Source organism: Micromonospora sp. WMMA1363, from assembly GCF_030345795.1.
GTDB lineage: Bacteria > Actinomycetota > Actinomycetes > Mycobacteriales > Micromonosporaceae > Micromonospora.
In genome coordinates, this window is record NZ_JAUALB010000001.1 from 1,872,707 (window position 1) to 1,930,377 (window position 57,671).

The following is a 57,671-nucleotide window of genomic DNA, read 5'->3' on the forward strand; positions in this document are numbered from 1 at the left end:
GGCCTCGGCGAGCTGATCCTGCGTGAGCACACCGAGCTGCGAGGCGCCGGGCCCGCCGGTGACCCGGCCGCGTACCTGGCACGGCACGACGACGCTGTGCGCTGGGGATCGCTCAACCGGCGGCTGCTGGCCGCCCGGGTCTCGATCGCGTTGGGTGCCGAGCCGACGGCGCCGATCGTGGACCAGTGCCACAACCTTGTCGAGGTGCGCGACGGGCACTGCCTGCACCGCAAGGGCGCGGCGCCGGGCGACGGCCGGGACGTGCTCGTCGCCGGAACCCGTGGCACCCCGTCCTACCTGGTGGCCGCGCACGCTGGCGCGCAGGCCAACCACTCGGTGGCACACGGGGCGGGCCGCAAGATGTCCCGGGCGGACGCACTGCGCCGGGGCCGGGCCAAGCACACGGTCGAGGAGCTGCGCCGCACCCCGGTGGGATCGCTGGTGGTCTGCGGCGACCGGCAGCTGCTGTTCGAGGAGGCGCCGACCGCGTACAAGCGGGTCGAGCTGGTGATCGGCGACCTGGTAGACCACCGGCTCGCGACCCCGGTGGCGACCACGGTCCCACTGGTCACCTACAAGACGCCGGACGTGGGGGTCGCGCCCCGCGGCGACCGACGGCCCGAGCGCCGGCAGGCCGAGCACCGGCGGCGGGGGCGGCGGTGAGCCCGCACCTGCTGCTGTCGGCCGGCCGGGGCCCGCGGGAGTGCGCGGGTGCTGGCCCGGCGGCTGCGCCGGCTGGCCGCGCCGACCAAGAACCACCGCTACTCGACGAACCTTCAAGGTCGCTACCGACGCCAGTACCCGGCTCGTCGCCGTCGGTGACCCACAGCCGGGCAACCGTAACGACACCATCGTCTACCGCACCAGCGGCCTCCAGCGGAAACAGGCCGGACGGCCGGTGACGGCCGACGGCGGCTACCGCGGCAACCCAGTTGGGCGATCAGTGTCCGCGTAGCGCGTCGCGACCGGCCCGCAGATGCGGAAAGGACGAGAGGTCTGGCACGGTCCAGCCCTCCACGTCGTACTCGGCGAGGCATTGGTCGACAAATGACATGTAGTCGTCGATCTCGCCGTTGGCCAGTTGGGCAGCGACCAGGTCCGTCCGGGTATTTTCGTGGTTGCCCGCGTAGTTGCGTTCGTACAACTCGTGTCGGCCACCGAATTCGGTGCCGACCGCGTCCCACAACAGCTTCATGACCTTGACCCGGTCTACCGCGTCGGTGCCATCCGACCCACGCAGGTAGCGGTCCAGGTAGCCGCGCACGTCCGGGTTCGAGAAGTCCTCCGCCGAGGAGTTGACGTATATCAGCCCACTGGCCACGTCCTGCAACACGATTTCCCGAATTCGCCCGTAACCGACCTGCATGAACCATCGGTATGCCAGGCCGTACCGCGGGTTGGGCAAGACAGCGCCGTTGTGCCAGGACACTGGGTTGCGTGCCGCCGCGTCGGACAGGCCCCAGAACAGGTTGCGCCACGCCAGCACCTCGCCGAGCCGGGACTGCACTCCGCGGAAATCGCTCGTACCGGTGATCTTTAGCGCCCGCGCCAGCAGCCCCGCGATGAACTCCAGCTTCACCGCGAGCCGGGTGCAGCCGTGGAAGGTGAACCGTTCGACGAACCCGGACCCGCCGCTGAAGCGCTGCACCTTACCGACATCACCGTAGATGAAGACGTTTTCCCAGGGCACGAGCACGTCATCGAGGACGAGAATGGTGTCATTCTCGTCGAGCCGGGACGACAACGGGTAGTCGAACGGAGCGCCCATGACCGCGGCGGTCGCCCCGTACGAGGGCCGGCAGATGAGCTTGACGCCGGGAGCGTCCATCGGCACCGTGGCCACCAGAGCGAACCGACGGTCCTTGACCGGCAGGCCGTAGTGGGCGACGAAGTTCTGATGGGTGAGCGCGGAGCCGGTCGCCACCACTTTCGCGCCGCTGACCACGACGCCGGCATCGGTCTCCCGGCGCACGTGGACGAAGACGTCGGAGGTTTCCTCGATGGGCCGGCTGCGGTCCACCGGAGGATGGACGATCGCATGGTTCCAATACAGTACGCGTTCCTGGGCCTCGCGGTACCAACGGCGGGCGTTGTCGGTGAACGGCGCGTAGAAGTCGGCGTTGGCGCCCAACGTCCCGAGGAACGACGCCTTGTAGTCGGGGCTGCGACCCAGCCACCCGTAGCTCAGCCGAGCCCATTCGGCGATTGCCCGCTGCGCGCCCACCAGGTCCTCAGCCGTGTGGGGGGTGACGAAGAAACGGTGCGTGTAGCCGCCGCTGCCGGTGTCGGTAGCCGTGGTGAGTGTGGCGCGCCGCTGCGGGTCGTGCAACGCGTCGTACAGCCGCGCTGTCATGCGCACCGGGTTGTGGAAGGCCGGATGCGTGGTGATGTCTTTGACGCGTTCGCCGTAGAGGAAGACGTCCCGGCCGTCGCGGAGGCTCTGGATGTACTCCTCACCGGTGAACGGACGCGCCGACTGCTTGGTCATGACGGTGTGTCTCCTGCCTGGTCGCACCGGTCGGGACTGCGCCCGAATCGTCACACCGAGATGCGGGGGGGTCTTCCTCCTGACTGCGGACTGTGCCGCGCGAGCGCCGAGTCCAGTGGTACCGCGCAGCGCAGGAGACGCTTCGGAACGTGTGCCGATGCGAGGGTCGGACCAAACCGTCCCCGATCGTGAAGGGATTGCCATGCGGCCGTTCCACCTCAACATCGCGCAGACGGAGCTCGACGATCTGCGGCAGCGTCTGGCCAGCACCCGGCTGCCACCAGAGCTGACCGGCGTGGGCTGGACCCGTGGGGTGCCGCTCGCCTACCTCCGTGAGCTTGTGGAGTACTGGCGCGCTGGGTTCGACTGGCGCGCAGCGGAGCGCCGGATCAACTCCTATCCGCAGTTCATCACTGAGATCGACGGGCAGCGCCTGCACTTCTTCCATATGCGTTCGCCGCATCCGGACGCTACGCCGTTGCTGATGATCCACGGCTGGCCCGGCCTCAACACCGAATTCCTCGACCTGCTCGGGCCGTTGACCGACCCGGTCGCGCACGGGGGCGATCCGGGCGACGCCTTCCATGTGGTGCTGCCGGCGCTACCCGGATTCGGCTTTTCCTCGCCAGTGACCGAGGTCGGCTGGGATATCCCCCGGATGGCCCCCGCGTTGGCGGAGCTCATGCGCCGCCTCGGCTACGAGCGGTACGTCGCCCAGGGCGGTGACGCCGGCTCGCTCGTCGCGCGGGCGGTCGCTGCTGTCGACCCGGAGCGGGTCGCCGGAGTCCACGTCAACATGCTGCTCACCTTCCCGTCTGGGGATCCCGAGGAGGTGGCGTCTTTCGACGAGGTCGACCAGGCTCGGCTGGGGAAGCTGGGCTACTTCGACGAACACCTCTCCGGCTACATGAAGTTGCAAGCAACCCGGCCGCAAACGCTCGCCTACGCGCTGACGGACTCGCCGGCCGGGCAGCTCGCATGGATCGCGGAGCGATTTCGGGAGTGGACCGACCCCAACCATGATGGTGTCCTCCCGGTCTCCGCGGACTACCTCCTGACACTGGTCAGCATCTACTGGTTCACCCGGACGGCCGGCTCGTCGGGGCAGTTCTACTACGAGGACCGCGACAACGTCCGCAAGGCAAGGGCTGCGGAAAAGCCGCCACCGCTGCCGCAACCGGTTGGCGTCGCTGTGTTTCCACACGACATCTTCGTGCCGATCCGGTCCCTGGCGATGCGCGACATCCCATCAATCTCCCATTGGACCGAGTTTGACCGTGGTGGGCATTTCCCGGCCCTGGAACAGCCGGACCTGCTGGTGCGTGACGTGCGCGCGTTCGTCCGCTCCCTGCCGGGGCATCGCGCCCGTCCGGTCGCCAGCGGCGCACACCACCTGGGCGCCGTATAGCCGCGCCCGTCGAGATACCAGAGGAGGAAGCATGACCGACGTCGTGGTGGACGCCTGGCTGGCAGATTTGACCTTCCCCAACTACATGGACTCTCTCCACCAGCTCGCCCGCCGATTCGAAGCAGCGCACCCCGGCTACCAGGTGCGCATTCGTGGACTGCACTTCGAGGAGATCGCGTCGGCGGCCGACCGGGCCGCCGCTGAGGGGCAGATGCCCGCCATCGTCGAGTACTACTACACTTCGATGCCCGACGCGCTCGATGCCCGTGACCGCGCGAAGCGGCCGGTCTTCATCCCGGTCGAAAGGGCTGTGGCCGGGCGTGCGAAGGTGCTCGACGAGCCGGTGGTCCTCGACGACCTGCATCCCGCCCTGCGCGCGCAGTACACCTGGCAGGGTGAGCTGTACTCACTGCCGACCGTGGTCACGTCGTTTCACCTGTTCGCGAACGTGACGCTGCTACGGGCGGCCGGCGTAACCGAGATTCCGCGGACCTGGCAGCAGTTGCGGGCTGCCTGTGAACAGGTCGCGCGGGCTCCGGGCGGGCCGCCACACGCGATCACCTGGGCCAACAACGGAATCCCGTTCCAGCACGCCGTAGCCGTGCAGGGTGGGACCATCGCCGACCATGACAACGGGCGGTCCGGCCCGGCCCGGACACTGGACTTCACCACCGACGAGATGATCGCGTGGGTCCAGTGGTGGCGTGAGCTGCATGCCGACGGGCTGTACGTGTACACGGGCGAGCCCGAGGACTGGTTTGGCACGTTCGAGCTGTTCGCCGGGAAGCGAGTCGCCTTCCGGCTCAGCTCGTCCAACGACATCGCAGCCACCGCGCAGGCCGCGAAGGCCAACGGGTTCGAGCTCGCGGTCGCGGACTTTCCCTACAACGCCGACACGCCGTACGCCGGCAACGTGGTTGCCGGCACCTCGCTGTGGCTAGCCGACGGTCTGGAGCCGGCGGTTCGCGATGGGGCACTTGCCTTCATGCAGTTCTTAGCCAGCCCCCGCAACTCGGCCGATTACCACAAGGCACACAGCTTTGTCCCGGTGACCCGCTCGGCATACCGCCTGCTCGACGAGGAGGGCTGGTTCGCCGAGCACCCGTATCACCAGGCACCCAACCGGCAGATGGACCGGTGGTCGCCACGACGGCCGGCCACCGGCGCGTTGATCGGTCGGTATTTCGAGATTCAGCAAGTGATGACCCGTGCCATGCACGACGTGCTGCTCACCGACGCGCAGCCGCGGGATCGGTTCGCCGAGGCGACCGTTGAGGCCCAGCGGATGCTCGACGAATACCACGCCCGGCACGCCGGACCGGCACTGGTCGGTTGAGGCGGGAAGCCCGGCCGGTGAGCCGCGAGGGCCACCGACCGGGCTTCCCGTCCGTCGCAGTCAGTCAGGAAGTTCGATCGAGAGGGCGTGACGGAACTCGTCGCGCGGGTCGTAGCGCCGCTTGACCTGCTGTAGCCGGGGGTAGTTGTCCTTGTAGTACAGGGTGTGCCAGGGCACTCCTGAGGTGTTCCACTCCGGATCGGCTAGGTCGCGGTCGGGATAGTTGATGTACGAGCCGTCATTGCGGTCGTTGGGCACCGGCACGCCGCCGGTGTCGCGGTAGACGTCGCGGTATACCTCGCGGATGTGCCGGATCCGCAGCTCGTCTTCGCTCGCCGAGGACCATGAGGCGAGCCACGCGGCCTTGAGGATACTGTCGCGTTGCGCGATCGCCGTGGCATCTGCCGGCACGACGTTGACCTGCCCGCCGTACCCGATGAGGATCATGTGTAGGGAACGCTCGTCTCGGGTGTCGAGATGCCGGTAGGCGGTGGCGATCTGCTCCTCGGTGTACCCCTTGCGGAGGTAGGCTGCCTTGAGCTTGAACCGGCGTACCGTCATGCCGCCCGGCTCACCGCGGTTGGGGAACGACATGAAGTAGAGCCACGGCATCACGTCGTCCGTTGTTCGCATGGCCGGCTCGACGTTGAGGCCAGCGGCCGCAGCATCGAAGTAGTCACTGATGAGTGCCTCGGCCCCGGGCAGGTCGTCGTCGACCATGGCGCCGACGGAGATGACGGATCCACTACGGTGGGTGGCGTAGAAGAACGCCATGATGTTGGCACCGGGGCACCCAGGCGCGCTGTTCCGCTCGAACCAGTTACCCACATTGCGGACCAACCGGACGAAGTCCTCCTGAGGCATCGTGTCCCACGACCAGGCGACCATCCCGGTGCGCCACCGAGTCGGGGCTTTGGGTAGCAGCTGGGTCGGATTGGCTGAGGTGACCCCCGGAGTACGGAGCCAGTAACGAGTGACGATGCCGAAGTTGCCGCCGCCGGCGCCCGTGTGCGCCCACCACAGGTCGTGGTGCGGGTCGTCCGGATGATCGGTGGCTACCACCGCCCGGGCGTGGCCGTCCTCGTCGACGACGACGACCTCGACTCCGCAGAGGTAGTCGACCGCCGAGCCGAGGCGACGCGACAGCGGGCCGAACCCGCCACCGACCAGATGCCCACCGATGCCGACCTCGGTTCCCTCGCCGATCGGCAGGGTAACCCCCCACGTCTTGTACATCTGCCGATACACTTCGCCGACGGTCGCGCCCGGCTCCAGTGCGAACGCCTGCCGCTTCGGATCGAAGGACACGTCGTTCATCTCCGACAGGTCGATAAGGACGCCACCCGTGGTGGACGCCGATCCCTCAAAGCCGTGTCCACCGCTGCGGACAGTGATCCGATGGCCCTCTGCGACCGCCCGGTTGACGGCTTGGACCACCTGCGCCGTGTCCACCGGCACGCAGACGTAGTCGACGTCGGCCGCGAAACGCTGGTTGTAACCCCGGCGGACGCTCTCGTAGCGCGCGTCGTCTCTGGTGATGATGGACATCGGCGGCGCGGTGTCGGATGGCACATCCAGAAGCGGCGGCTGCGTGTCGTACGTGTGGGTCACGTCGATCCCTCCCAAAACTGTGGATGCCGTACGGGCCGCGCAGCCCTATACCGGCTGGACCTCGGGCCGCTTGTCGGTGTGGTAGATCCACCACTGAACGAGCACGAGATTGAGGACCCACCCGATCCAACGGGCCGCCTCCAACAAGTAGACGACGTCGATGGGCTCCGGTAGAGCGAGCCCACCCCGAACGATGATGTTGCCCCAGACGTTGTTCATCACGACCGCGAAGCTGTAGAGCATCCAGCGGCGGTGCTGGGCGTAACGCCCCTGGCGGGCACGGATGAACCCCATCGTGGTGGTGAATATCCATGCCAGAGTCGCCGCGCTGACGCCGATCTGACCAACCGGCGGTGCGAACCGAACGATGATCAGCCCAATGACGCCACTGATGATCGCTGCCACGACATAGAGCCGGCCGCTGATCCGGTGGACGCGTGGACGTGTGCGTCGCAGGTGGGGCCACAACTGGAGTACGACCGTGACCATCGCAACGGTGCCGAAGGCGATGTGCGCCAGTAGCAGCGGATAGTAGGCCGGGAATCCGTCGTGTGGAGGCATCGGCGCGGTCGCCGGGTCGAGTTCCCGGAACGGGGTCAGGTTGTAGACGATGAATGTGAGGTTGATGAGCGCCAACGGGATGATCCACGGCCGCCGCCACCAGGGGCGTGATGGCTGTGGACCACCCCTGCTGCCGCGGGTCACCGTGACGCCCGTCGCGGAAGCGGCGCGTTCAATGTGCTGTGTCATCCGGACAACTCCTGTTTCGACCGAGGTGGGCCGCTACGGGGTGAGCGGTGGGCCGCTACGGGGTGAGCACGTCGGCGCGGTCCGGCGGTAGCTTGCCGGCGAGCGCGGCCTGCACCGCGGCGGCAAGCGCCTCAGGCCCTTCGGCGTGCGAGACGGCGAGCCACTGCGTCGTGCTGGCCAGGAACCTTTCCTCCGCTTCGGCGTACCGACGCTTGTAGTTCGCCTCGCCCTGCGCCGCCATGGCATCCTGCTCGACCGCGGGGGTGAAGAACATGTGTGGCTCGGGCGCACCCAGGGCAGGTGGCTCGAACGAGGACCGCGGATGCGTGAAGCCCAGCAGCACCGTCGCGGTGAGGTTGGTGCCAAGGTGCTGGTAGACCGCCTGCATCCGCTCGACGGAGTTGGTCAGGTCGACGAAGACGGTGGGGCCGGTGACCGGCACGTCAGGAAGGTCGTCGTAGCTGGCTACCCGGTCGTAGAGGCCGAGACCGGCGACGAACCGCGCATGTTCGCCGGCGGTAAGCCCGACTGTCGCGACACCTTCACGGCTGGCCAGTTGGAAGGCCAGACCGATCGCTGTCTTGCTTGACGCGCTGGTGACGACGACGGTGCGAGCGTCCGACCCAGCCGGTCCGTGAACGAACTCGGCGGCGTTGTACGACGCCGGGAACAGCGGATGCAGCAACGCCCGGCGGTCATCCAGATCGTGCGGTTGGGCGGCTTCGAAGGTGCGGTACCACGGATGCAGGAAGCCACGCTCGGGTGTGGTGTCGACGAACCCCCCGGTGATCGGCTGCGGCGACACGACATGGTGCGTGGACATCGGTAGATATCCAAAGTACCGGCTGCCGACCGCGACGGACGGTACCCGCGACTCGGCGACGGTCGCGAATCCCCAGACGGGTACGATTCCAAAGCCTTCCGGCGCCGGAAACGCGCTCATGAACCGCATGGGCGAGTCACCAAAGCGCGCGTAGGTGGCGGTGAGGGTGGTGATGCCCATCCGCTCGACGGTGAGGCGCACCTCGTCCGGCCGCAGCGGGCGCGGCCGGTTCGGGCGAATCTCGTGGGCGGTCAGGTCGTCCCGCCGGAACAGCAGGTCCCATCCGCGGGTCATTGTCATGTGGCTTTCCTTCCGTGCTGCGGGGCTGTCCGGCGTCGCGTGGGGACGGACGCCGTCCGGTGGTGCACTGTGCCGTCGGACGACCCGGGATGTCCCCGGACGAATGGATCAGGACGCGTTGCCGAGGACCTCGTCGATGGCATCGCCGAGAATGCCGCAGATCTCGTCGATCTCGATGTCGTCGATGACGAACGCCGGTGCGAGCATGAGGCTGGGGCCCATGCCGCGTACGATCAGGCCCCGACGCAGACACGCCTGCTCGATGAGGTCGCCGGGGTTGGCGCCGTTCGGGTCCGGGAAGGTGATGCCCTGCAGCAGGCCCAGGCCGCTCACGGTGCCACGGGCCGCGACCGTCAGCCTCAGCTTCGCCTGCAGCGTGACCGACAGCTGCTGGATGCGCGGTAGGAAGCCGCCGGTGGTGAAGTGGGTGACTGCGGCAAGCCCCGCGCTCGCCGCGAGTGGGTTGCCGGAGTAGGTGTGCGTCGTGCCGAATGCCATCGGGCCGCCCGTGGTGCGGAACGGTTCGGCGACGCGCTCGCTGATGAGTAGCGCCGCGAGCGGCGCGTACCCGCCGGAGAGGCCCTTGCCAGCGCACAGTAGGTCAGGCGTGACACCGAAGTGTTGGGCGGCGAAGTTCTGACCGATCCGGCCGAATCCCGTGACGATCTCATCGAAGACGAGCAGGATGTCGTGGCGGTCGCAGATGTCGCGGAGGCGGTGGAAATAGACCGGGTCGGGTACCTCCATCGAGCGCACACCGCTGACCGGTTCCACGATCATCGCGGCGATCGAGTCTGGCCCCTCGGCCTCGATCGTGCGCTCGACCAGCGCGGCCGCCTGCTCGGCTGCGTCCTTCGGGGTGAGCCCGCGCTGGGCAGCGACCGCCTCGGGCGGCCAGGTGTGCACGACGGCCGGCATACCGTTGCCGAAGATGCCGACGGCAGGGTGGCCGGTCAGCGCGAGCGCGCCGTAGGTGGCGCCGTGGTAGCTCTGGTAGTTGCTCAGAATCTTCTGCTTGGTTGGCTTGCCTCGGGTGGCGTGGAACAGCCGGGACAGCCGTACGGCCGACTCGACCGCTTCCGACCCACCGCTGAGCAGCTTCACCGAGGTGAGTTCCGCTGGCGCGAGGTCCACCAGGCCCTGCGCGAGGTGCAGTGCGGCACGGTTGGTGCCGTGCAACGGCGGGTTGAAGGTGATCCGGTTGATCTGCTCGGTCAGCGCGGCGATGATCGGTCGGCAGCCGTAGCCGAAGCAGGTGACAAAGACGCCGGACAGCGCGTCAAGGTACACCCGGTCCTGCGCATCGAACAGTCGGACGCCTTCGCCGCGCTCGAACAGGAGGGTCTGCGGGGTGAACGGAAGCTCCGCGCAGAAGGCGCGAGTCTCGGTCGGCCACTTGAACGCCTGCTCCGTTGTGGTTGACATGGCACCTACTTCCGGGGTGGGGGCCGGTGGTTGGCTGGCTACAAGAACGACGATCCACCGGGCGGTGAATCGACACTGGTCGGTACGTCCTCCCGGAAGAGCCCTTCCGGGTCGACCCGCTGCCGGACCCGGGCGACCGACAGCATCTGCTCGTCGCTGATGTGCCGCCGCGGCCGGTCGGGGTCCTCTACGAAGCACGGCACCGTCCGCCCGGTGTCCCACGGTCGCAGCGCTCTGCGGATCTCATCGCAGTGCGTCCGGATCGCGTCGGCGTGCTCGGGTGCCAGTACCGGTCCGGAGCCGGCGTACGAGTACGCGGCATCGAGCCGGTCGAGCACGCCACCCGCCCGTTCTGGTGTGCCGTAGGCGCCGCCCAGCTGCCGCAGTCCGGCGACCACCAGAGGAGATGTCGGGCGGCTTCGGACCGCGTCGAGCAGGCGATCGATCGCGTCACCGTCGAGGTCGCCGAGAAGCATGTGGTCACCGAGGAACGGCAACGGGGCGGCCGGGTCTCCGTGCGCCCGGAGCACGTCCGTCGCGTTCCCCTCCGACCACGTGTCGAGCACGGGGGTCGCGATCGCCCGCAGCGGGTTGAGCAGGTCCTCGGCGTGCCTGCGTGCGGCGGCGAGGCCCGTGGGGTGGGCGGTGTGCACGGCACCGTCCACAGCGACAGTCGTACGCCCGGCGAGCTGCGGTGGCACCTCGGGCACCGGGGGGAGCCGCATGACGCGGATCGTGGTCGTCACCTCGCGCGGCGCGTCCGTCGCCCAGCGCGTCCACGTCGCGATGATCCGTTCGGCGGCATGTTCGGGCCAGTAGGCGGCGCCGGTGATAACGGCCGCGACAGGCAGAAGTTCGATCTCAACCGCGGTCACCACGCCGAACCCACCTCCGCCGCCGCGCAGCGCCCAGAACAACTCGGGATCGCGGTCCTCGTCGGCGCAGTGCAGCCGTCCGTCGGCGGTGAGAAGTTCCACCGCGCGCACCGTGTTGGCAGCGAGCCCGACGAGGCGCCCGTAAGGGCTGAGCCCGCCGCCCAGGACGTACCCCACCACGCCGACCGTGCCCGCCGAACCGTGTGCGGCGGTGAGTCCGTGCGGCGCCGCCGCCTCCACCACCTCCTGCCAGCGGGTACCGGCGGGCACCCGGGCGGTCCGCCGTGCTGGGTCAACCCGCACCCCGCCGGACAGGTCGGTACGGATCAGCAGCCCGCCACGAACCGGCCGCACCGAACCCGCTCCGTGTCCGGTGCTGTGCACTCGCACAGGCATGCCGCGCTCACGCGCGAGTGCGAGTGTCTCCCGGGCCTCCGGGACGGAGCGCACCGTCACGGCGGCCTCGGGCTCGGGCCGCGCGTTGAGGTTGAACACGTGCGTTGCGTCGGTGAAGTCGGCGGATCCGGGAAGCGGGAGCGCGCGGCCCTGATGTCGTGCGGGACTCGAGGTCATGTGGTGTCGCTCCTTGACCTGGTAACGGCGAATGGCGCTTCGGGTGCGTGGTGGCCGGCCGGGGCCGGTCACCTTTTCGACCGGTCGAACCTGCCCGAGAATTGGCGCCAGCCGATTGTGCCAGTGATCCCGGAACATGTTTCTTCCAGACTGCGCATCCATGGGCGAACCTCCTGCGGCCTGGTTTGGGTGAATTATCGCGTGTCGTGTCTTGCGATGAGGGTCATAGTTTGCGGTGACGTCCCACGGCAGCGGCGTACGCGTCCCGATGTCGCCCCCAAGCAGGCCAACGGCCCCACGCATGCCCTCGTCAGGAAAATCTCGATCGACTAGGCAAAGAAGCTGAGGGCGGAATCCAGACCTTCAACTTCGTTATTGCGATTCTCCTGACAGGTCCCCCTGTTCAGGGCCTCCCCCATCGGCGAACCAGCCACCCGCACCCGAGGTACGAATGCATTTCTTCCATGCTGCGCATCCGCACACGAGGGTGCCTGAAAAGTGAATTGACGACGATACGCTGCGATCACTCCGCCGGCCTTCCGGTGTACCAACCGGCGAGCACCGCAATCGCAACGAGAGGTGATGACCATGACGATCGACGCTGCGGCGCGGGCGCGGCCGCGGGACTGGATCGGCCTCGGAGTGCTGTGCCTGGCGACCCTCATGGTCGCCTTTGACACCTTCGTGTTGCTACTGGCGTTCCCTCATCTCAGTGCTCAGTTGGGGGCGGACGGGGTACAGCAGTTGTGGATCGCCGACATCTACGGCTTCACGCTTGGCGGTTTTCTGATCACCATGGGGAGCCTGGGCGACCGGATCGGGCGGCGACGGCTGCTGCTCGCGGGCGCCGCGTGTTTCGGCCTCGCGGAGCTCGCGTCGGCGTGGGCAACCAGCCCTGGCATGCTCATCGCGGCGAGGGCGCTGCTCGGCATCGCGGGGGCCGCCCTGGCGCCGTCGATTCTGGGGCTGATCCGCAGCATGTTCCGTGAGCCACGGCAACTCGGTGTCGCGATCGGGGCGTGGGCGTCCTGCTTCACCCTCGGGGCCATCGTCGGGTTGCTCGGCGGTGGCGTGCTGCTGGAGCGCTACTGGTGGGGTTCGGCCTTCCTGTTGGGCGTTCCGCTGCTGGTCCTCTTGCTCGTCGTCGGGCCGATGGTCCTGCCCGAGCATCGCGACCCCGAGGCGCACCAGCCCGACTGGCCGAGCTCTTTGCTCTCGCTCGCGGCCATCCTGACGGTGGTGTACGGGGTCAAGGAACTGGCGCGCTACGGCTGGCGCGTCGTACCGCTGCTGGCCATCGGCGTCGGAGTGGCGTCCGCCGTGGTGTTCGTCCGTCGCCAGCGACAACTACCCCGGCCCATGCTCGACCTGCGGCTGTTCCGGAACCGCAGGTTCACCGTGCCGCTCATCGCGTTGTTGCTGCAAAGTTCGCTCACCGGCGCGGTGCTGCTATTCATCACCCAGCACTTCCAGATCGTCAACGGTCTCTCGCCGTGGCAGGCCGGTCTCGCGCTTGCGCCTGGGATGTTGCTCAGCGCGCTGTTCACTCCGGTCGCCGCGGTGCTGGCACAGCGGGTCCGGCCGGCGATCCTCATCGCGGCCGGCGAGACGATCGTGGTCGTCGGGCTGGTGCTCGTGATGCTCACTCGCTTCGTGCCGGGCCCGGAGCTACTCATCGTCGGGTTCGCGGTGTGGGCCATTGGTGGCACGCCGCTGCTGGCGGTCGGCATGGCAATGATCATCGGTTCGGCGCCGGCAGAAGGTGCCGGCTCGGCGTCGGCGATGCCACAGATCAGCAACGAGATGGGCAACGCGGTCGGGGTCGCCACGGTCGGCAGCCTCGGGGTCGCCTTCTACCACGCGCAGGTCTCGGGCGCCCTCCCCGATTCTGTGCCGGCTGACGTGGCGCAGGTCGCCGCGCAGAGCATCGCCGGTGCGGTCGGCGCAGCCAGCCAGTTGCCTCCTGAACTAGCCGCGGCGGTGCTCGGGCCGGCTGGCCAGGCATTCACCGCCTCGCTCGCGCTCATCGCCGGGGTCGCCGCGGTCGGGGTGGTGGGGATCATCGGCCTGTTCGTTTCGCGGTTGCGCGCGGTACGCCCGGTCGGCCAGGAGGCGCCAGCCACAGCAGACGAGCCGGCGCGGGTGTCCGAGCGGGCGGGTTGACCCTAGGATGCCGCCAGCGCGGTGTGGCAATCTTGAGCCGGACCGGTGCCGGGATTTTCTTCCAGACGGGTTGTCGATTCGGTGGTTACTCATTCGTCGTACTGATGTAGTTGCGAACAGCCGTTCCACGTGAACAGAGGGGAATCAGAGTGGCACAGTACGCGATTTTGATCTACGATCGGGAGCTGCCTGGCGGTGTCGCCGACATGCCGCAGGAGATCATGGACGCCCACATGGCGGTGCCCGGCAAGGTCGAGAAGATCGGCGCCAAGATCGTCAACGCTCAGGCGACACAGCCGACCAGCACTGCCACGACCATCCGTAAGGGTGGCGTCGTGACCGACGGGCCGTTCATCGAGAGCAAGGAAGCCCTGGCGGGGTTCTTCGTGATCGAGGCCGAGAACCTCGATCAGGCGATCGCCGTCGGCAAGTGCGTACCAGTCATGGATGGCGGGATCGAGGTTCGGCCGCTGATCCAGGAGTGACTGTCGCGCTGCCCGCCGTCCGCCGGGCGGTCGCGGACGCGCACCGTCGTGAGTGGGCCGCCGTGCTCGCCACGACGGTGCGCGTCGCCCGCGACCTCGACCTCGCCGAGGAGTGTGTGCAGGAGGCATACGTCGCCGCACTCGACGCCTGGGCGCGTTCCGGCGTTCCCGCGAACCCCGGGGCCTGGCTCACCACGACCGCCAAGCGCAACGCGCTCGACGCGCTGCGCCGGGCGGACGTGTTCCGATCCAAGCTGCACCTCCTCGTCGAAAGCGAGGTCACTGAGATGGCGGCGGCCCCGGAGACGGCGTTTGTCCACGACGACCGCCTCCGGCTCGTGTTCATGTGCTGCCATCCGGCGCTGTCACTCGAATCCCAGGTGGCGCTCACGCTGCGGCTGGTTTGCGGAGTGGTGGTCGCCGACATCGCCAAAGCGTTCCTGGTCTCCGAGACGACCATGGCAGCCCGCATCACCCGGGCGAAGAAGAAGATCGCCGCCGCGCGCGTCCCGTTCAGGATGCCGGGCCCGGCCGACCTGTCCGAGCGCCTCGACGCCGTACTGACGGTGATCCACCTGGTCTTCACGACCGGGCACACCGCGCCCTCCGGGGGCCAGTTGACCCGCACCGACCTGGTCGAACTCGCCATCGACCTGGCACGGATGCTCAACCAGCTCCTGCCGGCCGAGCGGGAGGTCCGCGGTCTGCTCGCGCTGCTACTGGTCAACCACGCCCGACGGGCCACCCGGACCGACGGTAACGGGCGCCTCTTGCTCCTGGAGGAGCAGGACCGTTCGCGGTGGGACCGCGCCGGCATCGCCGAAGGGCACCGGCTCATCGTCTCGGCCCTCACCGACGGACCGCCCGGCCGGTTCACCCTGCAGGCTGCCATCGCCGCGCTGCACGCCACCGCACCGACCTACGCGGCCACCGACTGGGAGCAGATCGTCACCCTCTACGACGAACTACTCAAGGTATGGCCTTCACCGGTCGTCGCGCTCAACCGGGCGGTCGCCGCCGCCATGGTCCACGGTCCGGCGATCGCTTTGGCACTGGTCGAACAGCTCGCTCGCGACGGGCGGCTGAACGGGTACCGTTACCTACCCGCGATCAGGGCCGACCTCCTGCGGCGGCTCGACCGTTTGGCCGAGGCGGCCGCGCTCTACCGGCAGGCGCTCGCGCTCGCCGAGAACGACGCGGAACGGGAATTCCTCGCCGGGCGTATCGCCGACTGCTCCATGCGCTGAACGGCGCGTTCCTCCGCGCGACCGACACCGCCCTCCCCGGGATTCGTGGCGCAACTCCAGCGTTGCCGACCTCCGGCGGTGGGGTCGCCGGCGCGGGGCGCGGCGACGATGACGGCAAGGAGTGCACCGAGGTGTCGGTGACGATGCCGCGTCTGCGGACGATCTTCTTGCCGGCATCGATACCCTGTGTGGTCGCCGGTGCGTTGGTGGAGGTCTACACGCTCTGGGTGGCGATCAGGCAGCCGACGGCTGTGGGGCGCCTCCGGTCTTGGCGTGGGCGGGGCCAGTGAGGTGACAGTCGATCCTGATCAATGCATGTAGCGACCACCCGAAGCCCTTTGTCTGGACCAAAACCGCCGACCAGATCCTCGGCAGCCTCGCCAACTACCGCACCCGGACAGTGCGGCCTCCGATGACTGGAGGACACTAGGCGGAGCGTCGGATGAGCCCGTGCTCATCGTGAAGGGCTGCCGCAGGACCACCCGCCATCGCGGCGAGTGCTGGCCGTGCCGGCACGGCCAGCGACACCGCGACCGGGGCGTCGGTGGCCCGCAATGGGTGCAGGTCCAGACGGGTAGAGGTGTACTGTCTGGGCAGCACCGCGATCGGCTCGCGCGACGCGCTCACCAGGATCCCCGCCGGGCGCTGTCGGCTGGCTCAGCCACCGCGAACGCCGTCCAGCGTCCAACCGGCACGTCTGGTATCGACAGTACCGTGGACTCGGTGTGGCGTACGTAACCGAAGGCAACCGGCGGCGCTTGCGGAATCGCCTCTTCGAAGAGGCCAACAAAGACATTGGCCCGGCCGAGTGCCTGTGGTAGCCGGACGACGACACTCGCGTGGCCCCTGGGCCCGGCAACGGGTCGCGGTGCCGGTGCGGCCACCATCGCGCGTGGGCTGGGAATCACACTGAACCCTCGGCCGGCTGCGACCAGCAGCCCGCCGATTTCCGGCTCGCGGTATCGGTTCGGCGTCATGCCCACCGAGCGGGTGAACCGGGTGGTAAACGTGCCGACGCTGCTGTATCCGACGCTGCACACGATCGCGGAGACGGTAAGGTTTGTCGTCAACAACATGCGCTTGGCCTGGAACATGCGCAGCGCCGACAGGTAACGGCCCGGAGTGGTACCAGTCGCCCGTGTGAAGACTCGCAGGAAGTGAAATGGGCTAATGTAGACCTCCGCAGCCAGATCCTCCAAGGTAATGGGTTCGAAGTATCGCGCCCACATGACTCCGACAACGTGGCGTACCGGGTCCTCCATCACTCTCCCCCTCGCTCAGCCCAGACACGGACACGGCGCATCGCCCGCTGCGTGGTGACGCGGCGGTTGGATCGCGACGATTCGGCGGAAGGGCCAGCACGGCCCTCCCTGGCACCTTGCTGCCGGGCGTGGGCGACCACAGTCACCTGCGGGGCCCATGGCTATTGACCGGCGCCTTTGCACAGCCTAGCGCCGGCCTGATCAAGAGTCTTCTTGAGTTGTGCCGACTGCGCCGGGCCTGCGCAATCTGGGAGACGTGCGGGGACACCGGCCAGGCAGACCATGAACGGGTGCGCTGCCACGTCGAGCCGAAAGGCAGGAACCCACGATGAGAATCGGTCTGGAGCTCGGAGCATTCGCCTGGGATGGCGGACCCTCGAGCATGGGCGCCACCCTCGCCCAGATCGCCCGCACCGCTGACGAGGCGGGGTTCGATCTCATCGCCATGGGCGACCATCTATGGCAGGGACCGCACGCCGGGGGTCCTGAGGCCCCACAGTTGGAGTGCTTCACCACCCTCGGCGTGCTCGCGGCGCACACCACGCGCTGCCGCGTGGCCCCGGTCGTGGCGGGGGTACATTTCAGGCATCCCGCCCTGCTGGCGAAGAGCGCCACCACACTCGACGTACTGACCGGCGGCCGGTTCATGCTGGGTCTGGGGGTTGGCTGGGACGAGACCGAGGCGGTCAGCTCCGGCCTCGGATTCCCGCCGGTCGGTGACCGGTTCACGATGCTGGAAGAAACACTGCAGATCCTGCTGCGGTACTGGACCGGCGAGCGAGGCGCCGAGAAGCCTTACACGGGCCGGCACTACAGCATCGACCGGACGTTGAACGATCCACAAAGCATTACCCGACCGCATCCGCCGATCATGCTGGGCGGTGGCGGCCGGCGGACGCTGCGCCTGGTTGCCGAGTACGCCGACGCCTGCAACCTCTACCCGGGCCCGACTTGGTCGAAAAGCTGGAACTGCTACGCCGGTTGTGCGACGAGGCCGGCCGGGACTACGCCGCCGTGGAGAAGACCTGCGTGCTCCCGGTGGACGTGGCGGAGACCGCCGGGGTCGGTCCGCTGACCGCGCAGCTTCGGCAGATCGCGGCGGCCGGGGTGCAGACCACGATCTGCATTGTCGCCTCGAACAATCCCGTCCGCGATGTCGAGCGGATTGCCGAGCACGTTCTGCCCGCGGTGGTCAACGACTGAGCCCGCGTGGCTCCCCTGTAGACGGGCCAGTCTCGTCCGCGACGGAGATTCGGCGCTGGCCGTTGACGCTGACCATCGTCCAGCCAAGACGAAACGGAGGATCAGTGACGAAGATCGGCTTACCGACACGCGAACAACTCATCGGCAAGGCCGCCGATGCCGCCGCCGTTCTGCACAAGCACGCGGCGTGGGCGGAGGAACACCGCCGGCTGCACGACGAGGTGATCGAGGCGATGGCAGATGCCGGCGTGTTCAAGCTTCGCCGCCCGAAGCGATACGGCGGCTACGAGACCGACACCCGCACCCTCGTGGACGTCGCCGCGCAGCTGAGCCGCGGCGACGGTTCGGCGGCGTGGGTCGCGACGGTCTACTGGATTCCGGGGTGGATGGCCTGCCTGTTCCCCGACGATGTCCAGGACGAGGTGTTCAGCCAGCCAGACACGCGGGTGTGTGGCACGCTGAGCCCAAGTGCGATGGCCGCGCCCGCCCCGGGTGGCGTGGTGGTCAACGGCAAGTGGCAGTTCATCAGCGGCGCGCACCACAGCCATTGGCAGGAAATCATCGCGATCCTCGCACCCGAGAGCGGCGAGCCCTATCCGATTGTGGCGCTGGTACCGATGTCGGATCTGCTCATCGTCGATGACTGGAAGACCTCCGGCCTGCGCGGAACGGGCAGTGTAACGACCGTGGCACGAAACGTGTTCATCCCGCAGGAGCGGGTACTGCCGCTCGGGACCGTCTTGGCGGGAGAGCCGGTGTCAGCGGATTCGCGGATCTACCAGGTGCCGCTGCTACCGGTGGCCAGCGCCTCGTCCGTCGGCGCCGTCATCGGCATGGGACACGCGGCCCGAGCGGAGTTCCTCAAGCGACTTCCGGGCCGGAAGGTGACGTACACCAGCTACGACAGCCAGGCTGCGGCACCGCTGACCCACCTGCAGGTTGCCGAGGCGGCAAACAAGCTGGACGAGGCAGAATTCCACGCACACCGCCTCTCGGCACACGTGGACGACAAGGCCGCCGAGGGATCCGCTTGGAAGGTCGACGAGCGCGTGCGCGCCCGCGCTGACCTGGGCGCCGCGGTGCGTCTGACCCGGGAAGCCGTCGACGTGCTGGCGACCGCCAGCGGCGGATCGTCCATCTACGAAGACGTACCGATCCAACGCATCGCCCGCGACGTGCAGGCCGTGTCGCTGCACGCCCTCATGCATCCCAACACCAACGCCGAGCTCTACGGCCGCATGCTCTGCGGTCTGGAACCCAACACCCAGTACATCTAGGAAGGACTGCTCCGATGACGACGACTGGACCGCTGGCCACCCCGTCGAGCTCCGACCAGGTGGGCATCGCCTCGCTGACGCAGAAAGTCATGGCCGCATGGGCCTATCACGACGCCGACGGATTCGCCGATCTGTTCGTCGAGGACGGCACGATGATCCTCGCAGGGGTCTACCGCAACGGCCGGGAGGAAATCCGCGAATATCTCACCGAGGCATACCAAGGCCGCTACAAAGGCACGCAGGTGACCGGCAAACCGCTGAGCGTTCGCTCACTCGGGCCCGACTCGGCGGTCCTGCTGTCGTATGGCGGCGTGCTCGAGCCCGGGGAAAGTGAGGTGTCGAGCAGGGGCGCTGTCCGTGCCTCCTGGGTGGTGGTCAAGCGTGACGGCGAGTGGCGGCTCGCGGCGTACCAGAACACCCCAGCGAACACCGAGTGACGCCGGCTCCACCGAACCCGGACTCGAAGGAGGTGCCCCATGCCCGCACCGGTAGGTGATCGCGCCGTCGTGCTCGGCGCAAGCATGGCCGGGCTACTCGCCGCGCGGGTGCTCGCCGAGCACTATGCGGAGGTCGTGGTGGTCGACCGCGACGAGGTGATCGGCGTGACGGCGCCCCGGCGGGGAGTGCCGCAAGGCAGGCACGTGCACGGGCTGCTCGCCCGCGGCCAGGCGATCCTTGAGGAACTGTTCCCGGGCTTCACCGCGCGCGCGGCCGCCTCGGGAGCACACACCGGTGACCTCGGCGAGCTCCGCTGGTACTTCGGTGGCCGGCAGGCCCGCAAGGCCCGCACGGGCTTGCGGTACATTTCGGCCACCCGGCCGGTGCTGGAGAGCCACGTCCGCGAGCGGGTACTGGAGCTGCCCAACGTACGGCTCGAGCAGCGCTGCGACATCCTCGGGTTGCTCAGCACGAACGACGGTCGCCGGGTGGTGGGCGCACGAATCAGCCGGGCGGGCGACGACAAGGCCGAACCGCTCGAGGCGGACATCGTCGTCGACGCCACCGGGCGCGGCTCGCGGACCCCGGCATGGCTGGCAGAGCTCGGCTACGAACGCCCGACAGAGCAGCGGATAAACATCAATCTCACCTACACCACTCGCTACTACCGCAGTCCCGCCGAGGAGTTCGTCCGCGGCGACAAGTCGATCAACCCGGTAGCCTCTCCGGCATTCCCGCGCGGGGCGTTCTTCTCTGCGATGGAGCACGGCCGCTGGGTGCTCTCCCTCACCGGGGTCCTCGGTGACCGGCCACCGCTCGACCCGGACGGGTTTCTCGAGTACGTACGGTCGCTGCCGGTGCCAGGCATCTACGAGGCGGTCCGCGATGCAGAGCCGATCGACGACCCGGTGGCATTCCGTTACCCGGCCAGCGTCCGGGTCCGGTACGAACGGCTCAGCCGGTTTCCGGCGGGGCTGCTGGTGCTGGGCGACGCGGCCTGCAGCTTCAACCCTGTGTACGGTCAGGGAATGACGGTCGCCGCCATGGAAGCGCTGGTGCTCCGCGACCACCTGCGGTCAGGCGTGCCGGATCCGCTGCGGTTCGCGCGAGACATAGCCACTGTTATCGACGTACCGTGGGACATCTCCGCCGGTGGTGACCTGGCATTCGCCGCGGTGCCCGGCAGCCGCCCGGCGAAGGTGCGGCTGGGTAACGCGTACATGAGCAGAGCCCAGGCGGCGGCCACCCGGGATCCGAAGGTGCTGACCGGACTCATGCGGGTGTTGGGGCTCGTCGATTCACCACAGGCGATGATTCGTCCGGCGATGATGCTCCGGGTGCTGCGGTAGACGGGCCGGCGCGAGGTGGCCGCACCGCCGACAACGGCGGTCGGTTGGTGCGGCCCCGGATCCCTCGGCAGTCCCACGGCGTCGCCCTGGATCGCTCCGGGGCGACGCCGTTTGCGTGGCGCGAGGAGTTCGACCCGCGCCCTGCGCTGAGGATCCGCCTGCGCGACCCCGCTCGGTGAACGTACGCGGGCGGACCAGCGTCGGGCGGTACCAGCGTCCGGACAACGTCGTGCCTGCTCACAGCCGGTAGACAGATCCACCACGGGACACCGGTGGCGTCCCGTCACGCACGGCCGTCATCGACAAGATCGCCTGGATCCGCCTTGGGTCGGCGACATCCTCGGCTCCCCCGATCGCGTGGCAAGGACGTCTACTACCTCCCGGCGACAAGCGAGATCCACGCGACAATGACGTCGACGCCCTGGTCCGTGAGATCCGGAAGATCTCAGCGTGACCATCGCCCCAGACACCGCCGAACACGTCGGAACGTTCCACGCCCAAGCCCACGGTCACCCGACGGGACGATGGTCCGCATGACCTGCTACACCGCCGACTAGCACGGCCTCCCGCAGCCCAACAGCGAGATCGAGGAGATGGTCTGGCTCACCCACACCGACCACCACCGGGTCTCCCCGGCTGACCAGATCACCACCGATCACCTACAGGACCGCACACATACGCTGAGACGACGTCGACCCTCCCACAGGTGACGACAACTTCTCCCCTGATGCGGCACGCGACCCGGGCATCAGCGGGCGCCCGTCGCGGTACCTGTGGCTAACCGGCGGCCGTGGCGGGGCGGCGCGCCTGTAGCCGCACCGGCAGCGCGCGGTGACCGTTCATGATGAACGTCGGCAGCGGCTGCAATTCCTCCTTCGGCACTGCGAGCGCCATGTCCGGGAACCGCTCGAACAGCGTCGAAAGACCCACGGTGGCCACCATCCGGGCTATGCCGGCGCCGAGGCAGTAGTGCGGGCCTCGGCCGAAGGAGAGGTGCTCCTTATCCGGACGTGTGACATCGAACTGCCCCGCGGTCTCCCCGTGCAGGGCGGGATCCCGGCCGGCCGCGGCGTAGTTGACGAGGATCGGATCGCCCTTCGGGATGGTGACTCCATCGATCTCGATTTCGGTCACGGCGTAGCGCAGCGGCAGGCTGCCCAGGGGGCACTCGACCCGCAGCGTCTCCTCGATGACCTCGGCCCAACTGATCTGGCCAGAGCGCACCATCGCCAACTGGTCGGGGTGGCTCAGCAGCGCCGTCACCGCATTGTCGAGGAAATTGATGGTGGTCTCCGACCCGGCGCCGAGGATCGCGAAGATGGTGTCCGTCAACTCGGTGTCAGTGAGCTTGGCACCATTCTCGTCGTCGCGCGCGGCAATGAGGTCGCTGGCAACATCCTCGCCCGGGTTGCGCCGCTTCTCGGCGATCAGATCCGCCATCGCACCCCGCCAGCCGGCTAGGGTCTCCTGGGCCTGCTCCGGTGTGACGGTGGTGTCAACCATCATGTCCATTGCCTTGGCGGTCTGCTGGCGGTGCTCCTCCGACATGCCGATCAGGTCGGCCACGGTGCGCGCCGGCAGTGGGTAGCAAAAGCGTTCGCGCAGGTCGACGACCTCCTCCCCCGCCGTGGCCAGGTCGTCCAGCAGCCGGTTGACCAGCGTGACCACCCGTGGACGCATCATTTCCACCCGACGCGGGGTGAATGCTTTGGCGCCCAGCTTGCGGAGCTGGACCAGGTGGGAGCCGTACGCGGTGACCATGTTGTCCATGGCGACCCAGCTGATCAGTTCCCAGTCCATCGGGACGTCGCCGTTGATGAACGCCGGCCAGTGGGTACGGGCGTTCTTGGTCACGTTCGGGTCCAGCAGTACCTTCTTGATCGCGGAGTGGCCGGTAACCACCCACGCGTGCACGTCGCCGGGCAGCAGGACCTTGACCGCGGTTGCCCGCTCCCGCAACCGGTCCGACTCACCGTGAATGTCGCTGCCGGTGATGTCGAGGACAGGGCATTTTTCGTGCATGGCGAGCTCCTTCTCTCCGAGTGTCGGTCGACGAATGCGCTCAGCCATCGCCGAAGTGCTCCTTCGCCAACTCCCGGTTGGCGATTGTGGACAAAAAGACGCCCAGACCGGCATGGCTGCGCACGGTTGACATGTCACGCCAGACCCGTTCCATCCGTTCCCCGGCGAGCGCCGCGCTCGACCCGGCACTCGGGAACAGGTGTTCCGCCACGGCTCGCCAGCTCAGCCGAAAAGCCTCTCGGCCGATGCCGGCGAGACGCAGTTCCTGCTCACGCGTGATCGCCGCGGCGCCACGGGCACTCAGCTCAAGCCACTGCCGCATCGCGCCGAGTACGGCCGTCTCGGCTGTGGCCAGCATGCCCACCGCCATGCCGTAGTGCTGCTGGTAGTCCGGATCCGCGGTACGGATGACCGGTGTGCCGAACATCGTGGTCCGGCCGCGCATCAGGTCTTCGTACGCGTCGAGGGCACCGGCTGCCATGCCGACACCGAGCAGCCCTATCTCGAGCAGCATGAAGCTCAGCGGGCCACCGCCGTACTCCGGATTGTCGTGCAGAGTGCGGCCCGGGGTACCACGGCTGACATCGAGCTGGCTGAAGTGGCCGTACAGCACGTGCTCCTCGGGCACGTAGGCGCTCCGCACGGTGATACTGTGCGACCCGCTGCCACGCAGACCGAGCTGCGCGCCCCAGTCGTCCTCCTGCCGCCATTGCGACCTCGGGAGAACAAACAGCAGTGGCCACGGCGGGGCCCCGTCGCCGTCGTCGACGAGCGCATGGCCCATGAAGTGGGTGGCGTACGGTACGCCGGAGCAGTACCGGAAGGTGCCCTCAACGATCCAACCATCCCCCGATCGGCGGGCGGCGCCGGTGGGCGCGACGGTCAACGGGCAGATGAAGTGCCCGTCACCGAAGAGCTCTGCCTGAACGGGCTCCTCGAACAGGGTGGCGACCGCCAGCGCGTGCGCCGCGCCAAAGACGTACATCCAGCCCGTCGACGGACAGCCGCGTGCCAGCGCCATGCCGACCCGCGCGAAGGTTTCGACGCCGAGTTCGAGCCCGCCGTAGCGGCGGGGTACCAGAATCCTGTAGAAGCCCGCCTCGGCGAGGTGTTCGTGCACGTCCTCCCCATAGTAGGTGCGCTGTTCCGTTTCGCCCTGACGGGTGACGAGGTCCGGCACCATTGCCTCGGCGCGGGCCACCACCTCGCTCGCGCTCGGTGCCAGGCCGATCGGTGCCGGTGCCCGCACACCCGCGTCCCGTCTGTTGATCGCCATCGTCTTGCTCCTTTCGTCTGGACGGCTCACACCGGCGGCAGCGGGGCTTCGGGGGACGCGCAGGCGGCCCGCAGAGCGGCTCGGAACCCGGCGATGATGTCGGCGATGGTTCCGTCGTCAAAGGTGACGCGGTTGTACTTGAGACTCCCGACGATCTGTCCGGACGGAGTGATGTCCAGTGCCCACAGGGCGCCGTCGGGGATGGCCGAACTGACCGACTGGGACACCCGCCGGTCCCGCAGCGGCACGGCCGAGGCCGAACCGAGGCGGACCACGCCGTCCGACGGCGGATACTGCAGGACCTCGAACGCAGCGACGGCCACGGCCGAATCCGCGAAGGTCTCGGTGATCTCTGGTGCGAGCTGTGCGACCTCGGCGAAGGGCAGCTCGTTGGCGTAGGCCTCGACACAGGTGCGGCGGGTCCGTTGGAGCACGTCGTTGAAGGTCCGGCAGCCCTTGAGATCGGTACGCAGCGGGACCATGTTGAAGATCGGCCCAACCGCGGCAGCGAAACGGTCGTCCTGTCGGCCCGCCGCGAACGTCGGCGTCACCAGGTCGCTGCGGCCGAGACGCCGCCACAGGTAGGTGTGGTACGCCGCGAGTAGCACCATGAACGGGGAACTCCGCATGGTGCGCGCGTACGCGGTAACCCGACTCGATAGTTCGGTGTCGAAAACGAACCGCTGCACCGCGTAGGCGTCGGGACGGCCGGCCCGTAGTGGACGGTCGGTGGGCAGCCCGGTCACGGCGGCACCGGCCAGCGTCTGGCGCCAGTAGCCGCGCGCTCGCTCGCTACCCGCAGTCGCTTCCGAGGTGCTCTCCCAGGCCGTGAACTCTCGGTACTGCGTCACTGGAGGAAGCGGTTCCACAGCGGTGTACGTAGCGGCCAGATCACGCATCAACACGTCCATCGACCAGGCATCGGTCGCGGTGTGATGGGTGGTTAGCACGAGTACTGCGTCCGCCGGATCGAACCGACCAAGCACCGCGCGCAGGTGCGGAAGGTCTCGCACCGGGAACGGCTCGGCGTCAACCTCGTTGAGCAGTTGCTCGGCCTGGACCGGCCGGTCGTCGGGTGCGACGCCGGTGAGGTCGCGAAGCACGAGGCGAACCGACCGGGCCGGGTGGATCACCTGGCGGCAGCCACCATCGTCGGCCACCAGCAGGGTACGCAGGATCTCGTGTCGCGCCACGACGGCATCGAGCGCGGCACGCAGCGCGGTTGTGTCAATCTCTCCCGTGATACGCCACGCCGCGGCCAATGTGTGCCGTTCGCCGAAGGCACCGTCGGTGTCGCCACGGTCGAACCGAAGCAGGAACTCCTGGTTGACCGACAGCTCCGCCGTGATCAGCGGGCCGTCGCCCATGCCGTACGCGTCGACGTAACGCTGGCAACGCAGCTTGCTTGCCGGTCCGTACACCCGGTCCCACCCCGGGTGCGTGGCAAGGGGGGCCGGCCAGAGCGAGTGCTGGCCGGCGTTGTTGGTCAAAACGACGAAGGATCCGTCGGCCGCCTCGAAGGGATCAGTCACGACGAGCCGCCTCGGGTCGCGGGGCCGCACCGTTCTCCTGGCTCTCGGGCTCCGCCCCGCCGAGCCCGTCGAGGACCGCGTCGAGTTCGGCGACGGTCGGCGCGTCGAACAGGTCACCCACCGAAACGTCGACCGTCAGCGCCGCGCGAATCCGACCGACCAGCTTGATGGCGCTCAGCGACTGACCGTTGAGGTCGAAAAAGCTGTGCTCGATACCGACGGTGTCGACCTCCAAGACCTCGGCGAACAGCTCGCACAGGATCCGTTGCCGGTCGGTGCGAGGCGCCCGGTACGGCGGGTCGGACGCCTCCGGCTCCGACAGCGCGGTACGGTCGAGCTTGCCGTTTTCGGTAAGTGGCAGCGCGTCGAGCACGACGAAGACGGCGGGGACCATGTACTCCGGCAGCGACCGAGCAACCTGCGCGCGGATGGCGTCGACGTCTAGTTCGGGTGGCGCCACGAGGTAGGCGACCAACCGCTGCTCCCCCGCTGGGCCCTCCCGGGCCAGGACCGCGGCATCGGTGACATCGGTACAGCGGGTCAGGGCCGCCTCGATTTCCCGTGGTTCGACGCGGAAACCGCGGACCTTCATCTGCTCACCGATACGGAAGACGAACTCGAACTGCCCGTCGGGGTTGCGGCGCATGACGTCTCCGGTCCGATACATCCGCGTCCCGATGGCGAACGGGTCCGCCACGAAGCGATCCGCGGTCAGGTCTGGCCGTCCGACGTACCCCAGAGCGAGCCGGGGCCCGGCGAGGTACAGCTCACCGGCCGCCCCGGGCGAAACCGGTTCGAGCCGCTCGTCGAGCAGGTACGCATGCACGTCCCGCAGCGGCACACCAACCGGGACGGGTGTGCCGACCCTGTCCGGCAGGGTGATTGCCGCGCTCATGGCGAATGACGAGGTTTCGGTCGCGCCGTACATCGCACGGACCACCAGGCCGGGATTCGCCTCCAGTACGGCGCGGACCGCGCCCGGTGAGATGATGTCACCGCCGGTCAGCACCTCACGGACATTCGACAGCGCAGTGGGCTCTTCGTGCGCGACCACTCGAAAGAGTCCGGCCGTCAGATGAAGCCCCGAGATCTTGTGCTCGTCGATCCATCGACGCAACGAGAGCAGGTCGAAGGTGGTCGTCGGTGCTACGACCACGTGGCCGCCCCGCAGCAGCGGCACCCACAGCTCGTACGCCGCGACGCCGAAGCCGAACGGTGCGACGGAGAGGACCGTGTCGTGCCGGCCGGAATCCCACATGGAGTCGTCGGCCAAGCCGATCACCGCGCGGTGTGGCACGGCGACGCCCTTCGGTGTGCCGGTGGATCCCGAGGTGTACATGATGTAGGCCGTGTCGTCTGGGTCGGCCGCGGACACCGACCCGCACGGCGCCGCCTCGCCCGTGACGCTGTCCTCGTCAACCAGGACCAGATGCTCGGTGATGGGCAGTACCCCACGCCGAACTGCCACTTGATCCGCTACGAGGACCCGGGCCCGGCATTCCTCCACGATGAAGCGCAGCCGCTCATGCGGGTAACCGTCATGCAGCGGGACGTAGCACGCGCCCGTGCGCACCACGCCAAGTACGGCGACTGCCACGTCCGCGGTCCGCGCTGTGAGCACCGCCACCGCGTCGCCCGACCGTACCCCGAGAGCGCGCAGCCGCCCCGCGAACCGGTCCGCGGCCACGTCGAGCTCACGGTACGACATCGTGGTGCCGTCACCGGTGATCGCAGGTCGGTCGGGGAATCGCCGCACCACCGCGGCGAAGCGCTCCTGAATTGACGGGGACGGTTCCATCGCGAACTCCCTTCGGTACGGGGCGAGCGCGTAAACACGGTGCTGTACGCGACCACCCCGCTGTCTCCGCGCCGCCGCGGCACGGGGCGCTCCGCCCGAACAGTCTCGACAACGACCGGGGGGCGGTCTTCCTCCACGTTGCCGAATGGCTCGGGGCCCCTACCACGGGTTCGCAACCTCGAAGACGACGGGTGGCAGCGAGGAGAGCCACGATCGCGGAGCGAGCGGGAACGGGGACCGCTGGACGACGGGAGACCGACATGCTCGACATGCGAAAGCTGATCGCCCACGGCGGCCTGGCCGGCAGCGTTGCGCTGCCGGCCGAGGAGCGGTTACGCGGGAACCACCGGGCCGGGGACGCGGCGATGCCGCTCCGCGACGCGGAGCCGCACAGCACTTCGAAAACGGCATCTACGCCGTCGGCTAACCGTTAGCCTCAGTCTTTCGCTAACTGTTGATCAAGGCCCTGTTTGCATTTGTTGATCTTCATTTGGTGATCGATCGGGGTATGGGCACGGCGAGGACCCGACGCGGTGGCCGGGTTCCTCCATGGGGGTACTCGTCGGGGCGTGGGGTTGGGGTTCAGGTGACGGGCTGGGGCAGCACGGCCAGCCGGTCGAACGCGGTGACGAGCTGGTCGGCCCAGGGCCAGCCTTCGGCGATGCGCAGCTTCGTGCGGCGGGCCGAGCGGGTGATGCGGGCGGCGACGTGCAGCAGTCGGTAGCGCAGTGTCTTGGGTTCGGCGGTGGCGAGGTCGCCGTCGAGCAGCAGGTGTTGGGTCCAGGCAAGCAGGTCGATGGCGCACAAGGCGAGTTCCAGCCAGGCGGCGTTGATGGCGAACACCCGGGATGGGAAGCGGCCGAACCCGGTGTCCTTGCCCGTGCGGATGCGGTCCTCGACGCGGGCGTGAGCGCGGTGGCGGGCCTCCAGATGCTGGATGGATCCGTTGCCGGGGCCGGTGTCGGTGGCCATCACCTGGTGGCGGAAGCCTTCGATGGTGTCGAACAGCGACAGTTGTGCGCCGGGGTGCGGGCGTTCCCGGCGCACGATGAACCGGGTGCCGTCGGGGTAGTTGGCCCGCAGGTCGGCCGGTAGTAGGCCGGTGATCTCGCATACCTGGGCGCCGTCGCGTGGCTGGCCGTCGGCGTTCAGGGCCGGTACCCACTGCTCGGGGTGCCCCGCAGCCTGCTTGATCGCGTCGCGGATCGCCTCCCCGATGGCCACCCCGACGGAGAAGAACGTGTTCATACCGTGCTCACGCAACGACCGGATATGGCGCAGGAACCCGTACGTGCAGCCGGCCGAATCCGAGCGGACGAGGATGTCGGTGCCGTACCGGTGGACGTCGGGGATCTGCGCCAGGGCGTCGTCGAGAACGCTGATGTGATCGGCGGTGGTGTTCGACCCCGCCCGCCCGGCGCGCAGCAGCCCGGACAACGCCTCCCGGGTGTTGTCCAGGAAGCAGAACAACGGGTGATATCCGAAGGTCTTCTTCCACGTCTTGGACGCCTGCTCCTTCTCCGAGTGGCAGATCACGATCGAGGCGTCCAGATCCAGCACCAGCCCAGACACCGGCGCACCAGCCGCCATCGACACCGGCAGCCCGTCGCGGGTCTCGGCCGACTGCGCCCACGCCAACTCCCGCGCGGCAGCGCGGGCCATCCGCAGCCTGGCCAGAACAGCATCATCCACACCAGACAGCACCCGCCACGCGGTAGGATCCGAGGCGACCGCGCCGAACAGCCCCGCTTGGTCCCGCAGCACCGCCAGATCGCTGATCGCCTCACCACCGTCGGCGATCATCACCGCGAGGTCCACGGCGACCCGACCCGGGTCATGCCCGCCCTGCCGCTGCCGCAGCCTGGCCAGGGCCTCGCTGAACCCGCCGGTCAACCCGGTTACGTCCGCGATGTCGGCCAGCAAACGGGCACCCGCGTGGCCGACCACGCCACGTCCATCGCTACTGACGATGATCTTCGGTCGTGTTCCGGTACTCTTCACCTGACAGGTGCCTTCCCTCGGGATAGATGAGACCCTCAGCAAGTCCTATCTTCCCAGGTCAGAAGGCACCTTTCCTTTCATGATCCACGATGTGGACCGCCCTTAACGAAGGGCCCAGGTTAGGCGGCGGGGATCGCGCGTCTCCGTAGCGCATTGTCGAAGACGCCGTCAGCGCATTCGTCATGGACAGTTGGTGCACCGGGGAAGCTCCGTGCGACTCATTGCACCGCGGTCCGGCGCAGTAGCTCGCGTTCGGAGAGAACCTGTTCTCACTCGCTTCGGAAGGGGCACGCGCATGACCGATTTCGACGTGGACCGCCCGCCGGCCACGCTATTGCGCTCGTTCGAGAACGCACCGGCGCACCGGCTCGAGGCGGCCTATCAGCACCTGGTCGCCGCGCTGTGGCGGGATGGGCAGGCGACTGACGCTGCGATCGGCGCCGTTCCGCTGCTGCTGACTGCGATGTGGCGCGCCGAGGAGCGCCGAAAGGGTGACCTCGCCGTGGTGCTGGGCCTACTCGTGGAAACAGAGTACCCGAACACGGATGGTCCGATCGCTACTGTGGTCCGATCCCACCTCGACCGTCTGCTCGATCTGTGGCGGCTGGCTGAACACGAAAACGGCTTGTGGCAAGCGCTGCTGTACCTGCTGTCACACTTTCCCACCGAGCGTTCCCGGATCCTCGACGCAGCCCGGGAGGTGGGCGCCGGCGCCGACGATCTGTCCCGACTGGACCGGTCGCTGCGTACCTTCGACCCCGGCGACCCGGCGCCCACCATAGGGCGGGTGTTCCCACACCCCACGGCGTGGGACATGGACGAGGCAGAACTGGAGTTCGACCGGGACTGGGTCAGGTCGCTGACTCCCGAGCAGGTCGCCGATCAGTGGCACAACGATTCGCACACGATCTTCGGTTTCACCGGGGCCAAGGCGTACTGGGCGGTTCGCAACGGACGACCGGTCCCCGCCGTGCCGGACTCGCTCGCGCCCCGGCATCCCCAACCGAAAGACGCAGAGGTCGGGCTGTGGCAACGGCACGCGGCTGCCTTTCGCTGCCCACTGTGTCACAGTGGGCTCACATTCGAGGCGAACCAGGCGTTGTGTGCGTCCTGTGCCGCGCGGTTCCCGATCAGGCGAGGCATGATCGACCTCACGGAAACCGGCCATCAGTCGGGCGAGATCCGCGACGAGGGACTGCTGTTCCAGCTATCGAAGATCTCCACGATGGGCCACTTCGTGGAGGCGCATGCTCGACCCAACTTCAAGCGGTTGTGCGGATTCGCCTGGGACGGTCCGGTCAACTCCGGCGTGGAGGCAAAGTACATCGCCGATCTGGTTCGTCCGGTCGACGGGCCGGTGCTCGACGTCGCCGCCGGTCCCGGGGGCTGGACCATCGCGCTCGCCGAGGCCGTCGGTTCCGATCGCGTGATCGCCCTGGACCTCATGCCGGTGATGCTCGCCGCGCTCCGCGACCGGCTGCCGTCGGTACCGGCCGTCGTGGCCAGCGCCGCCACGCTGCCGTTCGGGACAGGAACGCTCGGCGCCGCCATGTGCTGGAATGGCCCGCACGCCTTCTTCGACGATACCGAGGCCGCGATCAGGGAAATCGGCCGGTGTGTGCGCCAGGGTGGCACGTTCACGACGTACACCTTCCGGGACGCCACCGATCCGGTATATCGGCACTTCGTTCACTCGCACCACTTCCCGCAGCACGAGCACGGGCTGCGCATGTACGACATCGATATCTTCAGGAATTGGCTGGACCAGGCAGGGTTCACCGTCCGGGAACAATTCGAAGTCGGCCTCGCGGTGTTCATCACCGCCGAGAAGACACACTGAGAAGCCCCTGGAAGGGGTGGGTTCGTCATGCTCAAAGTCCGGTTGGTCCAGCAAGGAGCCTGGGACATGCCGGTCGACTCGATGCCACTCGCGGTTGGATATCTGAAGGCGGTGGTCGACGAGACACCGCATTTCGCTGGCGAAGTCAGTGCGGACATCTGCAACTTCCGGGGTGGCCAGCGCCTGCAGGAGATGACCAAGGCACTGTTCTCGGGCGCAATCCCCGACGTCTTGGCCTTCTCGGTGCTGGGCTGGAACTACCGCAATTTTGGCGTACTGTCTGAGACGTTCAAACAGGTCAACCCGAACGGCCTGGTGGTATTCGGCGGCAACCACGTCGCCTATCAGGGCGAACGGGTGTTCCGGGAGTTTCCGTGGGTCGACGTCGTCGTCAACGGTGAGGGCGAGCACACTTTCCGCGAGCTGCTGACCTACCTGCTGGAGCGGCCGGACGGGTCGGACGTCTTCGACCCGGTGAAGGTAACCGGACTGTCGTTCCGACGCACGGACGGCACAGTGCACAGCACCGCCGATCGCGACCGTATTGCTGACCTGGACGTGATCCCGTCGCCGTTCCTCAGCGGCGCGATCCCGATGGCGGACGCAGCTGGGAACTTTCGCTACGACGTCGCACTCATCGAAACCAACCGAGGCTGCCCCTACAAGTGTGCCTTCTGCTACTGGGGTGGCGCGGTCGGACAGAAGATGCGTTCGTTCTCGATCGAACGGCTCACCGCCGAGCTGGACATTTTCGGCTACTACCAGGCACCCTCGCTGGTGCTCTGCGACTCCAACTTCGGGCTGTTGGAGGCCGACGAGGAGTTCGTCGAGATACTGATCAAAACGAAGGAGAAGTACGGGTATCCCGGAGACCTGATCACAAGCTGGGCCAAGAACAAGTCCCAACGCTTCTACAACATCGTGCGCCAACTGAAGCAGCACGACATGCACAGTCTGTTCACGCTGGCGCTGCAGACCCTCGACGACGCCGCGCTGACCGAGATGTTGCGCAAGAACATGAAGGTGAATCAGTGGGAAAGTCTCGTGGAGTGGCTCGCCGAGGAAGGGTTGGAATGCTACGGCGAGCTCATCTGGGGCGCCCCCGGTGAGACGGTCGAGTCGTTTCTCGAAGGCTACGACCGGCTGGCGCGGATGGTCTCCCGTATCGCGGTTTATCCCATGCTGCTTCTGCCCAACACGTCCTACGTGCAGAACCGAGAGCTGCACGGTTTCATCACCATCCGGGGGGAGGACGACGACTTCGAATACGTCCTGGCCAACCGCTCCTCCACGCTGGAGGAGAACCTGCAGATGCAACGGTTCGTCTTCTGGGCCCGCGTGCTCGGCGAGCAACAATACCTGCGCCATGTCTGGCGCCCACTGCTCGACCTGGCAAACATGAGCCAATCAAAAATAATAATGGGCTTCAAAGCATTTTTCGACACCTCGACCGATCCCGCCGCGGTGACGCTACGTGACCGCATCCCTGTGTTGGCCGAATCGCCAGCGATCGCGGAAGCGTTGCGCAGCCTGCACAGCAGCCCCGAATTGCAGGCGTTGGTGCAACAATGGTGGACACACGAGATCGTCCCAGCGGTCCCGCCGCAGTGGCAGCCCTTCATCGCCTCCGTCTTCGATTACGAGCGCTGGTCGCGGCAGGTATACGTGGCGCCAGGCGGTGACCTGCCCGCCGGTTGGCACGAGGTGGACCTCGACGGCGCGCCGTGCTATCGGAGCGACCCGGTGACCTTCGAGTTCGACGTCCCGGCCGCGCTGGCGAATTGGCCTGAGACCTGCGTGTCTGGCCCGAAGCAGGAGCCGGTGTCCTACGTCTTCCAGGCCCGGCCGGGCTACTACAAGAATCTCGACAACCACGAAGCCGCCGCGACCTACCTCGCGACACATCACCGGCTGTAAGCGAGAGGCCGCCCACCCGGATCGTCCCGGGTGGGCGGCCTCGTCGTTGGTAGCACCAGTCAGGATGCCATTGGCCGGTCAGCGACGACAACAACGTAGCGCACGTCGATTGAGGTCATCATCATATCGAGAATGTCACCAGCATCGCGGCCACGCTCGGCGACCAGCACGTCGTAGTGCTGGCGCGCCGCCTCGGCCATCCGCTCGTTGGTCTTGCGGGTGTGCGGGGTGATATCGGACAGCTCGACGAGACGCAGGCCCGCGTCGGCGATCATCTTGTGGTAGTCATCAACGGTGGGGACCTGCACGAGCGCCATGCTCTCCAGCATCGCCCTGCGCTCCTCCGGGGTTTCCCGGGCCGGGCCTTCCGGCATGGCAAGATCGGCGACGAGGACCCGCCCGCCGGGTCTGACAACCCGGGCCATTTCCGCGATCATCCGCGCCCGGTCCATGTGGATGCCGGACTCGATCTCCCATGCCGCGTCGAAGGCTCCATCCTGGAAGGGCAGGTTCAGGCCGTCGCCGAGTTGGAACGTCGCCCGGTCAGCCAGGCCGAGCTCGGCCGCCCGCCGGTTGCCCTCCACCACCTGCTGTTCGGCGATGGTGACCCCAACGACCTCGGCACCGGTCACCTCCGCCAGACGTAACGCGGGCTCGCCGATGCCACAGCCGACGTCCAGCACCCGATTGCCGGGGCCCACCCGCAACGTCGCAGCGAGCACATCGTTGAGACGCTGTACGGCGTCGGCGTTGGATGCCTCGCTGTCCGACGAGTCCCAGTATCCGACGTGCCAGTTTCGGCCCCAAATGGTAGTCAGGATCAGATCCGCGACGTCGTAGAATCGCTCGACGCCCGCGACCGCGGGCACATTCTCCGTTGTCATCCTGCCTCCCAGGTGTCGTCGGCCCAGCAGGCTCATGATGCCAGCGGCACTGGGTGCCGGCCCACTCCGAAGATGCGCGATCGCCGCGACACGAACGGAGCGACTGTTACCCGGCAGTCGGTCGAGTCGCCAGTTGTCGAATTCCGGCCACACCGTTCGTCGTGTTGGTAGGGCATACACACTGAAGATCGACGAAGGGGATCGTACGAGATGACGGACACCGCAACACCACCACGGGCCGGGCGCCGGGAGTGGGCCGGCCTCGCGGTCCTCTCCCTGGCGACCCTCATGATCACGTTTGACATGTTCGTGTTGCTGCTGGCACTGCCACACCTCAGCGCCGACCTTCGCCCTACGAGCGTCGAACAGCTGTGGATCCTCGACATCTACGGCTTCATGGTCGGTGGGTTCCTCATCACCATGGGCAGCCTGGGCGACCGGATCGGCCGCCGCAGGCTGCTATTGATCGGCGCGGCCTTCTTCGCCGTCGCCTCACTGGTGTCGGCCTGGTCGAGCAGTCCCGAAATGCTGATCGTGTCGAGGGCGGTGCTAGGCATCGCCGGCGCGACGCTCGCGCCGTCCACCCTGGCGCTGATCAGCAACATGTTCCCGAACCCCAGGCAGATGGGCACGGCGATCGGCATGTGGGCCGGGTCCTTCACGCTCGGTGCCATCCTCGGCCCGCTCGCCGGCGGCCTCGTGCTGCAGTACTTCTGGTGGGGCTCGGTGTTCCTCCTCGGCGTGCCGGTGATGGTGCTGCTGCTGATCCTCGCTCCCATGCTCGTGCCGGAGTTCAAGGCGCCGGATGGGGGTCGACTCGACTTCGCCAGCGCCGGGCTGTCGCTGGCCGCGGTGCTCGCCTTCATCTATGGCTTGAAGGAAGTCTCGCGCAACGGCTTCGAGGTCGCGCCCGTCATCGTCGGGCTGCTCGGCATCACGCTGGGCGTCATGTTCGTACGTCGCCAGCGGTCGCTCGCCGACCCGCTGATGGACTTGACGATGTTCCGCAGCAAGTCGTTCAGCACGATGCTCGTCGGACTACTCCTCTACGGGATGGTCGGCGCCACGTCGATGCTGTACATAACCCAGTTCTTCCAGTCGGTGGCCGGCATGACACCACTGGAGTCGGCACTGGCGCTCCTGCCCGGCATGGCGGCGGCGACGATCAGCGCTATGGTCTCGCCGATCCTCGGCCGCCGGTTCCGCCCGGCATACCTGATCGGAATCGGGCTCCTCGGTGTGGTCGCCACGTTCGCCTGGTTCACCCAGATCAGCGCGGCGTCGAGTCCGGTGGAGCTCATCATCGGGTTCGCCGTGATCGGCGCGTGCGACGGACCGTTGCTGGCACTCGGTACCAATCTCGTCGTCGGTGCGGCACCGCCGGAGAAAGCCGGTTCTGCGGGGTCGCTCGTGCAGACCTCGAACGAGGCCGGTGCCGCCCTCGGCGTCGCGGTCTTGGGCAGTGTTGGTGCGGTGATCTACCGACAAGAACTGACCGGTGAGATACCGGCCGAGGTGCCGGCGACCGTGGCCCGAGCAGCGGAGGAGAACGCTGCCACCGCAGTCGCCGTAGCCGCCGACCTGCCGGCTGAGGTCGGCTCGGCGCTGGTGGCGGCCGCCCGACAGGCGTTCTCGGACGGCCTGAACGTGTTCTCCGGCGTCAGCGCAGTCGTGTTGGTGATCGCCGCGCTGTTCATCATGATCCAGCTACGGCACGTACCCCCGATGGGGGACGAGGAGGGCTCCGACGGGAACACCGACGGCGGCTCGGCGCCGAGCGCCGAACGCCCGGCAGAACCGGTCGCCGGGTCATCCCCCAGCTGACCGGTCCGTCCCGGGCTGCGCTGGGCCGTCCAGCGCAGCCCGGGAGGTACGCCTAGAATGCGGTGACGGCGTCCTGCCAGTCGCCCCACCGCCACAACCGGCCGGTGCCGGTCTGGGCCTGTACGCCTTCGTCGGACATCTCGAACCGCCCGAAGTCCAGCAGGAACATGTCTCCGGTGTCCGGCGCGAACTTGACGTCGATGGGCCTGGCGAGGTCTGGCCCACCCTTGAACCCAGCAGCAGACCAGTCAGCGGGATCGATGAGCTGCAAACCACGGCCAACCTGCGGATGACCATGTGGAGCGGTCATCGGCGTCTCGTCGCCGAAGAGAGTGACCACCAGACGGCCGGCAAACACGTTGGATTGCCCGCACGCCGCCGGGACTGCGGCGAACTTCGTCGCGGCGGCGTGCGGGGTGAAGGCGAACAGCGGCTGCTCGGGGTCGGGGAGCGTCTCGTGGCTGGTCAGTAGGAAGGTCGGCTGTGGGCCGCGTACCGGCTCGAAGCGTGGATCGGTGACCGGCACGCCGCCGACGTAGTCCGGCCACCCGTACCAGCGACCGGGACGTACCTCGAAGAGCAGGTCCGGCGCGTCACCGATCGGGCGGCTACCCCGGTCGTCGGGCCCCTGGTCGACGGCGAGCAGCCGGCCGTCGGGCAGGAAACCGAGCCCGAACGCGTTGCGTAGTCCCCAGGCCACCAGTTCCAGATTCGAACCGTCGAGGTCGCATCGCATGACGGCAGCCGTGCACGGCAGACCGGCCGGAATTCGCTGCCGCTCCTCGGTGGACGTGCCGAAGGGCACGAAGCTACCGGTCACGCGAGTGGCGCCCGGCGTGTTGGAAAACGGATCGGGTGTCGTGACGTTCAGGCCCGTGAGGGCGATGTCGATGCCCGGCACGTCGTGCGCGTGGGGCAGGCGCCGCAACCAGCCCAGCTCATAGGCGTCGAGGCCGATGACACCGAGGTTCGTCATCGCGCCCTGGCTGAAGTAGAGCTTCCGGTCCGGTCCGACCACCGCCATGTTGGTGTGGTAATTGCCGGGTCCCGGCATCCCCTCGATCAGTGGGTGAGCGGCGCGGGACGGATCCACCCCAGCGGCGTCGGTGTCGATCCGGCTGATCCGGCCAGCGCCTCCCTCGGAAACGTAGAGAATGTCGTCGTGCCAGCTCAAGCCGGTGACCGGAGCCGCGAGGCCGTTCGCCACGACTGAGGTTGACGATGGATCGGCATACGGGTCGATCCGGCGGATCCGGCCTCCCGGGGCGGCACCCCCGAAGGGCAGGCCGGACTCAGCGACGTAAACCCGCCCTCGATCATCGAACGCGATGCTGGTAGGGAAGTCGAGCCCGTCGGCCACGATCACGGCATCGGACATGGCAACCTCCAAGACGCACGGCAGCCGGCCGATCCGGCCGCATCTCAACGGAGGAGCCTATAGATCTTCAGGAATGTAGACGTCTTCGCGGTTGCGACGCCGGACCCGCGCAGCATTCAGGGCATGCCGACCATGCCGGCACAAGCGACGTTGGCGACCGCGGCAGCACCCACGATTCACGTGCACGGCGATGCCGCGGCGGGCCAGTCCGACTGGCTGGCTGGCCCGCTGCGGCGCGGCTCACGATCGCGCGTAGTGCAGCGCAACCACACCGGACTCGAACGGCTTCGCCTCGAGCAGGCGCATGTTCCGGCGAGAAGCGAGGGCCGACCGTCCACTACTGATCGTCGCGGGGTTGACCAGGAGCCAGTACTCGTCGATGAGGTCATGCTCGGACATCGAACGCACCAGACCCACGCCGCCGAGCAGCAGCATGTCCTTGCCGGTTTCCTTCTTCATCCTGGCGATCTCACCGGCGAAGTCGTCCCCGAGCAGCCTGGAGTTCTGCCATTCGACCTTGTCCAGCGTCCGGGAGACGACAACCTTCTCCGTGTCGGCAAGCCAACGGGCGTGACTCACCATGCCGGGCGGGTTGCCCGGGCCGTCCGCTGCCGCCGGCCAGAAGCCAACGAACTCCTCGTAGGTGACTCGACCGACCAGCGCCGTGCCACACCGCTCCTGCAGGCCGCCGACGAGCTCCCACGTCTGGTCGTTGACGGTGAGCCAATCCATCTCCTCGTCGGGACCCACAGCCATTCCGTTGAGGGTCGACTGCATGTACAGGACGACATTTCTCACCGCGTTCTCCTCGACATAGTCGGGTGGATCATGGTCAATTACGAAATCAGCGCCAGATACGTTGGGCGCCGCCGCATACTCTACTACGGCAATCATCGATTAGCCGCGTAACATGCCGGGTCTGACGGCGCATGCGACGTGGACTCAGGACACTGGATGATCATGGGCTTGTGCGGGCGCCGAGATCGGTGGAACCACTGCCGTCGGACGTGCGGCCGAGCCGCGGTGTGGACGGTGACGGCACGCCACACCCCTCGATGAGCACGGCCCGTCCTACCACGAGGCTGTCAGGCGAAAGGCCCCGTCTCGCATTCGGTGGGGACGGAGTCGTAAGGGTCGTTGACACTCGCGTAAAGGATGCCGACATGAGCGAGGGTTCACCCTGGCCATGATGATCCGCTAGCGCTTGCGCCGGACGTGTTCTCAGGCCTTTCTCCGCTGGTCATAGAGGATGTGCCCGACGAGGGCGAGCGGATCGGTGCGGGCTCTGCCGGAAACCGAGGTCGGTCCGGTATGCGGGACGTCGGGGCGGGGAACACGGATTTCACCTGCGGACCGTGACCGACGTGCCGGTCGACGGGCGACGGGTGGTGCTCCGTCTGCGGGTGCAGCCCCCACCTACCCGCCGTGCCCCGGAGGCTGGTGCGAGACCGTGACGCCGCGGATGCCACGCGCACGCTTCCCCGCAGTAACGGCCCCACCGAGGGCGTCAGCACCGAGGAGGGACCGCACGCCAGATGCACGGACGAGCCGGCTTCACCCTGCTCCGCCACCGCATTCTCCTCGGAGGAGAGCACACTCCGCCACCACCGAATGTGAGACAGGTCGAAAATCGGATAGACCTGACCCGGTACCCGCATCCCCGGGGAACCTCACCGCCAGTGACGATCTCCGCATCGTCACCGCCGCTACCAGAAACAAGTCGAACAACATCATCTTGAACAAGAAATTCGAATAGCCGAGGCCACGACGCACAGGTGGAAGATCCAGTTAGTATCCCTGGGCGAGCCGCAGCAGCAGATTCTTCACTTCGGCGGCGGAATATCTGTCTCGTGCCACCGACGAATCCGAACACAGCAGCACGGGCGCGTCGCGGGAATCGGTAGGCAGACGCCCGTGCGAGCCACGTATCGACCGGGCTCCGGCATCGAGTCCAACGACGTTCATCAGGTAACGCAGCCCGGCCTTCTTACGCAGCAACGCGGTGACCGCACGACGTTTCGCCGCCGCCGGGGAAGCTGGGTCGAAAAGCAACTCGGCAGGGTCGTAGCCGGGTTTTCGATGGATTTCGACAAGCCGGGCGAAGTCTGGTGCCGCAGCGTCGTCCAACCAGTAGTAGTACGTGAACCAGGACTTCGGCTCGGCGACCAGAACCAGTTCACCAGAGCGTGAGTGTCCGAGTCCGTGCGCTGCCTTGCCGGTGTCGTCGAGGACGGCCGCGACACCCGGCAGGGCGGCACAGAACTTGGCAACGGCGGGGGCGTCGGCGGGATCCCTGACGTACACATGGGCAACCTGGTGATCCGCGACCGCGAAGGCCCGTGACGTCCACGGGTCGAGGTACTCCATGCCCGCCTGCTTGTGGACGCGCAGAAGTCCTTCGGCGCGCAGCGCGCGGTTGATGTCGACCGGATGGGACACGTCGGTGATGCCGTACTCGGACAGGGCGACCACGGTCGTGCCACGGTTCTCCGCGATGTCCAACAGTGGTGCGATGACGCGATCGAGTTCGGCCGCGGCCAGTACGGCACGCGGGTCCGATGGGCCGTACCGCTGCAAGTCATAGTCGAGGTGGGGCAGGTAGACAAGGCTGAGGTCCGGGTCGTGAGCGGCAACGATGTGCTCGGCGGCCCGCGCTATCCACCGCGAGGACCTGATCGCGGCGCCAGGTCCCCAGAAGCTGAAGAGTGGAAAAGTCCCAAGCCGGGTTGTGAGCGTGTCGCGCAGCTGCGGTGGGTCGGTGTAGCAGTCTGGCTCCTTGCGCCCGTCGGCGTGGTAGACCGGACGGGGGGTGACGGTCCAGTCCACGTCCGCGCCCATCGCGTACCACCAGCAGATGTTCGCGACCGTGTAGCCGGGCCAGCGTCTCCGTGCGGCCTGCCAGACCTTTTCGCCGCCGACGAGGGCGTTGTGTTGCCGCCACAGCAGCACTTCACCCAACTCCCGGAAGTACCACCCGTTGCCCACGATCCCGTGCACTGCGGGCAACTCACCAGTGAGAAAGGTCGACTGCACGGTACATGTCACGGCGGGCAACACCGTGCCGAGTTCCGCCCGACAGCCACGGGCGCCGACGCTGGCCAGTCGCGGCATGTGGGCGAGCAGTCGCGGGGTGAGGCCGACCACGTCCAGGACGAGCAGGCGGTTCATCGTTACTCCACATCCGATAGACCGAAAGCAGTGAGTTCGCCCCGGGCGAAGGCAAGTTCCGCCGCTATACCGGTGGCGAGCCGCGCCGGCGTGTTCGGCCGGTGCTCGATGGGCAGAACACCCCACGTGTACGTCTCGACGTCGAAATGGTCACAGCCGTCGCCACCCACCAGCAGGGCGCGAAGCGTGTCACGCAGCACCGGAACGGTCGTCCTGAGGGGCACGGTGGGCGCGGCGTGCAGCGGTACGTGATAGTGCACCCGCCACGGCCCACGCAGACCCTCCTGGAGTGCCTCGTCCAGGTCGTCGGCACCCTCGCCGAAGCGGTTTCGGGTTTGGTGCAGGAAGCGTGGCTCGACGTAGCGGCGGATCAGCTCGGCGTCCGCGGCGGGAGCGTCCGCGGCGAGAGCGGCGGAGATCTGCACCTTAACCACGGGCAACCCGGCGATACGCAGCGCGGCCAGTGCCGTCTCCGGGTTCTCCCAGGCGCAGGCGAGATGTGCGAGATCAAGGCACAGCCCCAGCCACCGCGTGTCGATACCGGACAACAAGTCCACTGCCTGGGAGGTGGTCTCTACGACGCAGCCCGGTTCTGGTTCGAACCCGACCCTCACCGTGCGCCCGGTTCTGGCGTGCAAACGCGCCAGTTCGGCCGCGAGCAGGTCCAGCATCCGCCGGGACCGCCGTGCCCGGATGGCGTTCCACGGCTCACGCCAGGCCAGCGGCAACGTGGAGATGGAGCCACGGACGGCGTCGTCGGGCAACAGGTCAACGAGAATGGTCGCCAGGTTCACCGTGTAGTTGAGCCGATCACCGGTTGTCCAGTCCGGTTGGTAGACCGCATGCTTGACGACCGGCGCCTGGAACGCCTGATACGGGAAGCCGTTGAGGGTCACGACTTCAAGTCCCCGCACGTCCAGTTCTCGGCGCAGCCGCTTGCGCCGCGTCGGGTCGGCGGCAAGTTCGGCGGCGACCGGCGCGGCCAGCCAAAGCCCCAGGCCGAGCACCTCACTGCCGAGTTGTTCGCGGACGGCGACTGCGTACGCGTCGCACTGGGCGATGATGCCATCGAGGTCTTCCGCGGGGTGCACGTTGGTGCAGTAGCTCAGGTGCGCGAGTCGCCCATCGGCGTAGCGCAGCCTCATCAGCTACCACCTCGCTGGATCGAGTTGCCCGCGAAGGTCGGGCCGGCGCTGCCGGCATCAGACGCGCCCAGCCGTCCGGACTGTCCGTAGAACTCAACCGGGTTGCGCCACAGCACCCGGTCGACGTCGTCGTCCCCGAAGCCGGCGTTGCGCATCGCCTCGCCGGTGGCCCTGGTGAGCAGCGGGTCGGAACGGCCCCAGTCGGCCGCCGAGTTGATCAGAACGCGTTCGGTGCCGTACTTCCTGATCAGCTCCACCATTCGCGGTGGTGACATCTTGGTTTCCGGGTAGATGGAAAAACCGAGCCAACAGCCGGTGTCTCGAACCAGTCCGACCGTCACCTCATTGAGGTGATCGATCACCACCCGACCGGGATCGATCCCGGCAGAGGAGACGACGGCAAGGCTGCGCCGAATGCCACGGGCCTTGTCCCGGTGCGGCGTGTGCACCAACGCGGGCAGGCCGTACCTGACGGCGAGATCGAGCTGTGCTTCAAACGCCGTGTCCTCCTCGACCGTCATCGAATCGAAGCCGATCTCGCCGACGGCGACGACGCCGTCCTTGTCGAGATAGCGCGGTAGCATCTCGAGGACGCCGAGGCAGCGCGGATCGTTTGCCTCCTTCGGGTTCAGCGCGATCGTGGCGTGGTGGCGAACGCCGAACTGGCTTGCCCGGTACGGCTCCCAGCCGACCAACGAGTCGAAGTAGTCGACGAATGAACCGACACTGGTGCGCGGCTGTCCGAGCCAGAACGCCGGCTCGACCACGGCGCGCACTCCTGCGGCCGACATCCGCACGTAGTCGTCAGTGGTGCGCGAGGTCATGTGAACATGTGGGTCGAAGATTCGCATCACACGCCTCCTAATGGATGGACGTTCTGATCGACGCAATCAGGTCTAGCGCGTCGGCGGGCACTGTCCGGCCGGCAGCCGCACGCTCCTCGGCCAGGCCGGCCAGCATTCCGCCGAGCTCGGAGTCGGCCCGGCTTGCCAGCCCGTCAACCTGGTTTAGTGGGACCGCCATGAACACGCATTTGAGTACCGCCTGCCGCCACATCGCCTGGTCCAGCCGTCGGGCGCACGGGCCGAGCGCGGCGGCCACCAGCCGTGGGTCGTTACTGCGGATCGCGTCGTGCAGCAGCGGGACGCACTCGTCACCGATTCCCAGCAGCGCCAGCGCCTTCAGCACGGCCCGCTTCTCCGCAGCGTCACCATGCCAGTACAGATCCTGTGCACAGGTGGCAACCCGGGCGGCGGGGAGCGCGGCCAGCAGTAGCGCCCGTGCGGCCTCGTCGGCGTTCCAGCCCGGGGCGTCGGGCAACGCCGTCCGTCCGCAGCGCCGAGCCGCTTCGGCGAACCGGCGCTCGATCCCGGCCGGGTTCACCGCGACCGCCGCGACCGCGTCACACAGCCAACCCTGGTCGGGCACGCCGGACACCGCTGCGCGGAGTTCATCCAATATGATCATCAGTCTCCCTAACCGACGCGGCCTTCTCAGCGGCGCGCAGAAACGCAATCGACTCAGCCGCCACGGTCGGCGCCGCATGTGAATGTCGTGGCAGCTCCACCGCCACCAGACCCTGGTAGCCGGCCTCGACCAAGGCCCCCAGCACGGGCGGGAAGTCGATCTCGCCGGTACCGAACGGCAGATGTTCGTGCACTCCGCGTCGCATGTCATCGATCTGCACGTTGACCAGATGTCCGGCGACGGCAGCGACGCACTCAGGTACGGACGCGGACTCGAGGCAGCGACAGTGACCAATATCGAGGGTAATCCCGAATCCTGGTGGACGGCCCAGCGCGTCGTGCAGTCGGCGCCAGCCAGCGACATCCTCGACGAGCATGCGGGGTTCCGGTTCGAAGCCCAGCGGCACACCGGCCGTCTGCGCCCACTCGACTACCCGGGCACAGCCGGCGGTCAGGCGGTTCCAGGCAGTTGCCGGCGCGACACCCGTCGGGCGCACCCCGGCCCAGAACGACACCGCCTCCGCGCCGAGGTCCGACCCGATCGCCACCGCGCGGCGCAGGTACTCCAGTCGTGCCGCGGAGCCCTCGTCGAGGAGGGTGGGTGCGTGCTTGTGCCACGGGTCGAGTAGATAACGGGCGCCGGTCTCCACGACCAGCGAGAGGCCCAGTTGGTCAAGCAACCGAGCGACGGCGGCGACTTTCCTTGCCGCGCCGACGGCGAACGGGTCGAGGTGGGCGTGGTCGAGGGTGAGCGCGACGCCGACATATCCGAGGTCAGCGACGATACGTAAGGCATCGACCAGCCGATGGTCGGCGAGGCCGTTGGTCCCGTAGCCGAATCTCAGGCCAGCGGCGCCTGATGCGGATGCGGGTCCCCGTAGCGCCCCAGAACGCGACGTGTTCATGTCAACGCGACCTTTTTCGCGAGGCGGCTCGCGAGCGGCGCACTCGCGGCGACGGCGAGACCCACGGCGGGTCGCCCACAACGAGCGGTAAGCGCCCCCTGCAGGGTTGGCAGAGTGGTGATGCCCGCACCGACGGCGGTGCGGATCCGCAAGGCTGATGGGTCTGCCGCGGCCCGTCCCTGGGCGGATCCGTACCGAGCCGCGTACCAGGCGGCAAGCGCGGCAGGTGCCGCGCGGCGACGTCCAGCAGTGAGGGCGGCGACCATTGCCGTGCCGGCGAGGGTTGTCGCCGGCAGCGTCGGCCGGGCGCCGGTGATCTCACAGCGAGACAGCACGGTGACGGTGTAGGTGTGCGCGGCGACCGTCAGCGCAGCCGGCAGCGCATCCCGTATGCGCCCGTTGACTGCCCCGAGCAACACGTCGAGTCCTCGGCAGGTGGCCATCACTCCTGGTCCCGTGGGGCCGTTCTTGGCGCACAGGTTGTACGTCCAGACCGTCCCCATGAGCGGAAGCGCGACGCGCAGGGCGCGTCTTCCGCCGGCCGCGGCGGCGGCCACAACGCCGGCCCCGGTGAGAGTGGCGGCGACGCCGGCGGCGTAGCGCGCGGAGACCCGCCCGGACGGGATCGGCCGCTCGGGTCTTTCGAGCGCGTCGGTTGCCCGGTCGGCCCAGTCGTTGCCCGCCATCCCAGCCCAGTAGAGGAGGACGGAAGCGCTCGCCAGACCGGCGGTGCGCCAACTCAATACGCCGGCGGCCGCCGCGCCTGTCACCGCGTCACCCGGTACGGTCAGTGCGGCGGGCGCCCGTACCAGTTCGGCGAGGGCACGCAGGCTAGGCATCGCCGAGTCCCCGCACGAAACCGACGAGCGCTGCCCACTGGTCGGCGAGCGCGTGCGGCCCATCACCGAGTGGGTCCTTGAAGAAGAATCCCAGCTCGGCCAGCGGCCCCGTACGCCCGATGGCGTGTGCGGCCGACGTCAACCGGGCCAGGTCGAGAACGAGTGGCGCGGCGAGCGCCGAGTCACAGCCGTGCCAGGTGAACTCCATCCGCATCGCCACGCCGAGGAAGCCGGTGAAGGTGACCAGGTCCCATGCGGTCTTGAAGTCACCCATGTCGTCGACGTACTCGATCCGGGTACCGCCCTGCGGTTCGTACCCCAGTGTCTCGGCCAGCACCCGCTGTTTACTGCCGGCCTTCGCGGCGTTTGCCCCGGGCCTGGCCAGGTTCGCGCCGTCGCCGCCGCCGAGCAGGTTCGTCCCGGACCAGGTGCGTACCCACAGATGACGCATCGCGAACATCGGTGCCAACACCGACTTGACCAGGGTTTCGCCGGTCTTGCCGTCGTGCCCGGCATACGGCACCGAGTTTCGCTGGGCTAGTTCTTCCAGCGCCGGCAGCCGCGCTCCGGTTGAAGGAGTGAAATCGACATAGGAGCAGCCGGCGTGAAAGGCGGCGTACGCGTACAGCGAGCTGGGCGGCAGCACGGGGTGTGGGCTGTCCATGGCGTCCCGCAGGGCGTCGATGTTGGCATGGGCGGGATGCGGTTGCGGTGCCGCCTCGGTGGATGAGAGGTTCACCACGACTACGCGCTCAAGCCCGTGCCGTTCACCGAAACTGCGAATGTCCTGGGCTATGGCGTCGGCGGCCAGGCGTTGGGGCCCCACCGGCGGGGTGGGACGCAGTTCCCGCTCGACGGCGGCGATGTCCTCCGCGACGGCCGAGACGACCGGCCCCGGCAGCACACCGGTGCTGGCCAGCGCCTCCGCCCTTTTTGCCAGCGGCGTCGTGGCTACGTCGTGACCGCCGAAGGTGAGGTCGTCGAGCGCGGGCACAGCCGTCGTCCGCAACTGCGGCAGCTCCAGCACGCATCCGGTGGGTTCGGCGAGACCGGAGCGCAACGCCACGGCTCCGACGATGCTCGTCACCGCGACCGAACCCCGCGCGCCGACCAGCCAGACACCTGTCGCCATAAGGCCACTCCCCACATCCTCAATCGATGTCACTCCTGGTGTACCGCGACTCCGACGCCAGCCGACCGGGGACGGCCCGATGCGTCTCCCGAGGGGGTTTGTGGTGGCCGGTAGCGCCGAAGGCGGGTACTGGATCATTGTCGAGCAGAAGGGTGCGCCACCTTCTCGAAGAATGCGGATCTGATATCCCGCGCCGACCCGTGGGATGCGCTGGAGCTCGCGCATGCTGGTGAGCGCATTTGTGGAGATGCTCGGGCCGACTCTCCTGTTCAGGATGAGGTGCAGGGCTGATCACCGAAAGAGGAGGATGACCATGGAACACTCGGCCAGGGCGCAGGAGGGAGACACCGCCTCGAACGGTGGCACGGTCGACGGCGCCGACCGGCGGGTGACTTCCATCTTCAATTCCGCCGTCGGCGCTTGGGCGATCGCCGCCGCGTGGGAGATCGGCATGCTCGATGAGCTCAAGACCACCAAGGAGGTGAACGCCGTCGAGTTCGCGGCCGCGCACGGGCTCGACGCGGCGTCGATGGTGGGTTTGTCCCGCGCGTTGGCGGCCGTCGAAGTGGTCGAGCGAGAGGGAACGGTAGTCAGGGTTTCCTCGAATTTCGACGAGACGTACCGGACGAAATCCTTTTTCCACTGGCTGGTCCGGGGCAGCGCGGAAATCTTCCGGCAAATGCCGCATTCCTTGATCAAGCGCAACCGGGTCGGCGCGTACTACCAGCGTGACTCCGCAGCCATCGCATACGCGTGCCGCGAGATCAACGAGCTGTGTTACGACAGCACGTTCTGGGCCGCCATCGCGCGGTTGGGGTACGACGTCGGGGTCGTGGCGGACCTCGGGTGTGGCAGCGGCGGCCGAGTGATCGACGTGCTCAACCGGTACCCGTCCGCCCGCGGTATCGGCGTCGACATCGCTCGGCCGGCGCTAGAAAACGCCCGTCTCGACGCCGCGACGGCTGGCCTAGCCAAGCGGACCACGTTCCTCGAGGCGGACGTCCTCGACTTGCAGCCGCGCCCCGAATTCGCCGATGTCGACCTGGTGACCTGCTTCATGATGGGCCACGACTTCTGGCCGAAAGATCGGTGTGTGGCGACCCTGCGCCGGCTACGAGAGTGCTTCCCGGCGGCACGCCGTTTACTCCTCGGCGACGCTACCCGCGTGGAAGGAGTCGCGGACACCGATCTGCCGATCTTCGTTCTCGGGTTCGAACTGGGCCACGACCTGATGGATATCACCCTCCCCACCATCGCCGAGTGGGAAGGGGTCTTCGAAGAAGGCGGTTGGCACCTGGTCCGCACCAACCGGATCGAGATGACCGTAGGTGAGGTCATCTTCGAGCTGGCCTGACTACGGCAGCGGATAGGCGACGACGGAAGAGGAGGGCGGCGATGGCGGTACTGGCGACGGCGGTTGGCCGGACGCTGGCGGACCTCGGTGTCCGCCATGCCTTCGGTGTGGTCGGTGGTGGGAACATCCTGCTCACCGCGGGGCTCACCGGCGCGGGCATCTCGTACGTGCCCGCCCGCCACGAGGGAGGGGCGATGGCGATGGCCGACGCCTACCACCGGACCACCGGACAAGTCGCGATCTGCACCACGTCACACGGCCCCGGGTTGACCAACATCGCAACCGCTCTCACCGAGGCGACCAAGCACGGCAGCGGCGCCCTGGTGATCTGCGGTGACGCGCCGTCGCTCGGCCTACGCTCACACGACATCGACCAACCGGCGTTCGTCGGATCGATTCCGGCACCAGTGCTTCGGACCGCGGATCGCGCGACCGCACTCCGGACGACCGTGGACGCACTCGACCTCGCACGAACGACGTCTCGGCCCGTCGTGTTGTGCGTACCCAACGACATGGTCTCGGCTGAGGTATCCGGGCAGGCGCCGGTCATCTATCCCGCGGCGTCCAGCGTGGTGCCCGTGGTCCCCGCTGACCTCGACGCCGTTCTCGACGCCCTCGCCAAGGCGCGTTGTCCGTTGCTGCTCGCCGGTTTGGGTGCCTGGCGCAGCGGTGCCGGCAAGGTCCTCGTCGAGTTGGGCGAACGAATCGGGGCGCTCTACGCGACCACCACCATGGCCAGTGGCCTTTTTGCCGGCAGCCGCTGGTCGCTCGGCGTTTTCGGGGGATTCGCAGCACCGCGTGCGGCAGCGATCATCGGTAGCGCCGACCTGGTGATCGCATTCGGTGCCAGCCTCGACGCGTTCACCCTTCACCACGACAAGCTACTGCACCCGGACGCAGTGCTCGCCCAGATCGACCTGGCGGATGACCGCGCCATCGACCGGGTCAGCCTCTCCGTCACTGCCGACGCATCCGCCGCCGCAGAAGCACTGCTCAACGCGGTGAACGCACGTGGGCTGCCCCCATCGACGTGGCGCGACGAGCTGGCTGACGCCATCGCTCGCGCAGGTTGGGAGCACGAGAGCTACGACGACGCGGGAACCGACAGTCGGATCGACCCACGGACGCTGACCGCAGCGCTCGCCGGCGTGTTGCCGCAGGAACGTACCGTCGTCCTGGACGGGGGTCACTTCATCGAATGGCCGTCACGGTACCTGCCGGTCCCGGAGCCTTCCGCGATGGTATTCATGGGTGCCGCGTTCCAAACCATCGGGCTGGGATTCGCGGGGGCGGTCGGTGCGGCCGTGGGCCGCCCTGACCGGCTGACCGTCGCCGCGCTCGGCGACGGCGGCGCCCTGATGGGCCTGCCCGAACTGGAAACGCTCGTCCGAACTGGGGCATCCGCGCTCGTCGTCGTGTATGACGACGCGGCCTATGGTTTCGAGGTCCACATGTACGGACCCAAGGGTGCCGACCTTCGTACCGCGGCCTTCGGCGACACCGACTTCGCCGGTATCGCCCGGTCGCTGGGTGCCACCGCCGTCACCGTACGGAGGATCGCCGACCTTTGGATCGTTCGCACCTGGCTGGCCAGGGGATGCCCGGGAACACTGTTCCTCGACTGCAAGGTCGTCCCTCAGGTTGTGGCGCGTTTCCTGTCTGACCTCATCGCGGGCTAGGTCAGGACCAATCGTGGGGCCGACAGGGACTGACAGGGACTGACAGGGCGAATCGCCGGCCGGAAGCAGCAACCATGCAGGCCCAGTGGGAAGCCGAACGGAAACACCAATCGCCACAAACGTGTCCCGGTCGAAGACGCCATCGCCGAGCTGAAGCGATTCGTCGAGGGTAGCATCGTCACCCTGGCCTCCGACCGGGCTCTACTGCTCGTCGGTGACCCCGGCGCCGGCAAAGGCTGGCCGGCTGGCTGGTACCGGACCTGTTGGGATCACCTCGCTGGCTTTGGCCCAGCGCCCGCCACACCGCCGCACCGATCGGACGAGGATACCTCGCGGCGCGCGCCCAAGGACACCGAATGGCACGTGTCCCATCGATCCGGTTAACCTTCGCGACCGACGGCGCACCGGATGACGCGCACGGCGAGAATTGCCTCATGTGTCGCCTTCCCGGGGTCAGGCTATGAGGTAGGGGGTCCGGTGCGAAAGGTTGTTTCATATCTGCTTTACTCACTCGACGGCGTGACCGAGGAACCCGACGAGTGGATGTTCAACCACGCACTCGACGACGAGTCGGACTCGTCTTCGACGTGCGGCACGTATTTCGACTCCGAGCTGACAGATCACCTCCAGTACCTCGTGGACACCCAGGACGCGATCCTGTTGGGACGTATGACCTATGAGTACTGGGCACCATACTGGCCGAATTCAGATGTCGAACCGTTTGCGACGTTCATCAACACCTCGCCGAAGTACGTCGCGGCCAGCACGCTCGGTGAGCACCAGTGGCAGAACACCACCCGCATCGAGGGGAGCGTCGCCGACCAGATCGCTCTCCTCAAGACGCAACCAGGAAAGAACATCGGCGTACACGGAAGTCCGACGCTCGTCCGGTCAATGCTCGCGCAGGGCCTGGTCGACGAACTGCGGCTCGCCGTACCGCCGGTCGTCGCGGGCAAGGGGCGCCGACTCCTGGACGACTACCCGACGGTGCACCACATGCGACTGCTGGAATCAAAGCAGACGAGCACCGGCTCGCTGCTGTTGACCTATCAGCCAGGCGCTGCGTAGACGCCGGCCAGCCGTGGCGGGAATCGCCGTACACCGGATCCGCTCACACCGGTGGCGCCGGCAATGGCCAGACCGGCGCCACCAGGGGCATCGCCTAGTTGGGTAACTGTAGGTCACGGTGGTGACGAGGTCGACGGTGGCCGTCGGCGCGTCGGGTGGCTCAGGCAATGTCGGCCTCGCCGTTGCCGCAGTGAACCGGCCGTCACCGCGCACACCGCGACGGCGGGCACGCTCGCCGGCGTACCGGATTCCTCGCGGTTCCACGGGTCAGGCGCTCGTGCCAGGGCCGCCGGCAGCCCGACGAATCACGGCCGGCAGCCGTGGTGTCGGCCGGGGTGGGGGCGTGCTGACCGAGAAGGCCACACCCGCCCCGCGTCACCCTCCAACCAGGCCGCGACACCGCGGACGCCCAGGCCAGACACTTTTCCGTCGACTACCCGAAGCCCCTGCCGGCGCCACGCTGCCAGAATCAGCTGCACCCCTTTCCGCCGCGTTTACTCGGCAGTCGGTAAGCGACGATCTCCGCACGCTCCTCGGCGCTCTGCGGCCAGCCGCTGGCCGACAGGAGAATGTCGCCGCTGATCACGACGGGGGAATTCGTGGACCCCGGCAGCTTCACCCGCCAGGCGAGACGGCCGTTCTTGGCGTTGAAGGCGTGGATCGTTCCGTCGAAGGTAGTCGTGAAGACGAGGTCGTTGGAAATCGTCGTCCCGCCGTAGGGGGACTGGTCTAGCGAGAATGTCCACCTCGCCCTTCCCGTCGCCAGGTCCAGCGCCACGACGGCACCACTGCCAGCGCTGAACGACGGGAAGATCGGTGGCGGCAGCTGAGAGGTCCAGGTGGCGCTTAAATCATTGACTGCGACGTATACGGTGTCGCGGTCGACGGCACCGGGTGCCGGGACGCCGCCGAGTACGCCGGGGTACAACTCCGCCGGGAAGCTCGGCAGTTCGTCGAACCGGCCCGCCATCGCCAGCAGGTTGTCGTCGTCGTGGCCGTTGTGCCGTCCCACCGGGGTCTTCCAGAGCCGCTTTCCGCTGTCACGGTCGTACATGTACACGAAGCCGGTCTTGCCAGACGTGAGCACGACGCGCCGGCCGCCCACAGTGGTGAGGATCGGCGAATTCTGCAGATCCCAGTCGTAGATGTCGTGCGGCAGTTCCTGGCGATACCAGATCAACCGCCCCGTCCGGCCATCGAGCTTGACGATCGAATTGGTATAGAGGTTGGGGCCAGGCCGGCTCGACCCCCACGGATACTCCTCCGTGCCGAGGAACGGCCCGGGATTCGACACGGCGAGGTAGAGGTCGCCGCGTTCATCGAAGCTCGGCGGATACCAGGCACCGCCTCCAGAGTTGATCTCCGGGTGCCCCCACAGGTCACGCGGCACGGTGTCCCAGGTCCAGCGCGTGGCGCCGGTACGGGCGTCGATCGCCCAAACCACGCCGACCGCGCCGGCGCCGAAACCACCATGGAGGAGGCTCGGCACGGTGGCGATGTACACAGTGTTGTTGTTGACGCCGGGCGCCATGTCGATGCCCTCGTTGGCGTTACGAGTGATCTTACGTCGCCACAACTCCCGGCCGGTGCGCGCGTCGAGCGCGAACACGTCGGTCAGTGTCGCGCCGAACACCCGACCTCCGCTCACCGCCACGCCGTTGGGCCCATTGGTGTAGGAGCCCATCATCACTGTCCAAACCTCGCGCCCCGTACGTACGTCGATGGCGTAGACATTGGAGTCGAGGTCCTGGCTATACATGACTCCGTCAACCACGATCGGGTTCGTGGCGTAGCTGCCGGGCCAGCGGTCCGTCGGAGCCTTGATCGGGACGGTCCAGGCGACCTCGAGATCGGCCACGTTGGTCGAGTCGATCGGCCCGCGCACCCGTCGGGTGTTGTGCCGGTCGGCATTGGGATGCTCCCAGCTGCCACGCGAGCCGCACCGGTGGTCAGCGGATGAGGTGAGCGCTGGCTCAGGTTGGGCGGCGGACGGCCCGGTGCCGGCGAGCACGATCGCCGCCACCGCGCCGCAGGCCGTCAGGCGGACGGCAGTCCTGCTGGACGACGGTTTCAGCCGCATGGACGTCCCCTCTTCATTGTCGTGCGCCAATTGGTCGGACATTGCGCACCGGACGCTACCGCCGCCACAGACACCGGATTCTTCTGCAGTGCGAATGCGGGCAGGTTTGGGCCGTTGGCCGCCTCACCGATCAGCGAGTCTGCCACGACGCCCACACGGCACGCAGTCCGTCGAGCCGGCACCCGAGCATGATCACCGAGCGCCTCCAAGCTGATCTTGCAACTCAGGGCGACCGCGGCAGTCCCGCTGATCGATGGATGCGAGACTCCGGGTAGGACAGCGGTCGGCCAAGACTCGAAGCCCCGACCGGGAGCCTAGCCATGCTGCCCTGCCCCGCTACGATCCCGATGTCCAGTCGAACCCTGAGCCAGCTCGCCGACCGCATGGCAGCGGCTGCCGCTGCTGGGCTGCCGCCGCCCTCCCACCAGGGCATGGTCAGGACCACATCGGCAGCCACGCCGACATCCGGACGTGCCGCAGTCCGACCGGAGCCATCACCTTCCGTAGCCGCGTCTTGCAGACACGGACGTTCTGCTTTGTCGATGAGCGGAAACCGTCAAGCCCGATGACGAAGATCGTAGGGGCGGATCACTCGGACCGTGGGATCGGCACTCCCGGGCGTTCGTAGTCGATCGGTCAAAAGGAAATCGGGCAAGGCAAACCCGGCCGCGTGCTCGCGCTCAACGTCGATGCGCCCGGCTTCGGCAGCCGGAAAGGACGGCGACCAGTGGCGAACACGTGATGGCGGTTCTCAGGGCGGCCTGAATGCACGTGGCGGATCAGCCCATGCTGTCGGCGGTGGGATCCGCCGGGGACGGTGGTGGCTGCGGCGTACCGCCGCCCGAGGTCAGGATCGGCTTCCCACGACGACGGCGCAGGAGCCCGAGGCCGACCAGGGCGACGACCCCCAGCAGGAGCACGACGCCCATGGCCAACGCCCACCAACCCCAGCCCAAGAAGTCGGTGCCGGTGCCGGTGTCGGTGTCGGTGGCCTCCGGGCATGCGTCCGCCGCGGCGGAGGCGCAGGCGACTGCGGTCAGCTCGCCCGGTTTCGCATCGCTGGCGGCGTACTGCCACGTCACCGAATTGCCGTTCACGGTGCCGTTAGTCTCGAGGACGCGACCGGGAAACGTCAGCGATATCTCGATCGAGAGCGCGTCCAGCGATTCGCCGTGATCCGCGGACGAGGAGACAGGGAAGGTAAACTCGTACTCGTTGCCGTCCCGGGTCAGCATCAGGGCATCGGACGAGAACCCCAGCACCGGTGTGTCCGTGTAGTCGATCTCGACACCGTAGGACCCAAGCTTGGAGTACGTCTTCTCCGTGCCGGACGGAAGCGCTGGATACTGTCCGACAACATTGTTGAATCCTACTTGTAGAGCTGCCTCCGAATTCTTGTGCTCGTCAAGATAGTCCTCATCGAAGTACAGCAGAACCTGACCGTCGACGGTGTCGTCGTCGCCGATGCTCAATCCGGCACGCAGATGTCCGCCACCGCCGGACAGTGCGACGACCAGCATCAGGCACACCGCGATGCGAGCCATCGCCACTCGCGTGGTTCCCATGACAGTTCCTTTGCACTCGATGTCCGCCTAGTCCCGTGTCCACCGGGGCTCCTAGTAGTCGTTTCGCAGGCCTGGACGCCGATCCCAGTGACCGATCAGGACAGCGTTGCCGAGACGGCTAGGAAGGTGCTCACCCGGATGACTGTTGATGTTCGTTTCCTGGACGTACGGGGTGGGGGCCCGCCGGCTGGAACCTCGGAATTCGTACCGAAAGCCGCTGCGCGGCGAGCTCCGACCGGGTCACTCGAGCCGCTCTGGGCGATAGAGCCGGTTCCCGACCGGGATCCACCTCCGCCGATGGTAGCCGCCCCAACTCGCCGTCGAGGCGCAACGCCCTGAGCGTCAGTCGTTCTGCCCTAGCACCCCAATGGTCAGACACTTCACATCGACATTCTCCTCGTCGTACTACTCGACAACGGACGACACTCTTAGGTTGGACCCTTCCCTTCGGGAAGGGTCAAGAACATCGTTCGTGGACGATCTTCTGTGATCAACAGGCGAGTGACGTCCTGGCCGTCATGCCAGGGCCCCGGAGTAGTCCGGGAATGTCCGCTTGATCATGGGATGCTGTGGAGGTTGAGGGCGGCTGTGGGCGTGGTGTGAGCGCGGCGGGCGCTGGCGGTGTTGATCCAGCCGGTGAGGCGGAAGGTGCCGCGGATGATGTCGCGGAGGGTGGCCATGACGGCGGGGGTGTTGTGGGCGCGGACCTGGCTGGCGTCCTCGGCGAAGGTGACGTCTCTGATCCAGTGCGTAGGGTCGGCCGCATGGCGAGGTGCCTGTTGGGCAGGTCCTTTTCCATGCGGCCTCCCTCCGAACCGGACATGATAGTTTCCTGATCATCCGGCTCTCCAGTGACTGCTGCGTGAGCGTTCAGGCCGACTGCCAGCCCTGGATGCGGTCGTAGCATGAGCCGCAGACCACGAGGGACTTGCGGCGTCGTCGTGCCATGAGCTGCATCCAGTCGGGCTGTGCGTCTCCGGTTCTGGCGAGGTCAGCGAGTTTTCGGACGTGGTGAACCTGAATGTTGTCCGTCTGCTTGCAGATCTCGCACGTGTTCGCCAGGAGCCTGCTGATCAGCTCCTTGTGCGGGTAACTCACCTGGAGCGGCCGACGGTCGGAGATGACCGCCGTTTTCTGTCGCTTGAGTGGAATGCCCCCGAACCGTGCTACCAGTGGTTGCCTGCCGTCGCGTTCGATGCGTGCCTCGAAGCAGGTGCGCAACCCGTGCGGTGTTTCGATCTTGGCTTTGTGTCGGGCCGCCATCTTCGACACCGTCGAGTGGTGCTTGCCTGCGAGGGTCTTGAGCATGGAGGTCTTCATGACCCATTCGAGGCGGTGCAGCCGGTGAACGTCACCGGCCAGCAGGTAGTACTGGACGATGCCCCGATACTCGGCCCCGAACGTGGCGATGATTGGGTGATCATCGTTGTGGATCAGGGCACCCCGGTGGGCGGGTTTGCCGCTTGCGAGGTAACGGGAGCACTTGGCCTTGATCACGTCCTTGGGCACGCGCAGCCCGATCGCCGCGTTCGCCGAACGGCGGCCACGGACGATCCTGCGGCTGTCGTGCTGGATGGTGATGTCGTAGCCGAGGAACCGCGCCGCGCTGGAGCGGGCGTGGGTGATCAGCGTCTTCTCGTGCGACAGTTCCAGCTTGAGTTCGTCTCGCAGGAACGCCGCGAGTCGCTGCTTGATCTCCTCAGCTTCGGCCTTCGGTCCGGTGAACCCGAGTAGGTGATCATCTGCGTAGCGGCAGTAGCGCAGCCTCCGGTACTCCGGATCGTCAGGATCGGAACTGGGCAGGGTGCGCATCCGTTTGAGCAGCGTCCGGGCCTCGGCTCGGTCGCCGCGTCGACGGGCCGTCGCCAGCAGGTTGGCCACCTCAAGGTAGGCCGGGTTACGTGCCCGGCGTCCCCCTCGGGTGTACTCGGGAATCAGAACCTTCTCGACGAAGACGTCCAGCTTGTGCAGGTAGAGGTTGGACAGGATCGGGCTGGCGACCCCACCCTGCGGCGCGCCGGACAGCGTGGCGCCCCATCTCCAGTCCTCCAGGTATCCGGCGGTGAGCATGTTGCGCACCAGCCGCAGGAACCGGTTGTCGTGGATCTTCTCCGCCAGGATCGAGATCAAGATCTCGTGATCGAGACTCCCGAAACAGTCGGCGATGTCTCCCTCGATGAACCAGGCCGTTCCGGTCCAGGTGTTGGCCACCTCCCGCAACGCGGTATGGCAGCCCCGGCCGGGACGAAATCCGTGGGACCGGTCGGAGAACTGGGGCTCGTAGTAGGCCTCCAACAGCAGGCGCACCACTTCGCCGACCAGCTTGTCTGACCAGGTAGGCAGGCCGAGGGGCCTGAGCTTGCCGCCCTTCTTCGAGATCATGACCCTGCGCACCGGACGGAACCGGTAACGCTCGTGGCGCATCGCCTCGATGATGCGGCCGATCTTGCCCAGCGACATGCCGTCCACGGTCTCCTGGGTGACCCCGGGCGTCATCGCACCCTTGTTGGCGTAGATGCGTCCGTAGGCCAGCAGATACAACTGCGGGTTGAACATCTGTCGATACAGTTCTTCCAGCGGCAGGCCACGCCTGCCGCGCTCACGCAGGACACCCAGCACCGTTTCGGCGCTCTGCATTACGCATACCTCCCAGTTCTGTGGTGTCCGATCACCTGGCCCCCTTCGCCCGTGCGGACGGCTTTCCCGTCCTCCCTGGCCGGTCGTGACTCCGGCGACTACTACGGGGCCTCCGTCGCCATAGGGCTCGCGCCCGTTAGGCGATCCCACGTTCGTCCTCGTCGTACGTGACAGCGTGACGTAGGCGTCCCACTCATCTCCTTAAATGCCCTCGTTGGGCATCGCCCAGCGCCCGGAGGTTGCACCAGCCCCGTAGATACATGCCGGTGCAGAGCGCGGCGTCGGCTTCGAGCGTGGTGCCGACGGAGTCGAAATCTGCCTCGCTGGAGATTGGGCTTCAGGCAATTCAGCTTTCGCCATATCACGCGGGTCTCCCACCGCACCGCTCCTCACGCTTGGACACGGCCGATGGTTTGCTGGCATGCTCTGATCCCCTTCGCCTTTCGGCATCCGGGTAAGCCATCAGACCCAGAGATGTCCCTCCAATCTCTCCCGGCTGAGCCGGGAATACAGACGAGGCGTTGCGTGGCGCACACGCTGTTCTCGATGGTCCAGTGTTCGCGGGCCCAGGCGGCGATCTCCTCGGGTCGGGCTTGGTGGGTGGGGAGGTCGGTGATCGCGTAGACCACTTCGCTGGTCGACCTCTTCGTGCCCAGCGGGCGGCGTCTGCGGCGGATCCGCACGACTTGACGGGCGTGGGGGAATACCAGGTCATCGACGGTGACGACCTGAACCTCGCGGATCTCGGCGCGGCCGTGGCCGCGACTGCTCTGGCGATGCAGGACCGGCACCTGCTTCCAGGGCAGGCGCCGCAGCTGCGCGGCGAGTGTGGGCTGATTGTCTTTGACGGTGAACAGGTAGTGGGCGTGGCGCTGCTGCACGAGGTAGACGGCGTGGGGCGCGTTGGGCGTGCATGGCATCCGCGGTGATCACCGTGTCGGTCAGGTCGGCCGCGGCGATCTGGTCCAGCAGGGGCGCGAACTCACCGATTTCGTTGGTCTTCGCGGTGATCTCGCGGGCGGCGAGGGTGACCGCGTCGGTATGACGCACGGCGGACAGGATGAACACGCGACTGCCGTCGGGCCGTTTGGCCCCGCGTAGACATTTACCGTCCACCGCGACGGCGGCGCGGCGCGGCCGGTCAGCGG

At 67.5% G+C, this 57,671-nt stretch carries 44 protein-coding genes and 5 pseudogenes (2 of these 49 running past the window's edge); 21 read left to right on the forward strand and 28 right to left on the reverse strand.

Annotation, left to right across the window (positions count from 1 at the left end):
• Both QTQ03_RS08555 and QTQ03_RS08560 read left to right on the forward strand, forming a co-directional pair.
• Nucleotides 1-663 carry the 3' portion of an RNA ligase RtcB family protein gene (locus QTQ03_RS08555; protein WP_289277513.1) on the forward strand. 540 nt of this gene lie to the left of the window's left edge, so the window shows 663 of its 1,203 coding nt (coding positions 541-1,203); the start codon falls outside the window, past its left edge; the stop codon is at nt 661-663.
• 60 nt (nt 664-723) lie between these two features.
• A pseudogene (locus QTQ03_RS08560) lies at nt 724-928 on the forward strand (transposase family protein); the annotation flags it as partial.
• A 12-nt stretch (nt 929-940) separates the two neighbouring features.
• On the opposite strand, the gene QTQ03_RS08565 reads toward QTQ03_RS08560, so the two are convergent.
• Nucleotides 941-2,488, reverse strand: coding sequence for a 4-hydroxyphenylacetate 3-hydroxylase family protein (locus QTQ03_RS08565; protein ID WP_289277514.1), 1,548 nt, complete (start codon nt 2,486-2,488; stop codon nt 941-943).
• Nucleotides 2,489-2,690: 202 nt separating this feature from the next.
• On the opposite strand from QTQ03_RS08565, the gene QTQ03_RS08570 reads away from it, so the two are divergent.
• Together QTQ03_RS08570 and QTQ03_RS08575 are read left to right on the forward strand one after the other, a co-directional pair.
• Complete coding sequence (locus QTQ03_RS08570) at nt 2,691-3,896, forward strand: epoxide hydrolase family protein (protein ID WP_289277515.1); 1,206 nt, start codon at nt 2,691-2,693, stop codon at nt 3,894-3,896.
• A gap of 31 nt (nt 3,897-3,927) precedes the next feature.
• The gene (locus QTQ03_RS08575) at nt 3,928-5,232 is read left to right on the forward strand and encodes an extracellular solute-binding protein (protein WP_289277516.1); all 1,305 of its coding nucleotides are present in this window, start codon (nt 3,928-3,930) and stop codon (nt 5,230-5,232) included.
• A gap of 60 nt (nt 5,233-5,292) precedes the next feature.
• On the opposite strand, the gene QTQ03_RS08580 is transcribed toward QTQ03_RS08575, so the two are convergent.
• From QTQ03_RS08580 to QTQ03_RS08600, 5 genes are all read right to left on the reverse strand, one after another.
• Entirely contained in the window at nt 5,293-6,843 is a 1,551-nt protein-coding gene (locus QTQ03_RS08580; protein WP_289277517.1) for an FAD-binding oxidoreductase, read from the reverse strand.
• Between the two features lie 45 nt (nt 6,844-6,888).
• A complete protein-coding gene (locus tag QTQ03_RS08585; RefSeq protein ID WP_289277518.1) occupies nt 6,889-7,593 on the reverse strand; it encodes a DUF2306 domain-containing protein in 705 nt (234 codons plus the stop codon).
• Nucleotides 7,594-7,648: 55 nt separating this feature from the next.
• Nucleotides 7,649-8,716 carry a DUF2855 family protein gene (locus QTQ03_RS08590; protein ID WP_289277519.1) on the reverse strand — a complete coding sequence of 356 codons (1,068 nt, stop codon included), beginning with the start codon at nt 8,714-8,716 and terminating at the stop codon, nt 7,649-7,651.
• A gap of 108 nt (nt 8,717-8,824) precedes the next feature.
• The gene (locus QTQ03_RS08595; protein WP_289277520.1) at nt 8,825-10,141 is read right to left on the reverse strand and encodes an aminotransferase family protein; all 1,317 of its coding nucleotides are present in this window, start codon (nt 10,139-10,141) and stop codon (nt 8,825-8,827) included.
• Between the two features lie 38 nt (nt 10,142-10,179).
• Entirely contained in the window at nt 10,180-11,589 is a 1,410-nt protein-coding gene (locus tag QTQ03_RS08600; RefSeq protein WP_289277521.1) for an FAD-binding oxidoreductase, read from the reverse strand.
• A gap of 588 nt (nt 11,590-12,177) precedes the next feature.
• On the opposite strand from QTQ03_RS08600, the gene QTQ03_RS08605 reads away from it, so the two are divergent.
• The 3 genes from QTQ03_RS08605 to QTQ03_RS08615 all read left to right on the forward strand — a co-directional run bounded on the left by QTQ03_RS08605 (nt 12,178) and on the right by QTQ03_RS08615 (nt 15,484).
• Nucleotides 12,178-13,752: an MFS transporter gene (locus QTQ03_RS08605; protein WP_289277522.1), complete on the forward strand. Its 1,575-nt coding sequence runs from the start codon at nt 12,178-12,180 to the stop codon at nt 13,750-13,752.
• 149 nt (nt 13,753-13,901) lie between these two features.
• Nucleotides 13,902-14,237, forward strand: a complete 336-nt coding sequence (locus QTQ03_RS08610) for a YciI family protein (RefSeq protein WP_289277523.1) — start codon at nt 13,902-13,904, stop codon at nt 14,235-14,237.
• Nucleotides 14,238-14,299: 62 nt separating this feature from the next.
• Entirely contained in the window at nt 14,300-15,484 is a 1,185-nt protein-coding gene (locus tag QTQ03_RS08615; RefSeq protein WP_289280736.1) for an RNA polymerase sigma factor, read from the forward strand.
• Nucleotides 15,485-15,910: 426 nt separating this feature from the next.
• On the opposite strand, the gene QTQ03_RS08625 is transcribed toward QTQ03_RS08615, so the two are convergent.
• Together QTQ03_RS08625 and QTQ03_RS08630 are read right to left on the reverse strand one after the other, a co-directional pair.
• Nucleotides 15,911-16,111 carry a hypothetical protein gene (locus QTQ03_RS08625; protein WP_289277524.1) on the reverse strand — a complete coding sequence of 67 codons (201 nt, stop codon included), beginning with the start codon at nt 16,109-16,111 and terminating at the stop codon, nt 15,911-15,913.
• Nucleotides 16,108-16,746, reverse strand: a complete 639-nt coding sequence (locus QTQ03_RS08630) for a helix-turn-helix transcriptional regulator (protein WP_289277525.1) — start codon at nt 16,744-16,746, stop codon at nt 16,108-16,110. Before QTQ03_RS08630 ends, QTQ03_RS08625 begins: the two co-directional genes overlap by 4 nt.
• A 328-nt stretch (nt 16,747-17,074) precedes the next feature.
• Between QTQ03_RS08630 and QTQ03_RS08635 the strand changes: the two genes are divergently transcribed.
• From QTQ03_RS08635 to QTQ03_RS08660, 6 genes and pseudogenes are all read left to right on the forward strand, one after another.
• On the forward strand, nt 17,075-17,821 hold the full coding sequence (locus QTQ03_RS08635; RefSeq protein WP_289277526.1) for an LLM class flavin-dependent oxidoreductase: 747 nt from the start codon (nt 17,075-17,077) through the stop codon (nt 17,819-17,821).
• Entirely contained in the window at nt 17,791-17,949 is a 159-nt protein-coding gene (locus tag QTQ03_RS08640) for a hypothetical protein (protein ID WP_289277527.1), read from the forward strand. The genes QTQ03_RS08635 and QTQ03_RS08640 overlap by 31 nt, the downstream gene beginning before the upstream one ends.
• A gap of 104 nt (nt 17,950-18,053) precedes the next feature.
• Nucleotides 18,054-19,226: an acyl-CoA dehydrogenase family protein gene (locus QTQ03_RS08645; RefSeq protein ID WP_289277528.1), complete on the forward strand. Its 1,173-nt coding sequence runs from the start codon at nt 18,054-18,056 to the stop codon at nt 19,224-19,226.
• A 14-nt stretch (nt 19,227-19,240) separates the two neighbouring features.
• Complete coding sequence (locus QTQ03_RS08650) at nt 19,241-19,663, forward strand: SgcJ/EcaC family oxidoreductase (protein WP_289277529.1); 423 nt, start codon at nt 19,241-19,243, stop codon at nt 19,661-19,663.
• Nucleotides 19,664-19,702: 39 nt separating this feature from the next.
• Nucleotides 19,703-21,013, forward strand: a complete 1,311-nt coding sequence (locus QTQ03_RS08655) for an FAD-dependent oxidoreductase (RefSeq protein ID WP_289277530.1) — start codon at nt 19,703-19,705, stop codon at nt 21,011-21,013.
• Nucleotides 21,014-21,311: 298 nt separating this feature from the next.
• Nucleotides 21,312-21,723, forward strand: a pseudogene (locus QTQ03_RS08660) (NUDIX hydrolase).
• Nucleotides 21,724-21,790: 67 nt separating this feature from the next.
• Here the strand turns inward: QTQ03_RS08660 and QTQ03_RS08665 are convergent.
• The 4 genes from QTQ03_RS08665 to QTQ03_RS08680 are packed head-to-tail and all read right to left on the reverse strand — an operon-like array spanning nt 21,791 to nt 27,641.
• Nucleotides 21,791-23,035, reverse strand: a complete 1,245-nt coding sequence (locus tag QTQ03_RS08665; RefSeq protein WP_289280737.1) for a cytochrome P450 family protein — start codon at nt 23,033-23,035, stop codon at nt 21,791-21,793.
• 40 nt (nt 23,036-23,075) lie between these two features.
• On the reverse strand, nt 23,076-24,311 hold the full coding sequence (locus QTQ03_RS08670) for an acyl-CoA dehydrogenase family protein (protein ID WP_289277531.1): 1,236 nt from the start codon (nt 24,309-24,311) through the stop codon (nt 23,076-23,078).
• A gap of 26 nt (nt 24,312-24,337) precedes the next feature.
• Nucleotides 24,338-25,843 carry a condensation domain-containing protein gene (locus QTQ03_RS08675; RefSeq protein ID WP_289277532.1) on the reverse strand — a complete coding sequence of 502 codons (1,506 nt, stop codon included), beginning with the start codon at nt 25,841-25,843 and terminating at the stop codon, nt 24,338-24,340.
• Nucleotides 25,836-27,641: a non-ribosomal peptide synthetase gene (locus QTQ03_RS08680; RefSeq protein WP_289277533.1), complete on the reverse strand. Its 1,806-nt coding sequence runs from the start codon at nt 27,639-27,641 to the stop codon at nt 25,836-25,838. Before QTQ03_RS08680 ends, QTQ03_RS08675 begins: the two co-directional genes overlap by 8 nt.
• A 260-nt stretch (nt 27,642-27,901) precedes the next feature.
• On the opposite strand from QTQ03_RS08680, the gene QTQ03_RS08685 reads away from it, so the two are divergent.
• Nucleotides 27,902-28,075, forward strand: coding sequence for a hypothetical protein (locus QTQ03_RS08685; protein ID WP_289277534.1), 174 nt, complete (start codon nt 27,902-27,904; stop codon nt 28,073-28,075).
• Nucleotides 28,076-28,223: 148 nt separating this feature from the next.
• On the opposite strand, the gene QTQ03_RS08690 is transcribed toward QTQ03_RS08685, so the two are convergent.
• A complete protein-coding gene (locus tag QTQ03_RS08690; protein WP_502889681.1) occupies nt 28,224-29,642 on the reverse strand; it encodes an IS1380 family transposase in 1,419 nt (472 codons plus the stop codon).
• Nucleotides 29,643-29,937: 295 nt separating this feature from the next.
• Between QTQ03_RS08690 and QTQ03_RS08695 the strand changes: the two genes are divergently transcribed.
• Nucleotides 29,938-31,482: a class I SAM-dependent methyltransferase gene (locus tag QTQ03_RS08695; protein WP_289277535.1), complete on the forward strand. Its 1,545-nt coding sequence runs from the start codon at nt 29,938-29,940 to the stop codon at nt 31,480-31,482.
• A gap of 27 nt (nt 31,483-31,509) precedes the next feature.
• Entirely contained in the window at nt 31,510-33,399 is a 1,890-nt protein-coding gene (locus QTQ03_RS08700) for a KedN5 family methylcobalamin-dependent radical SAM C-methyltransferase (protein WP_289277536.1), read from the forward strand.
• 59 nt (nt 33,400-33,458) lie between these two features.
• On the opposite strand, the gene QTQ03_RS08705 is transcribed toward QTQ03_RS08700, so the two are convergent.
• On the reverse strand, nt 33,459-34,319 hold the full coding sequence (locus QTQ03_RS08705) for a methyltransferase domain-containing protein (protein ID WP_289277537.1): 861 nt from the start codon (nt 34,317-34,319) through the stop codon (nt 33,459-33,461).
• Between the two features lie 174 nt (nt 34,320-34,493).
• Here QTQ03_RS08705 and QTQ03_RS08710 point away from each other — a divergent pair, with 174 nt between their 5' ends.
• Nucleotides 34,494-36,107, forward strand: a complete 1,614-nt coding sequence (locus QTQ03_RS08710; RefSeq protein WP_289277538.1) for an MFS transporter — start codon at nt 34,494-34,496, stop codon at nt 36,105-36,107.
• 52 nt (nt 36,108-36,159) lie between these two features.
• On the opposite strand, the gene QTQ03_RS08715 is transcribed toward QTQ03_RS08710, so the two are convergent.
• Nucleotides 36,160-37,485 (reverse strand): PQQ-dependent sugar dehydrogenase, encoded by a 1,326-nt coding sequence (locus QTQ03_RS08715; RefSeq protein ID WP_289277539.1) that lies wholly within the window; start codon nt 37,483-37,485, stop codon nt 36,160-36,162.
• Nucleotides 37,486-37,725: 240 nt separating this feature from the next.
• The gene (locus QTQ03_RS08720; RefSeq protein WP_289277540.1) at nt 37,726-38,379 is read right to left on the reverse strand and encodes a dihydrofolate reductase family protein; all 654 of its coding nucleotides are present in this window, start codon (nt 38,377-38,379) and stop codon (nt 37,726-37,728) included.
• A gap of 516 nt (nt 38,380-38,895) precedes the next feature.
• Here QTQ03_RS08720 and QTQ03_RS08725 point away from each other — a divergent pair.
• Nucleotides 38,896-39,071, forward strand: a pseudogene (locus QTQ03_RS08725) (ISL3 family transposase); the annotation flags it as partial.
• Nucleotides 39,072-39,273: 202 nt separating this feature from the next.
• On the opposite strand, the gene QTQ03_RS08730 reads toward QTQ03_RS08725, so the two are convergent.
• Genes QTQ03_RS08730 through QTQ03_RS08760 form a run of 7 tightly spaced genes read right to left on the reverse strand, consistent with a single transcriptional unit; the run spans nt 39,274 to nt 46,140 of the window.
• On the reverse strand, nt 39,274-40,653 hold the full coding sequence (locus tag QTQ03_RS08730; protein ID WP_289277541.1) for an alkaline phosphatase family protein: 1,380 nt from the start codon (nt 40,651-40,653) through the stop codon (nt 39,274-39,276).
• A gap of 2 nt (nt 40,654-40,655) precedes the next feature.
• Entirely contained in the window at nt 40,656-41,798 is a 1,143-nt protein-coding gene (eboE, locus tag QTQ03_RS08735; protein WP_289277542.1) for a metabolite traffic protein EboE, read from the reverse strand.
• The gene (locus tag QTQ03_RS08740) at nt 41,798-42,649 is read right to left on the reverse strand and encodes a TatD family hydrolase (protein ID WP_289277543.1); all 852 of its coding nucleotides are present in this window, start codon (nt 42,647-42,649) and stop codon (nt 41,798-41,800) included. The genes eboE and QTQ03_RS08740 overlap by 1 nt, the downstream gene beginning before the upstream one ends.
• Before the next feature lie 10 nt (nt 42,650-42,659).
• Nucleotides 42,660-43,262 carry an EboA domain-containing protein gene (locus tag QTQ03_RS08745; RefSeq protein ID WP_289280738.1) on the reverse strand — a complete coding sequence of 201 codons (603 nt, stop codon included), beginning with the start codon at nt 43,260-43,262 and terminating at the stop codon, nt 42,660-42,662.
• Nucleotides 43,249-44,169 carry a sugar phosphate isomerase/epimerase family protein gene (locus QTQ03_RS08750; RefSeq protein WP_289277544.1) on the reverse strand — a complete coding sequence of 307 codons (921 nt, stop codon included), beginning with the start codon at nt 44,167-44,169 and terminating at the stop codon, nt 43,249-43,251. Before QTQ03_RS08750 ends, QTQ03_RS08745 begins: the two co-directional genes overlap by 14 nt.
• Nucleotides 44,166-45,008, reverse strand: a complete 843-nt coding sequence (locus QTQ03_RS08755; protein WP_289277545.1) for an SCO3242 family prenyltransferase — start codon at nt 45,006-45,008, stop codon at nt 44,166-44,168. Before QTQ03_RS08755 ends, QTQ03_RS08750 begins: the two co-directional genes overlap by 4 nt.
• The gene (locus QTQ03_RS08760; RefSeq protein WP_289277546.1) at nt 45,001-46,140 is read right to left on the reverse strand and encodes an inositol-3-phosphate synthase; all 1,140 of its coding nucleotides are present in this window, start codon (nt 46,138-46,140) and stop codon (nt 45,001-45,003) included. Before QTQ03_RS08760 ends, QTQ03_RS08755 begins: the two co-directional genes overlap by 8 nt.
• Before the next feature lie 313 nt (nt 46,141-46,453).
• Between QTQ03_RS08760 and QTQ03_RS08765 the strand changes: the two genes are divergently transcribed.
• The 3 genes from QTQ03_RS08765 to QTQ03_RS08775 all read left to right on the forward strand — a co-directional run bounded on the left by QTQ03_RS08765 (nt 46,454) and on the right by QTQ03_RS08775 (nt 50,241).
• Nucleotides 46,454-47,494: a class I SAM-dependent methyltransferase gene (locus QTQ03_RS08765; protein ID WP_289277547.1), complete on the forward strand. Its 1,041-nt coding sequence runs from the start codon at nt 46,454-46,456 to the stop codon at nt 47,492-47,494.
• A 41-nt stretch (nt 47,495-47,535) separates the two neighbouring features.
• Nucleotides 47,536-49,173 (forward strand): thiamine pyrophosphate-binding protein, encoded by a 1,638-nt coding sequence (locus tag QTQ03_RS08770; protein WP_289277548.1) that lies wholly within the window; start codon nt 47,536-47,538, stop codon nt 49,171-49,173.
• A 408-nt stretch (nt 49,174-49,581) separates the two neighbouring features.
• Nucleotides 49,582-50,241, forward strand: a complete 660-nt coding sequence (locus QTQ03_RS08775) for a dihydrofolate reductase family protein (protein WP_289277549.1) — start codon at nt 49,582-49,584, stop codon at nt 50,239-50,241.
• 469 nt (nt 50,242-50,710) lie between these two features.
• Here the strand turns inward: QTQ03_RS08775 and QTQ03_RS08780 are convergent, their stop codons facing one another.
• The 5 genes and pseudogenes from QTQ03_RS08780 to QTQ03_RS08800 all read right to left on the reverse strand — a co-directional run.
• Nucleotides 50,711-52,321, reverse strand: a complete 1,611-nt coding sequence (locus QTQ03_RS08780) for an outer membrane protein assembly factor BamB family protein (protein ID WP_289277550.1) — start codon at nt 52,319-52,321, stop codon at nt 50,711-50,713.
• A 779-nt stretch (nt 52,322-53,100) separates the two neighbouring features.
• A complete protein-coding gene (locus QTQ03_RS08785) occupies nt 53,101-53,865 on the reverse strand; it encodes an LppM family (lipo)protein (protein ID WP_289277551.1) in 765 nt (254 codons plus the stop codon).
• Between the two features lie 578 nt (nt 53,866-54,443).
• Nucleotides 54,444-54,635 (reverse strand): annotated as a pseudogene (locus QTQ03_RS08790) (ISAs1 family transposase); the annotation flags it as partial.
• Between the two features lie 121 nt (nt 54,636-54,756).
• A complete protein-coding gene (locus QTQ03_RS08795; protein ID WP_289277102.1) occupies nt 54,757-56,523 on the reverse strand; it encodes a reverse transcriptase/maturase family protein in 1,767 nt (588 codons plus the stop codon).
• Nucleotides 56,524-57,056: 533 nt separating this feature from the next.
• Nucleotides 57,057-57,671: pseudogene (locus QTQ03_RS08800) on the reverse strand (ISAs1 family transposase); its annotated part runs 460 nt beyond the window's last position; the annotation flags it as partial.

What these genes read in the sequence shown, in the direction of transcription:
- QTQ03_RS08565 (WP_289277514.1), bottom strand. Translation starts at nt 2,488, where the DNA reads ATGACCAAGCAGTCGGCGCGTCCGTTCACCGGTGAGGAGTACATCCAG.
- QTQ03_RS08570 (WP_289277515.1), top strand. Translation starts at nt 2,691, where the DNA reads ATGCGGCCGTTCCACCTCAACATCGCGCAGACGGAGCTCGACGATCTG.
- QTQ03_RS08575 (WP_289277516.1), top strand. Translation starts at nt 3,928, where the DNA reads ATGACCGACGTCGTGGTGGACGCCTGGCTGGCAGATTTGACCTTCCCC.
- QTQ03_RS08585 (WP_289277518.1), bottom strand. Translation starts at nt 7,593, where the DNA reads ATGACACAGCACATTGAACGCGCCGCTTCCGCGACGGGCGTCACGGTG.
- QTQ03_RS08590 (WP_289277519.1), bottom strand. Translation starts at nt 8,716, where the DNA reads ATGACAATGACCCGCGGATGGGACCTGCTGTTCCGGCGGGACGACCTG.
- QTQ03_RS08595 (WP_289277520.1), bottom strand. Translation starts at nt 10,141, where the DNA reads ATGTCAACCACAACGGAGCAGGCGTTCAAGTGGCCGACCGAGACTCGC.
- QTQ03_RS08600 (WP_289277521.1), bottom strand. Translation starts at nt 11,589, where the DNA reads ATGACCTCGAGTCCCGCACGACATCAGGGCCGCGCGCTCCCGCTTCCC.
- QTQ03_RS08605 (WP_289277522.1), top strand. Translation starts at nt 12,178, where the DNA reads ATGACGATCGACGCTGCGGCGCGGGCGCGGCCGCGGGACTGGATCGGC.
- QTQ03_RS08630 (WP_289277525.1), bottom strand. Translation starts at nt 16,746, where the DNA reads ATGGAGGACCCGGTACGCCACGTTGTCGGAGTCATGTGGGCGCGATAC.
- QTQ03_RS08635 (WP_289277526.1), top strand. Translation starts at nt 17,075, where the DNA reads ATGAGAATCGGTCTGGAGCTCGGAGCATTCGCCTGGGATGGCGGACCC.
- QTQ03_RS08650 (WP_289277529.1), top strand. Translation starts at nt 19,241, where the DNA reads ATGACGACGACTGGACCGCTGGCCACCCCGTCGAGCTCCGACCAGGTG.
- QTQ03_RS08655 (WP_289277530.1), top strand. Translation starts at nt 19,703, where the DNA reads ATGCCCGCACCGGTAGGTGATCGCGCCGTCGTGCTCGGCGCAAGCATG.
- QTQ03_RS08665 (WP_289280737.1), bottom strand. Translation starts at nt 23,035, where the DNA reads ATGCACGAAAAATGCCCTGTCCTCGACATCACCGGCAGCGACATTCAC.
- QTQ03_RS08670 (WP_289277531.1), bottom strand. Translation starts at nt 24,311, where the DNA reads ATGGCGATCAACAGACGGGACGCGGGTGTGCGGGCACCGGCACCGATC.
- QTQ03_RS08680 (WP_289277533.1), bottom strand. Translation starts at nt 27,641, where the DNA reads ATGGAACCGTCCCCGTCAATTCAGGAGCGCTTCGCCGCGGTGGTGCGG.
- QTQ03_RS08685 (WP_289277534.1), top strand. Translation starts at nt 27,902, where the DNA reads ATGCTCGACATGCGAAAGCTGATCGCCCACGGCGGCCTGGCCGGCAGC.
- QTQ03_RS08695 (WP_289277535.1), top strand. Translation starts at nt 29,938, where the DNA reads ATGACCGATTTCGACGTGGACCGCCCGCCGGCCACGCTATTGCGCTCG.
- QTQ03_RS08700 (WP_289277536.1), top strand. Translation starts at nt 31,510, where the DNA reads ATGCTCAAAGTCCGGTTGGTCCAGCAAGGAGCCTGGGACATGCCGGTC.
- QTQ03_RS08705 (WP_289277537.1), bottom strand. Translation starts at nt 34,319, where the DNA reads ATGAGCCTGCTGGGCCGACGACACCTGGGAGGCAGGATGACAACGGAG.
- QTQ03_RS08710 (WP_289277538.1), top strand. Translation starts at nt 34,494, where the DNA reads ATGACGGACACCGCAACACCACCACGGGCCGGGCGCCGGGAGTGGGCC.
- QTQ03_RS08715 (WP_289277539.1), bottom strand. Translation starts at nt 37,485, where the DNA reads ATGTCCGATGCCGTGATCGTGGCCGACGGGCTCGACTTCCCTACCAGC.
- QTQ03_RS08720 (WP_289277540.1), bottom strand. Translation starts at nt 38,379, where the DNA reads ATGATTGCCGTAGTAGAGTATGCGGCGGCGCCCAACGTATCTGGCGCT.
- QTQ03_RS08730 (WP_289277541.1), bottom strand. Translation starts at nt 40,653, where the DNA reads ATGAACCGCCTGCTCGTCCTGGACGTGGTCGGCCTCACCCCGCGACTG.
- eboE (WP_289277542.1), bottom strand. Translation starts at nt 41,798, where the DNA reads ATGAGGCTGCGCTACGCCGATGGGCGACTCGCGCACCTGAGCTACTGC.
- QTQ03_RS08740 (WP_289277543.1), bottom strand. Translation starts at nt 42,649, where the DNA reads ATGCGAATCTTCGACCCACATGTTCACATGACCTCGCGCACCACTGAC.
- QTQ03_RS08750 (WP_289277544.1), bottom strand. Translation starts at nt 44,169, where the DNA reads ATGAACACGTCGCGTTCTGGGGCGCTACGGGGACCCGCATCCGCATCA.
- QTQ03_RS08755 (WP_289277545.1), bottom strand. Translation starts at nt 45,008, where the DNA reads ATGCCTAGCCTGCGTGCCCTCGCCGAACTGGTACGGGCGCCCGCCGCA.
- QTQ03_RS08760 (WP_289277546.1), bottom strand. Translation starts at nt 46,140, where the DNA reads ATGGCGACAGGTGTCTGGCTGGTCGGCGCGCGGGGTTCGGTCGCGGTG.
- QTQ03_RS08765 (WP_289277547.1), top strand. Translation starts at nt 46,454, where the DNA reads ATGGAACACTCGGCCAGGGCGCAGGAGGGAGACACCGCCTCGAACGGT.
- QTQ03_RS08770 (WP_289277548.1), top strand. Translation starts at nt 47,536, where the DNA reads ATGGCGGTACTGGCGACGGCGGTTGGCCGGACGCTGGCGGACCTCGGT.
- QTQ03_RS08775 (WP_289277549.1), top strand. Translation starts at nt 49,582, where the DNA reads ATGACGCGCACGGCGAGAATTGCCTCATGTGTCGCCTTCCCGGGGTCA.
- QTQ03_RS08780 (WP_289277550.1), bottom strand. Translation starts at nt 52,321, where the DNA reads ATGCGGCTGAAACCGTCGTCCAGCAGGACTGCCGTCCGCCTGACGGCC.
- QTQ03_RS08785 (WP_289277551.1), bottom strand. Translation starts at nt 53,865, where the DNA reads ATGGCTCGCATCGCGGTGTGCCTGATGCTGGTCGTCGCACTGTCCGGC.
- QTQ03_RS08795 (WP_289277102.1), bottom strand. Translation starts at nt 56,523, where the DNA reads ATGCAGAGCGCCGAAACGGTGCTGGGTGTCCTGCGTGAGCGCGGCAGG.